Here is a 57671-nt window from a genome sequence, read left to right as displayed (position 1 = left end):
TGATCCACCCAATCATTATACAAGCTAACCATATTTTTTAAAACCCAGAGCGAAACAAACGCCCAATAAAAATATAAAAAAGATTCCTGAAATAATTCGTTCATGGATATTGAATTCATCTGAATGATCTGGCACTGCTAATGCTGTAGCAGTTAAAAAACCACCGATCAATCCGCCAACATGACCCATGATATCTACTTGACTACTAAACAAATTAAAAATCAAATTGATGCCGATAAACGTTGCATAACGTTGTACCATAAAGGAAATCGCAGGATTATTTCTAAAATGGCGGCCTAAAATAACAAATGCACCAAATAATCCGAACAATGACGTACTGGCACCTGCTGAAATGGCATTTTGCGACCCAAAAGCAAAGCTGGCAATATTTCCCGCCACTCCGCTAAGCAGATAAATTGCTAAATAACGCCAATGGCCATAAATGCTTTCAACCTGAGAACCGACATAATACAAGGTAACCATATTCACGACAAAATGCAGCCAGCCAATATGTAAAAACATAGGAGTAAAAAGACGCCAGTATTCATGTAAATAGATGATCTCCCCACGGGACATTGCTCCCCAATCGATCAATACCTGACTGCTCGTTGAACCGCCTGAAACTTCCATGCCTAAGAATACGATCGTTGTGATTCCCAGCAAAATATACGTCACCAAGGGCTGATTTAGTAGTCGTTTTACTTTCATTTGAGTTTGATAATTCATGTATTCCTCCTAGCTGATAAATAATCGTTTTACCGGCTGATCAAAAGACTCGATCGGCCAGTGCTCTTGAATTTGTTCACTGAATACCAAACTACATGTTTCTCCTTGGAACTGCAGCAAAAATCGATCATAAAATCCGCCGCCAAAACCAATCCGAAACCCCGAACGAGTAAACACGATTCCCGGTACAATCAATAAGTCGATCTTCTCATGCCCTACTTCAGGTTCATCGACGGGCTCTTCCACCCCAAAAGCTGTCTTTTCAAATTTTGTTTCTGGTCTAACCGAATGAAAGGACAAACGCCGCTCAGTCTTTGTAACAGGCATTAGCATCACCTTATCCTCTGCCCAGCCCTGCTTTAACAAAATATGCGTGTCAAATTCAAAATCCATCGGCTTCGTGATTGCGATCGTTTGCGCTTTTTGCCAGAGAGGATCGTTGAATAACTGCTGACTGATCAAGTATTCTTTTTGTTCTTTTAGTGCTGGATGATCATGGAGCCATTTCAAATTCGCCAAGCCTAATGTTCTTAAACGTGCCTTCTCCATCCAACCCCTCCTAGATAGAAAATTCCCTAAAGTACAGTACTCCTAAACTTCTTATCTCATTTTTTGCCTTACCTTATAAGTTTATAGAAAAACACCTGAAATAGCAAACAGATGCTTAGTGATTTTCAGAATCAAGCAACTTTTTTTGCAGCCAGCTGCTGATCGCTTTATAAACTTCCTTTTTCTCTGCTTCCAGCAAGATTTCATGGCGCAGCTCAGCAAATAGAACAAGTGATACATCAATAGACGCTTGATCTAATTCTTTAGCAACTTTTCTAGGCCCTTTACCAAAGTCTCCGACCGGATCCTGTTCTCCACTAATCACCAATATCGGGATACTTTTCTCAATATTTTCAGCCCAGTCTTTTCGATTTGCCTTTTCGACCAATCGAAATAGTGTATAAAAGCCGTTGTTGGTAAAAGTAAAACCTGTCAACGGGTCTTGCTCATATCGTCGAACATTTTCCTGATTTTTACTTAACCAGTTAAAAAATCCTGGTTCAGGAAAATGCTTATTGAATGAACCAAATGCTAGCTGATCCAATTTTTTATTGATTTTTTTAGGAAATGTCTTGTTTAATCCGCCTGTCAATGATAATGCAAGCGGCAGCATTGCAGCTTTTTGACCCGTTCCCATGAAAATAGCCCCGCTGATTTGAGGGTTGTATTCCTGTAAATACGTCCGCAAAGCAAACGAGCCCATGCTGTGACCAAGCATAAAATGCGGAAGTTCGGGATATTTCTCTGCGATCCAGCTGCTGACCTGATCGATATCCTCTAGCACGAATCCGACAGAATCGCCTTTGCCAAAATAACCATGCGTTGAATGCTCTGCAGAAATCGATTTCCCATGTCCTAAATGATCATGACCAACAACGATAAAGCCTAGATTATTTAAGTAAACGGCAAAATCATGATAACGCTCGATATATTCTGCCATCCCATGAATCAGTTGGATCGTTGCTATCGGTGTTTTCTCTGTTGTCCAACAAATCAAATGATTGTCCGTTTTCTGATCTGCTGACAAAAAAGTTTGATGTTCCATTGCCATCCCTCTTCTCGATTGATACTATATATTATATGTTAGCAATGAGCGAATTACTACCCATCTTTAGTTTTACCTATAAAAAATACAGGCAGTTCCTTTAAAGAAAGGAGTGATATGATGAAAATTCAAATCATTGGTGCTTCTGGCGCTGGAAAAAGTACTTTGGGTCAATATATTGCTGAAAAAGAACTGGTGAAATGGATCGATACCGATAACTATATTTGGCAAGACGAAACCTTCACAAAGGCTCGTGCTATCCCTGAACGTTTGAAACGCTATCAAAATGACCGTAAATTATTTAAAGACTTCATTGCTTCCGGCTCCGTCTTTGGCTGGAATCCTGAAGGTTTTATGGATCGTGATTTATTGGTTTTCCTTTTTCTCGATGAAGATCTGCGAATGGAGCGTCTGAAAAAAAGAGAAATTGAAAGAGGCGGCACTTCTGCACTGATCCTTGATGAAAATGGTGAACAAACAAATGAGTTTATTGAATGGTGCAAAACCTACTATACAGCTAAAAGTTCGTCTGATATCGGAACATATGCTGAGCATAAGTATCAAATGGAACATTCAGCAAGTCCCGTGCTAAAATTAAATAGTGATCACTCCTTAGAAAAATTGCATCACTTAATCATCACCGCATTTCACGAGCAACATAAAACAAGAAACTGATATCGAGCAACACGCTGTCGGTATTAGTTTCTTGTTTTATTTGATCTCATTCTGATTGTAGTGTGATCACAGGATTGACCGATTGATCGACCACGATTTCCTCGGTCCCGTATCGTTCGCCTAAAATGTATTTTGCAATATGGATCGTCCGATCACTCATCCGTTCCAAATTCGACGCAATATCGATAAATAGAACGCCATCAGCTGCGCGACCTTTCCCGCTGTTCATCGTTGAAATATATTTTTTCCGCAACTTTTTGACCATTTGATCGATTTGCTCCTCTCGATCCAGCATGTGAGCAGCCATCTCTTTGTCATCATTTTCAAAGACAATCAAAGAATCACGAATATTTTTCATGACTTTTTCAAATAGATCAACGACATCTTCATCATATAAAATCAGAGAATCCCGTTCAGACACTTTTCCAGCCTTCTTGTCTTTTGCTTTTTGTTTCTTTTCAAGCTGAATTGCTTCTGTCAGATTTTGGATAATGTTTCGGCAATGATCACCGATCCGTTCAAGATCTTTCGTCAGCTCCAGCATCATCGTTTGTTCGTGGCTTTCAGCTCTTGATAATTCTACAGCCGAAAGCTGAACGAGATATTCCGTCAAACGGTTGTCGACGTCATTGATGGCTGTTTCATATTGACCAGCATTTTCTTTATCGATCTCATGCTGATTTTCATAATAGGCTTTCGTTGCATCAAAAGCACCTAGAACATAATCACCCATTTGCAGCAACTCGATCTTCGCTTGATTAAGTGCTAAAGTTGTTGAACTTTGAATAATAGATTCATTCAGATTCGATGGTTTGAAATCAATACTCTTATCTTTTCCTGGAATGATTTTTCGCACAAGTAACTCGATTTTATCGATAAACCAAAACTGGATCAATAAATTCGATACATTGAATAGACCATGAGCAACAGCGATCTGCATTGCCGGCTGAAGGTTGAATACATCAGAAATACGAACAACAACAGCTGTGAAGGGTGTTAACAATGTCGTAAAAATAATCGCCCCGATCAAATTGAAAATCACATGCGCTGCAGCCGTTCTCTTTGCAGCCACGCTGACACCTAAAGCAGCAATGACCGCCGTGATCGTCGTACCAATATTGTCACCAAATAGAATCGGCAGCACTGAACCGATTGCTAAACTCCCCTGGCTATAAAGCTGTTGTAAAATTCCGATCGTCGCACTGGAGCTTTGCAGTACCATTGTCAATAACGTCCCGATTCCTACGCCTAAAACTGGATGATGAGACACATTGACCATCAGCTCCGAAAACTGCGGCAAATCACTTAACGGCGCCATTCCATCTCCCATCAGTTTCAATCCGTAAAATAAACAACCAAAACCAAAAAGGATCTGACCGATCGTATTGACCGTCTCTCGTTTTGAAAAGAAAAGTAATATCGAACCAACGCCAATGATCGGTAAGGCATACGAGCTTAAATTGAACCCAATGATAAATGCGGTGACCGTCGTACCGACATTTGCTCCCATGATCACACCGATCGCCTGACGTAAGGACATAAAGCCGACACTGACCAAACCAACGGTCAAAACTGTTGTTCCTGAACTACTTTGAATAATTGCTGTAACGATCAAACCTGCTAAAACAGACCGTAAAGGGGTCGACGTAAATGTATTTAAAATTTCACGCAAGGAATCCCCAGCAGACTTTTGCAAACCATCTCCCATATACTTCATACCGAACAAAAATATTCCCAAACCGCCTAGAAAAGGAAATAAAACCTCTTGATAGGACACACATGTTCCTCCTCTTACCTTGACTTTTTACTTTGTTATTCATTACACAAAAACGTTTTCACTTTTAAGAGTACAGAAAAATCAATAGCTTGTAAATAAAATATCGTTATTTTCATTAAAAATTCATGGTCCCTCATTTTATTCAAGCCACTGAAATACTTTGCATGAAAAAGAGTCTGAGATAAAAAAGCGTTTAGCTCATGCATTCAAAATCAAAGCCTGAAACAAAACTATTTTTTTAGTTTTGCGTCAGGCTTTTCATTTTATTTTATTCTTTCATTAAACCATCAACATGTATACACCAGCAGCGATCACTGCCCCGATAACAGGTCCGACGATCGGTACCCATGAATACGCCCAGTCAGAAGTTCCCTTTGTTGAAATCGGTAGTAATTGATGGGCTAAACGCGGACCAAAGTCACGCGCTGGATTGATCGCATAGCCTGTTGGTCCACCAAGAGATAGACCGATCGCTAAAATCAAGGCACCAACGATCAGAGGAGTCAAACCATCAGTGATAGTATTTTGTGAAAATGACAGCAGTCCTAAAACTAAAACAAATGTACCAATAATTTCTGTGATCATATTTGCCGGATAGTTACGAATCGCAGGTCCTGTCGCGAATGTCCCTAACACAGCTCCTTGATCTTCTGTTTGATTCCAGTGAGGCAAATAGGCCAACCAAACTAAGAATGCGCCAACAACAGCTCCTAGAACCTGCGCAATGATGAATGGAACAACTAATCCCCATTCAAAATTGCCAGCCATAGCCATTGCGATCGTTACAGCAGGATTCAAATGCGCCGGTCCCATAAATCCAGAGATATAAACCGCCATCGTTACCGCCATTGCCCAACCAAAAGCAATCACGATCCAGCCGGAAGCTTCTGCTTTACTTTTTTTCAGATTAACAGCTGCACAGACACCATCACCTAAAAGAATCAAAATCATTGTTCCTAAAAACTCACTAAAAATCTGTGTCATACTAGAAGTATCCATTTTACTTCGCTCCTTCTTTCAATGTCGTTAAATCAGATTCCGCTATTAGTTGATTCAATTCTTGTTCATAACCTGCTTTTTGTTGTTCGGACCAATCATAGTAATTGGCCATTTCAGAAATAACCCCTTGTTTGACTGTGTCCAGTGTATCTCGCATAAACAACAAATGATTCGTTCTGCGAATGAGATAATCAGAAGGAGTCAACGTCATTTCATTTTCAAGTGCATGATGCAATCCTAAGGTTTCTGCTAAAGTCAAACCATCCACTGGTGTTGTCTCAGAAATTTTTTCAAAAAGCTGTGTCACGTTTGAGCCATATAAATGAGCGAGATATTCTGCATCCTCCTCAGGTAATCCTTGCTCAACGCCATGTTTTGCTAACGCTTTCAATTCTGTTTCAGCATTAGCAGCATCGATATCTCCACCAGAGACTGCATATGTTTTCGAATCGATCAGCTCAATAGTTTTGTTAAATTCGTCTTTTAGGATACGTTGAATTTCTTTAAGCGCACCTTCAGCCATTTTACGGTAATCAGTGATTTTCCCGCCAGATAAGGTCAACAAACCATCCTCAGAACGCTCCAGCAAGCTTCCTCTAGAAACAGCCGATGGGTTTTCTTTGCTTTCAGACAAGGAATCTTCTAAGTGATTTAAGACATTTTCTACATCAAAACGAGTGGCCGTTTTTTGCTGATATTTTTCAACGATATCAATGACCTGATCAAAACTTTGGTCAGAGACCTTTCCATTGTTCCCGCCATTATAGTCTGAACCACCATTTTCAGAAATCAGCGGACGCAGTCCAGCCCAGCTTGATTCGATATCATCGATCGTCACATTTGCTTCAGGATAGCGATTATTGACGATTTCCAGCAAGTAATCTACATCTTCCTGAGTCACTGTTGGATGTTCATAATCACCCGTATAGTCCGTATCCGTCGTACCAAAATACGTTTTCTTTTCTCTTGGAACAACGAAGACCATTCGGCCGTCATGCTTCCCTGTATCAAAATATGTTGGTTGGGGCACAAACAGCTTACTGCTGTCGACAACTAAGTGAACACCTTTAGTCGGACGCATTTGCGGAGTTACTTTTTCCTTAGTATCTAGTCCGCGGACTTTATCAGACCATGGGCCAGTTGTATTGATCACGATATTGGCTTTGATCTCAAACTCTTCGCCTGTTAATAAGTCTTTTGCTTTGACTCCGCTGATTTTCCCGTGATCATAAATAAATCCGACTGCTTTGACTTTACTAACCATTGCTCCGCCATCTTGAGACGCGCGTTTGATATTTTCGATCACCAGTCTAGCATCATTGTTTCTAAAATCTAAATAGACACCGCCGCCTTGTAGTCCTTCATGTTTAAGCTGAGGCTCACGCTCTAAGACTTCTTCTTTTGTTAATGTATAGTTTTCATATTTGGTGCCGATCACGTTCGCTAAACGGTCATATAGATCCATTGCAACCTTGACTGAAAACATGTTGAAAGTCGCCTTCGGCTCATCATAAATCGGTAAAAGCATAGGATCAGGTTTGGGGATATGAGGAGCAATGGCTTGAACAACCGCCCGCTCCTGCACTGTATCCGCCACGACTTCGACATCAAAATTTTTCAAATAGCGAATTCCGCCATGAACTAATTTCGTAGAACGTGAAGAGGTTCCTTCAGCAAAATCCTGCATTTCGATCAAACCAGTCTTCATTCCAGTAGCACTTGCTTGCAGTGCAACACCTGCTCCTGTAATTCCTCCGCCAATAATCAACAAGTCTAATTGTTCGTTTTTCAAAGCTTCAATCGATTTTTCTCTTGTTTTTATTGAAAATGTCATCACTGTTCACCTCTTCCTTCTATTTTGATTTGTGCTTAAACATTTGCGTTGCTGCAACGGCCTGCTGCCAACCTTCATACAAATCATCGCGTTCAGCATCAGACATTTTTGTCTCAAAAATTTGTCCTTCTTCATAGAACGCTTTTAATTCATCTAGGTCTTTCCAGAAGCCAACTGCTAATCCTGCTAAGAAAGCTGCACCTAAGGCAGTTGTTTCAAGATTTTGAGCTTTTTGAACAGAGGTATTTAAAATATCTGCTTGAAATTGCATCAATAAATCGTTATTGGCTGCACCGCCATCTACCTTCAAGATCGGGATATCGATGCCTGTGTCATTTTTCATCGTATCAATGATATCTCGTACCTGATAAGCCACTGACTGTAATGTTGCTTTGACGAAATCTTCTCTCGTTGTTCCGCGAGTTAAGCCAAAAACTGCACCTCTAGCATCTGAATCCCAGTAAGGAGCGCCCAGTCCAGTAAATGCAGGCACTACATAAACTTCATTTTTATTATGAGATTCATTTGCAACTGCTTCTGATTCTGCAGCTGTTTGGATCATTTTTAAGCCATCTCTCAGCCATTGAACAGCTGAACCAGCGACAAAAATACTTCCTTCTAAAGCATAATAGACTTTTCCATTGATCCCATAACCGATCGTTGTTAATAAATTATTATCTGAAAGTTGTGGTTTTTCTCCTGTGTTCATTACAATAAATGAGCCTGTACCGTACGTATTTTTAACCATTCCAGGTTCAAAAGCCATTTGGCCGAATAATGCTGCTTGTTGGTCTCCAGCCATACCTGAAATCGGAATTTCGCTACCATAAAAATGGTAATTCTTCGTTAAGCCGTATACTTCAGAGTTAGAGGTTGCTTTTGGTAACATCACACGCGGAATATTCAAAATATCTAAGATATCTTGATCCCAATCTAAGTCATGGATATTAAATAGCATTGTTCTGCTGGCGTTCGAGTAATCTGTTACGTGTGTTTCTCCGCCTGTCAGCTTCCAAACTAGCCATGTATCGATCGTTCCAAAAAGCAACTCACCTTTTTCAGCACGCTCTTGAGCACCTTCGACATTATCTAGGATCCAACGAATTTTTGTGGCAGAAAAGTAAGCATCTACGATCAAACCAGTTTTTTCATGGATCATATCACCATGTCCATCCTCTTTTAACTGATCTGCGATCGGCGAAGATTGACGTGACTGCCAAACCACTGCATTATGAATAGGAAGACCTGTCTGCTTATCCCAAACGACAGTTGTTTCACGCTGATTAGTGATCCCAATACCAGCAATGTCTGTTGGGCGAACGCCAGATTCGATCAAAGCTCCAGCAATAACCGATTGTACTGAATTCCAAATCTCATTTGCATTATGTTCGACCCAGCCTGCTTTTGGAAAATACTGTGTAAATTCCTTCTGTGAACTTCCAACATTGTTCCCTTTTTTGTCAAAAATAATTGCTCGTGATGAAGTAGTCCCTTGATCGATCGCCATGATGTACTTTTGTTCTGACATTGTAATTCCTCCTAAATAATAAAAGTGTAATGGGCTCGTCATGACTCGACAGAAAAATAGGAAAAAATCTAAGCGGTGCTTTTTTGCCGCTTCCATTTTTTATCTTTTTTCCGAGAGACAAGCCCGTGGAACTAGATAACAATAAAAGTGTAATGGGCTCGTCCTGGCTCGACAGAAAAATAGGAAAAAATTGAACGGTGCTTTTCGCCACTTCTATTTTTTATCTTTTTTCTGAGAGACAAGCCCGTGAAACTAAACGATAATAAAAGTGTAACAGACTCGTTCAGAATTAAATTGAAAACGCTTTATATTTCATGAACTTATAATATACGCAAATTGATTCATAAAAATGTCATCTTTTTTTTTATTTTTAAAATAAATGAATGTTTTTACTAAAAATCCATTAAGGACGAGGATGAAGCTGAAAAATTCTCTTCAACTTCACTCAGCCTTCTTTTTTCTTATTTCCATGATACACTCGGATTTTCTTACGAATTTGATCGATATCATACGATGATCCAAGTTCGGATAATATATAAATCTCTCCAACAGATCAGTAAACCGGCGGATTCATTACATTGGTGATCAACAAATCGTAAGTGTACTTCGGATCATACGGTTCGATCGTTAAGCCGTTCAAATTTTTCAAGCTTAAAACCAATACTTGAGTCATTGCTTCTTTATATAGCAAGTCCATTTTTAAATCAATGCCTACACGGACTTCTCCAATGATTTCAAAATCAATGATCGAAAGCACACTTAAATATTTCACCAATGACCATTCATGTAAGCTATTTCCAGGCTCATAATGTTCACCCAAGTAACTAAGACTTTTATCCAAAAGAACATGGGCAAATTCACCTAAACGATGACTGGATAATTGTTGCTCTTTTTGCCAAATATTCTCCTTATCGAATAGCTCTAATTCTCCTTTAAAAAAATAAAGCCTACTATGAATCTGTGAGAAGTAATAAAAAATCTTTTTTTCTAATTCAGGATAAAATTTTTGTGGACGATAGTATAAAATCACATGTTCCAAAACAAATGTGTCCGCTAGTGAAGACGGTGTTCGCCGTCCACGTACCAAGCTGTACTGAATAAAATCAGTTTCCGTTAAAACAGACATACTTGTTAAGAAAATAAAATGCAGCATACTTTCTTCTTCATCGATCTCAAGCGGATAACGACTAAAAAAACGCAATACGAACGAACGAATCGTTTTAAAAAAAGGATCCTGCTCAAGGTTTTGGCTTTTATTTCGGACTTCTTTAAATGTTTTAGACTGAACTGCCAATCTTTTTTTACTGATCGTCAACCACAGACTGATCTTCAGTTTTCCATACTCCTCAAAGGAGAGCGAAAGGGCTTTTTCCAGTGCTTCGATGATCCGAACATTTTGCTGTGTCAAGGTTCGCTCCCTGTGCTGTTCGTATGGTGTCAAAAACCAATAAACTTGAAAATAAAAATATCGAATCTGCAGTTCCTCACCTTTTAACTGTCCATTTCGGATTTTCAGACCAAATTCAGTCAGCAGCTGGTTCAACTCTTTGATTTTTCGAAATAAGGAAGATTCACTGATCATAAATTTTGTCGTCAACTGAGCCATAGTAAACTCTCGATAATGAAACAGATGATCGATCAGCTGAAACTTGATCGATGCCCGTATATAGTCATCAACGACTTTACTGACTGAAAATCGATCGGACATTTCTACAGAAACCCATTGTCCATCATAAAATAAGCGGCAGTCTTGACTATATGGATTTAAATAATAACCTAATTCTTTTAAATCACTTTCAAAAGATGCCTTTGATACACCTAAATGATTCAACAGCTCAGTGTCTTCCAGACGACCGCCGGCTAAGATCACTTTTTTCAGTATTTGGATCTCTCTTGCTTCTTTTTTGTCTAGTAATTCTTCAGTTTTCATCGGCATCACTCCATAAGGCAGTAAACGCGAGTTGATTTGTGATATCCATAACTGTGGAGAAATAAGGATGGTATAAAAAATCTTTTTGATAAAATTGCTCTAATGTTTGTTCTGTCTGAATGCCTAACGCAAGCGTATTGATTTTATCCAGAATATCAGCTTTTGATACCAACTGAGCCCCCAAAATCCGATGACTTTCTTTTTCAAAAATAATTTTTCCGGAAATCTCTTTTTCTCCAGAGAATAAAGAACTCGCTTGCTTTAAATGAGCAACTTCGATCGGCTGATCATGAAAAAGGCCTTCTGCTTCAGTCAAACCTGTACTTGCTACATAATAATCAACAAGCTTCGTACCGATCGTACGAATCGAGCCAATAAATTTTGTCGTAGGTTCCAGTAGATTTTGAGCAACTACAACACCAGCTCTAACTGCATTATTTACTAAGGGGATATAGAAAGACTCATTCGTCAAGCTGTAAGGTACTTGAATACAATCACCTATTGCAAAAATATTTTGATGAGATGTTTGTAAATAATGATCCACATAAACCGTTTGATCGGTATGAATGTCTATCTGCTCATCCAAATAACACAAATCTGGACGGACATTCATCGCAAAAACAGCTCGATCGACCGTTCGACGAGAATGTTGCGTTTCTATCTGTAATCCATCATCCTTCTCTACGATTTTTTCAACCGTTTCATCAAAATGAAACACTACGCCTCTTTTTTCCATCTCCTGTTGCACAGGTAAAATCATTTCTTGATCAAAATATTTAAATAATAGATAGTCCATTCGTTCATATAAATGAACATTTATCTCTTTACTTAACAACGTATCCGCAGCTTCTGCACCAATTTGACCACCGCCGATCAATGCAACCTCTTTGCTATTTTCCAGCTGAGCGATCGCTTGCTTGACTCCATGTAAAAATTTATACTTGAGCACCTTCTCAGAATCGCTCCCCATGATTTTCGTTGACCATTGGCTAGAGCCTGTAGCTAAAATCAGCTTATCGAATGATAAGATATTGAGCTGCTCTGCTTGTTGATAGTGGATAACTTGCTGATTTGAGTCCATACTCACTACTTCCGCATCCAGTAACAGCTCAATCTTGTTGTCTTTCAGTTGCTGTTCTGAAATAAAACGAAGCTCTTCGACCGTATCGACAGTCTCATTATAATAAAGATTCAGTCCGCCTGGCAGATAACCGACTGTCTCTTGCTTTTCAACCAGACAAATCACAGCTTCGGGATATTTTTTTCGAATCGTAAGAGCCGCTGAAACACCTGCAAATGATGCACCAATAATCACAACTTTCACTGCATGACCTTCTTTCAAAAATTACTAAACCGTTTTCTTAAAGAATAGCATATGCGTAACCAAAACGCATGAAAATAAACTAAAACAAAAAAGGAGAGCGAAACAAAACTAAAAATCAGTTTTGTTTCGTTCTCTAAACTCAGATAATCGATGCGAAAAAGCAGACCCTTCAGAAATAAACCGAAATTGCTGTAAAACACAACGAGGAACGAGTTGATACAGTATCTCCTTGGTTCTCGGAGCTAAATACTTTTGTCTCAAGCTCCTATTAAATAGCCCTATTTAGTATCTTTCAAAAATTCCTGAATTGCATCGGCATTTTTAGATGCATCCAACTCGATCACACTGCCGGAAGGAGTATCATCATTAAAATTCCAACTGCTTTCGATCGGAACTGAAAGTGATTCTAATGGCTTGACTTTTCCTGTCAGAAAATCCTTCGCTAAATCAATAAACAAGCTTGTCGGAACATTGGTGTCGATTTTCCCAACGATTTTTCCTGCGACCTGAGGCAGTTCCCAAATTGGGATCAAATCTTTAGACTGATCGATCAACGCATCCATTACTTGCTGTTGTCGTCTGATTCGGCCAAAATCGCCTTCTTCATCCATTCTAAAACGGGCATATTGCAATAAAGTATTGCCGTCCATGACTTGTTCCCCTTTTAGAATATCGACACCATCTAAATTAATGTCCTTCTCAGCATCGATCTTTACGCCTTTAGGATAAAGCTCGTCAATGATATCGCTAAACTCTTTAAAATCCATCACAACATAATAGTTGATCGGTAAATCAAAATTAGTGTTTAATACTTCTTTAGTCATCTGCGCTCCACCATAGGCATATGCTGCATTGATTTTATCGAGACTGCCATCTGGAAATGTCATATAACTATCTCTCATAATAGAAATCAATTTAGGCTGCTTCGTTTTACCATCGTAATGACCAACCATCAACGTATCAGAACGCCCTTGATCCTCATCATCGTCGCGCGAATCATTTCCTACGACCATAACAGTCAATTCTTTATCACTTGTTTGTTCATCACCAGTAAAATTTTGATTGATCGGGGATAGTTTTGCTTCACTTTCTTCTCTTGCTGACTGAAATGAGATTGCCGCATAACAGCCCGCACTTACGATCACAAGAAGGATAGATAATAGCGTGATGATCAATATTCGTATCGGTTTCTTCATTGTACATTCCTTTCTACAGCTCACATGTATTCCTTTGGAAAAGAAAAATCCTTCACCAAGAACACTCAGCGAAGGGGATAAAGTACTTGGATAATTATCTGAGAACTGCACAAAGACAGACAGATCGACCTAGTTCTTCTCTTCGTTGAGTTTTAGCACTACATAACGTAAAAAGCATAGCTTTTAGCTGCTTAGAAAAACGCCTTAATTCGACGATTTTTGTCCTACCCGTACCTGTCTTTCGACATTTCTGAGCAGCAGCCTGTGTTTACATAGGAGCCTCACCTAACAAGTATTTATTTCATCTAAAACTATAAGCGTATCGCTTCACAAAGTCAAATTAAATTTTATAAAAAATATTTCATTTTGCTACCGTTTTTGTAACAAAACTTGATTATGCTCCTCACTATCCTTTCCACAACAAATAATAACAAAAGTTACTGTCTATTTTTTTTAAACGGAATACACAAAGAAAAACGACAGATTCTCGATAGTTCTGCTCTATTAAAAAAATATAAACTGTATTTAGGAATTCCACTCTAGCAGACGTGCTATCGATTCAAATGATCTTAAATCTAGTTTTGAGATACAACCAACTATATTAAATGGAGGAACAATATTATGGCAAATGAAGGAATGACTATTTCACAAAAAGGAGTTACTTTAGTAAAACAATTCGAAGGGCTGCGGTTAACTGCCTATCAAGATTCAGCTGGTGTCTGGACGATCGGTTACGGACATACTAAAGGGGGCTACGCAGGCATGTCGATTACACAAGCGCAAGCAGAAGCGTTCTTGAAAGAAGATCTGTTGACTCATGCTTCTGGAATCTCTAAATATGTAAAAGTTCAATTGAATCAAAATCAATTTGATGCACTTGCGAGCTTTCACTTTAATTTAGGACCTAATATTTTATATAATTCAGCGTTGCTTTCTTATCTAAATAGTCAACAATGGCAAGCAGCAGCAACTGAGATGAAGCGATATGTTTATAGTAATGGACAAATTTTACAAGGCTTAGTGAATCGTAGAGCTGCAGAAGCAGCACTTTTTTTAGAAGCTCCTTTTCCAAGCAGACCTTGCAAAGTAAAAGTTGGGAATATCGTGTTGTTGTCCGGCGGTGCAAAAATCACGTCTCCATGGTCTTCTAACGAACCGATCCCAGCTAACCGTGTCAATCAATATTATAAAGTTGAAGAAATACACACACTTAACTCAAAATGGGAAAGCTCTGAATATGAAGTCTTGATCAGCTCCAATGAAACAAGCTACCGCAAATGGATCTACGAACAAGACCTATCTCTAGCTCCAGCAGCTAAATTCAACGTTGGGCTAAAAGTTCGACTGAGCACTGCTGCAACAAATGCCAGTATCCATTGGAGCAGACGTGTATTAGAGAAAAAATACCTCGGACAAGAATACACGATCAGTCAAGTCGCACCGACCGCTGAATCCCGCAGTCCTTACCAATACCTAATCAGTAGTCCCACGTTAGGAAATCTTTGGGTCTTAGAACAGGATCTAATGGATCGGACGATTTGGTTCATCACTAATGAACCCTTTATGAATCAAGGGCACAATCAAAATCCGGAGGTCAAAAACGGGACCTTGTATAAAACGATCATCAATGATATTCCACTGGAATCCGGTGCAAAAAGCATGGCTGAATTCGTCCGCCAAAACACTTGGCCGATGTTGACCAACGGCAATGTCTTTTTGATCGAATATCCTACGCATTTGATGGTCAAAGTCGTCGGCATCAAACCTGAATGGACAGACTACATGACGTCTGAATGTCTACGCTTAACAAAAGGGCAAATTCCTACTTACAATGAGCGTGACATGAAAGTCGTCCCTCAAGCAGATAAAAAATACAACTGGGTCGAAATCGATAACTTACCAAAAGACTGGCAAGCCATCAGTAATCGTTTGCGCGGTAATTTACGTGAGAAATTCTGCCAATATTTTCTATCTACTCGTGTTTCTTATGGCAAACAAAGCGATGGCAAATTTTATCTACAAATCATCAATATCGAAAATAATGAACGCGCCGTTGAATTGGCAACTAAATTGAAACGCTGGTTCCCAGGAGATACCAACGCTTATACAAATGCGCAGGTATTTTTACAAAAATAATAGCAATAAAAATAATTAATCCAACAAATTAGCTAATCAAAAAATACAAAAAGAGAGCTCCTATATCTATCTTCAGCATTTTTCATGTGAGATACGTTATAAGAACTCTCTTTTTTTAAGTAAACAGCTATATTATCATTCAGGACTTTATTTAAAAACGAATGTCTAGTTCTTCCAAATCAAAAATAGTCACCAAAATCTCATTGACTTTTTCGACTAATTTCACCTTATCTACTAATTGATCCTTTGTGGAAATGGTTGTTTTATCATTAGAATAGGTCAGAAAATCATATTCTTCTTTCAGTCTGACTACCTGCTGCTCTTTTTTATACAATACAAAGTCATCGACCTCATCCGATTCATAACTTCTTTTGAATCCTTCTTGTAAAACGATTCCTGTGACCAAAGCATTCACTGTCAATTCCTCTAACGGGATTGCTTGTTCATCGATAACCAAGGTATAGTTTTCATTTTCGATTATTCCACAAACATTACAGCCGCCATCTAATAAATCGACCGTTTTGGTGATCGTTGCATTTTTCATCTTTAAAGATCCTTCCTTCTGCACATAAATTGACATTTTCATTGTTATTATAGCAAAAGTTTCAGCATTATTAAATATTAGTCTTTCTTTTTACTCACAAGCAGGGCCTGTTCTTTTGCTAAATAAAACGGACGTAAATAGGCAACAGTATTTGATAATGGTAATACTTCATCAGCAAGTTCAATATTTAATTCATTTTTTATATATGCTCTTCTAGCTACGATTCGATCCCATAGTTCTGGGTACTGCGTTTCTATTGTTTGTTGGAGCTGAACATCTGCAATCGCCACACATTCTTCTGCACTTACTCCTGTATAGCCCTTGATCGAAGGAATGATATCGATTTGGAAGATCATGCCGCTCTTGATCGTTTCTCTTGAATCAGCATAGATTGGCGAAGACATCCATTCTTCATCTGAAACTAAATGGCCCGGATTTAAATGCCAGTGATACTTTTCTTTAGGAAAAATTTCTTCGACTGCATCGTAAATCACTTGCCCTTCCATTCCAACCTTGATTGTCTCCAACCAATGCACAATAGCATTGTAGTATGGCTTCGCTACTCGTTCCAGATAATCTTTTTGATTCGTTGGAAGCTGATCTTCTGTTTCTACAACAAACCCTGTACGACTTGATAAGCCGCCCTTAAAGGCAGTCGTCATCGATAATGGATCACCTAACTGGACTTTTTTATGTGTAGGATACACATTGGCTTTTTCAAAACGCTGACCTGTCGCCGCAATCGTTACAACTGTATTCGTCTGCCCTTCTGCAGTCAGATGTGCACCAAGCTCAGCCTCTGTCACACCAACATCTACTGCGTTCATTGCATTCAACATACACGAAGAAGCTAAATTTGCTCCATATTCATAATGAGCGATTTCATTGGCATTATTGATCGTACGTACACCGGCATCTCCGCCGATAAATAGATGAGCTGCATTGACTACTTCACTATTTTCTGTTAAACAATTCAACAACGCTGACACAATAAAATATGGAATATCAAAGAATCCTTTAGGATCATGACGTGTTGTGGTAAACATTTTCCAACCCACTAGCCCGATCTTTTGTTGTTTATCCAGACCGATTTCTTTAAAGATATCTTCCAAAGCGACATCATTGTCCATCGGCTGATTTGGCAATGAAAAAAGTGGACTATGTTTTAGGGTCACTTCAATACGGGAAACTGCCGCCATCTTTAGATTTTCGTTTCCTAGAATGACTGTACATTTTCCAGAAGCCTCCACCACTAATAGCCCTTCCTCAAAGCGCGGAATGAAACCTGTCAGGTACTCAAAATTTCCGCCATGTTCTTTATCTGCATAAATGACGACCGCATCAAGATTTGAGTTTTTCATTTCTTTCAGCAATTTTTCTTTCCGTTCATTGATCGTGTCATCCGTTAAAAAAACAGGTGCAACATGTTCAAAGAGAGTCGGCTCTTTTACTTGCCCAAGTACAATTTTTTTATTTGTCATTTTTTTCTCCTTTTATTCTGCTGTTATGATTACATCGACATCATTTTGTTCTAATTGCTGCATAAAATCTGACTCCAAAGGCTCATCTGTCACCAATAAATCGATATCGGCTAAGGAACAAATCTTGAAAAAACCAGTTGTATTTATTTTTGTATGATCCGCAAGAGCAATGACTTTTTGACCTTGAGCGATCATTTGGCGTTTGACCAGCCCTTCTTCTTCTGTGTGGATAAAAAGACCTTCTTTAGAAATGGCAAAAACGCCTAAGATCGTATAGTCGACCTGATATTCTTCGATCTTCTTTATAGTTTCAGCACCATATAAAAAAAGTTGTTGTTTGTGAAGTTTGCCCGGCAGTATGCTGATTTGAGTTTTATCATATTTTGCTAAAAGCGTCGCATGGGTCAATGAATTAGTAATTGCGTACAGTGTCTGATCGCTTAATTTTCTGATAACTGCCTCAACTGTCGTTGAGGAATCGAACAATACACTTGTATTATCTTTAATGAGCATTGCTGCTTTTTGCGCGATCTTTTCCTTGATTGTGGTGAATTTACTTGAGCGCTCTTCATAATTCAAAATCAACGCCTCACGATTGGCAGCTATTGCGCCACCGTGTGTTCTGCGAATAACATTTTGTTGTTCTAATTTGATCAAATCTCTTCTGATCGTGTCTTTTGATACATGTAGTTTGTCCGCTAAGTGCTCAATCGTCGCACTTTTATGTTCATCAATATGTTCTTTGATCCTCACTAGCCGTTCTTCCATCAACATTATCATCACTTCCTTTACTCAAAAGTAACATCAAATGCATATTTTTTCAATATTTTTTTAAAAAATATTAAAAAAACTGCAAATAAATGCAAAACCCATTTTTCAAAAAGAACATTTGTATCAATACATCTATGACTTATCTAGTATTTTAAATAAAAATTAGTCATAGATTCAAAACACCAAGAAAATTAAATTTTACTTAAAATTATGAGAATTGATTAATAACCCTTTACTTTACGATCTATCTGTCCAATAATGTAGTCAAGCTATTATTCATAAAATAGTAGCTAAAAAAGGAGGAATTTTTTATGAAATTTTTTAAAGGTATCGTAGCAGCAAGTTTAGCAATGAGTTTTTGTGCAGCAAGTTTAGGAACAGAAGTACATTCTGTCGATGCAGCAACTGTTGTTGAGTCAAACTTTGCAAAAACAATCACTCTATTTAACAAAGCAGATCTACTAGACTACACTGGTCTGTCTTTAACAAGCAAAAATGTAACTGAGGTATACAACGAACTGAAAAAGGCTGATACATGGGAAGCTGCAGGTTATAGTGCTTCTGAAGCAAGTGTGATCGCTCGTGATTTTGGTTTATACTACTCAAAATCAATCAATCTTTTGAACAAAATGACTTATCAAAATGATTTGCATTTGAAAGTGATCTTAATTAAAAAGGGCTATGTAAAAGCTGAGTTTGGTTTACAATCATACTATGTTGTTGAAACACCAGAAGTACCTGAAACGCCAGAAGTTCCTGAAGCACCGGAATCACCAGAGCAACCAGAAACTCCTGAAACACCAGAAGTACCTGAACAGTCTGATTTGAAAAAACTTGAAGTAGAAGTCGATTATAAAACTGGTCAACAAGTTGAGCTTCAATACGAAGTGAAAGCTAACGGCACAGTGAAAGCACAATACCAAGATAAATCAAAGAAAATCCAATTACAAGGCAGTGCAGCACAAACGAAGATCGAAGGAATCATTGCTGGCTTGGATTTGAAAACAGCTAGTCAAAAAGAAGTAACTACTCATATCCTAAACAAACTTGGAAATGGTTCAAACTACAAACAATTCCAATTCCAAGGACAATTCAATGATAATACAAAAGTAAAATTTAAATTAAAATAATCAGCCGATGATAGTAGAGGTCAACAAAATGTTGTCCTCTATTTTATATGTTACACTAAAGGGGATAAATCGAGCTTGGAGGGATAATATATGAACGATCAAGATATTTTACGTTTTTGGTTCGAAGAAACGGAACCCAGTCAGTGGTTCAAAAAAGATTTAGCTTTTGATGCATTGATCAAAGAACGGTTTTCTGCTATTCATGAACAGGTAGCTCGAGGAGAAAAATCAGACTGGCGGAAAACCATTCACGGGCGTTTAGCTGAAATCATTGTTTTAGATCAGTTTTCCCGCAATTTGTTTAGAGAGCAGCCTCAATCTTTTGCTTATGATGGAATGGCTCTTGTTTTAGCTCAAGAAGCAATGACTTCAGGCAAACTAGATGAGTTGACTACTCAGGAACGCAGTTTTCTCTATATGCCTTTGATGCATTCTGAGTCTTTGGTGATTCATGAAGAAGCAGTCAAACGCTTTGCAGAAAAAGGAATGGAACAAAATCTTGATTTTGAACAGAAACACCGTGACATTTTAGTCCGATTTGGTCGCTATCCGCATCGAAACACCATTTTAGGCAGAACTTCTACAGCAGAAGAGATCGCCTTTTTAAAAGAACCAGGCTCTTCATTTTAACAAATAAAAAGACACTAAGCGTAGAATACGCCAGTGTCTTTTTGATTATTCTGCTGTTAAAGCCGCCATCGTAATGTAGTTATAAGGCTGATTAAAATGCGGCAGGAAGAAGATATCCAATAATTTTAATTCATCGATCGTTACATTTTGCTCGATCGCTAATGAAAATAAATGAATCCCCATTGAAATCTCTGCACGTGAACACATTTGTGCTCCGATGATCCTACGTGAGCTTTTTTCGTAAACGATCCGAATTTTTACTTGGGCATTATCAGCCATAAATCCAGGTTTTTGCAAATCTTCATAATCTGTATATAATACATCTAGTTTATTTTTACTTGCAGCCTCTACTGAAAGTCCTGTTGACACCATGTTCAGTCCGAATATCGAGATTCCATTTGACCCTTGAACACCTGATGAAGCAAGCTTGGCTCCTCCAATATTATGTCCTGCAACCAAGCCAGTTCTGACAGCATTTGTTGCCAATGCAATATAGCTGATCTTCTTAAGCGCATTTGAATAGATCGTGGCACAGTCCCCAACGGCATACACAGATGGATCACTGGTTTGCTGGTATTCGTCTACTACATAAGCGCCATTATGAAATAACTCTAAATGTTCTTTTCCAAGTTCATTATTAGGCAAAAAACCAATTGCATTGATCACTAGATCAACGTTGTAGGTTCCTTTATTCGTTACGAACGCTTCAACAGCCTTCGTTCCTCTGTATTCTTTTGCTAACTCACCAAAATGCAGCTCAATCCCATTCTCTGACAAATTTTTATCCATTTGATCGGTAAATTCTCTGTCATAGTAGCTAGGAAGTGAACGATCTGCTCCGTCAAATAGTAGAACGTGTTTCCCTCTACGTTTTGCCGCTTCAGCAATCTCTACACCAATATAACCGGCACCGATCACCGCAACTGTTTTGATATTTGGTTCTGACATTCGTTTATCTACTGTCTGGCCATCTTGGAATCGTTTTAAAAAATGAATATTTTCTAAATCGGCACCTGGAATATTTGGTGCGATCGGTTTAGAGCCTGTCGCTAAAATCAGCGTATCATAACTTTCAAAAAAACGTTCTCCCGTATTAGAATTGCACTGGATGTTTTTTTGTTGAAAATCGATCTGTTCTACCGTTGTTTCAGTATAGATTTTAGCTCCTTTCGCTTCAAAGTCTTCTTTATTTGTATAAAATAAGCCTTCATACGAATCGATTTGTCGTCCGACCCAAAGCGCTGTGCCGCAGCCTAAATAGCTAAGATTAGAATTTTTTTCGATCATCACTACTTCTTGGTTTGGGTACTGATCCAGCAATGTATTTGCCGCTGCGATCCCTGCATGGTTTGAACCAATGATTACTGTTTTATTCATTTTTTCCTCCTTTTTACTTTGTTGCTAAATAAAAAGGTGATGCACGATTGACTTCTATGCTTCACCTTTTTAACTTTATCGATTATGCTTCTGTCGGTAAAATGTTTTCTACTTCTGAATGCGGACGTGGAATCACGTGAACAGATAATAGCTCACCGACACGCTGAGCAGCGGCAGCGCCTGCATCCGTCGCTGCTTTAACCGCACCAACATCCCCACGTACCATCACTGTCACGATTCCGCCGCCAACTAATTCTTTTCCTACTAGTGAAACATTTGCAGCTTTGACCATTGCGTCAGCCGCCTCAATAGAACCAATTAATCCTTTTGTTTCGATCATTCCTAAAGCATCTGATTTCATTATTATTTCCTCCTAAAGATTTATATTAATTTTTTTGGATAACAATTGTTGTATCGGGTTTTACCCCAAGAGCGTTGGCTTCTTCTGTATCGATATGACATTCTAAGCCAGAATTTTCCGCTGCTCGAATAATAACGTTATTCAGTGTTCCGCCACGCTCACCAGTAAAGGCAATCGTTACAGCTTCGCCGTCACATACACCTAAGCGCTCAGCATCAGCTGGCAGCATATGGATGTGACGCTTTGCTACAACAACACCTTCGGTCAACTCAACTGAACCATGCGGTCCAATCAACGTGATGCCGGCCGTTCCAGCCAAATCACCAGACAAGCGCAAAGGAGCTTTGACACCCACTTTGAACGAGTCACTTTGTAAAATTTCGACTTGTGTTTGTTTTCTGACAGGTCCTAAGATTCGGACATTATCGATCATTCCTTTGGGACCGCAGATCATCAATGTTTCTTTGCACGCATATTGCCCTGGCTGTGATAAATCTTTTAGTTTCGTTAATTGATATCCTTGACCAAATAATTTATCTACATCTTTTTGTGCTAGATGAATGTGTCGGTTGGAAATCCCTACAGGAATCGTATTGCTGTTAGGTGTTGTTTCCTTTAAGTCGCCTTCTGCTAGTTTTTCTAGTATTAGGCCTAATAGCTCTTCATAATTATTCATTGATTCAGCTCATTTCTTTATTGATTCATCCCAGCTAAAACTTGGCGGACAACTTTTGCTAACGTTTCTAAATCATCATCGGCTATCTGACTTCCCTTAGCTGACGATCTTTCTGATGTTAAAGCTTGTGGAGTTTCAGCACTTTCAGTTGTTCCTTTAAAGACGAAGGTTGGGTCGTTTTCGATCAAAGTAGTGACATCTTTTAAGCCATACGCCACTTTTTTGATATTTAATAGATGCTTCGGCCCAACATTTTCTGAAACTGAACTGCCGCCGAATGTTCCACAGCCTAAAGTAAAGGATATCGGCAAGCCTGTGCTGATTCCTGTACCACCTTGACTGCCGCCAGTATTGACTAAGATTCTTGAAGCAGGTTTTGCTGCAAACTTCATCACAATATCACGGTCATTCGTATGGATACTCATGGTATGTCCAATACCATTTTGCAATAGTTCGATACTTAAATGACAGGCTTCTTCCCAGTCATTGACCACATAAAATGCCAAAACTGTTGTCAATTTCTCAAAAGATAACGGATAGCCGGCGCCTACACCGTCCTGAGCGCCAATCAAAACCTTTGTATCAGCTGGAATCGTAATTCCAGCTGCCTTAGCAATCACATCAGCAGATCGTCCGACAAATTTAGCATTCATCGCATAACCATTTTTGAATAACAGCTGACAAACCTTATCCGTTTCCTCTTTAGACATAAAATAGCCGCCTTGTGCTTTTAATTCACGAATAACTGCTTCTTTATTGACCTCCTCACAGATGATCGATTGCTCTGAGGCACAAATCGTTCCGTTATCAAAGGTTTTTGATGCCATGATTTTTGCGACAGCACTTTTTACATCAGCTGTTCGTTCAATATATGCTGGCGAATTTCCTGCGCCAACTCCTAAAGCTGGTTTACCAGAGCTGTATGCTGCTTTGACCATACCTGGACCGCCAGTGGCAATGATCAAACTTACCTCTGGGGCATGCAGTAATTCATTAGTTCCTGACATCGTTGGAATCGATGAACAGCTGATGATTCCCTCCGGTGCACCAGCCGCAACAGCCGCACGATTCAACATTTCTGCCGCTTTTTTTGTACACTCAAGCGCTGCTGGATGAGGTGAAAAAACGATTGCATTTCTTGATTTAATTGCGATCATTGCTTTAAAAATCACTGTAGATGTCGGATTGGTTGATGGAATAATTCCTAATACCAAACCCACTGGCTCAGCGACATCAAAAGTCCCTTTCGCTGGATCTTCGGCAACAATACCAATCGTCTTTTCATTTTTGATTTCTTCATAAAGTAAGGTCGATGCTGCATGATTTTTATAGGTTTTGTCTAATACTTTCCCAAAACCAGTTTCTTTAACTGCCCGCTCCGCTAAACAAGCAGCATGTTTACTTGCCGTTTCAGTCATGCTTCGTAAAATTTTATCGATTTGTTCTTCCGAGAAAGTCGCAATTTGTTCTGCAGCAATTTGACCTTTGCGGGCTAAATCACGCGCTTCTTGGATAGAACGTAAATCTTTATCAAAAGTTTCCATTCATGATCCTCTATTCATTTGTTATTAAAAAGTCAATCAACGCTGCAATCAGTTTTTCTTTACTGGTGCGGTAGATTTCTTTTTTGGCAATGCTAAAGTTAGTTTGCTCTTTCGCTAATTTTCTTAAATCAACGACTTTCATTTGCGTAAGTTCTTGTAACAGCACTTCTTTTTTATCGATTTCATCTGTTTCTATGTCATAGACTTCTTCGATGGGTTCTGTCTCAACGATTTCGATCACATCGACAGTTTCAGTGATCGGTTCTTCGATCATTTTTGTTTGGATAAACTGTTCAGGGCCAATTTCTGGACGGGCAATCACATGCGTACCAGCTAACAAACCTGAACCTAAACGCTCCACACTTGCAGCAGCTGCTTGAACAGCTGTCTCAACTGCCGCTACATCCCCTGTGATCAGCACAGTATTCAACCCACCACCAACTCTATTTTTACCTAGAAGCTGAACTTCTGATGATTTAAGCATGACATCTGCTGCTTCGATCATTGCTAGTAAGCCTCTTGTCTCGATCATTCCGATCGCTTGATTCATTCTTTACCAACACCTTTCAATTTTCCACATAATATCGTGACCTTGTTTGGTGTAGACCAGCTAATTGCTTGATTCTCTGGAATGAAAATCGTATCCCCTTTAGTTGCCGTATAGGTTGTTCCATCGATCGTTAATTGAAGTTCACCTTCAATGATGTAGTTGAATGACTCCAGCGTTTTATCATCATAAAAACAACTATCATCTATTTCCATGATTCCGCAACTGAATCGACTTTCCGCTGGTGTGATCAATTCTTGATAACGAACCCTCGAATTATCTAGATTCAAAGGTTTAAGCTTTACAGTAGAGCCCTTGACGACCTTCAACCCACTCCTATGTTTTTCATACGCAAAAGGAACATCTGAAAAACCATCGATTCCAGCATCATTTAATAATTGCCTTAATAAGGAGACCAATCCTTCTTTAGAAATCGTTTCATAAGCAGCTGGATTCGTAGTTCTTACAGAGTCTGTTTGCATTTGAAATACAATGTTGTACTCTTCTGCTAAATCTTTTGCAGAAGGTGTAATAATTGTTTGTTTTGTTACTGTCAGACACTGTTTTCCCTCTTTATACAGGGTTTCGATATCTTCTGCACAAATTAATTTTTTCATTCTGCCACACTCTCTTTTATACAGACTCACAACTTTCATCAATAATCCCGACAACAGCAGCATCGATCGGAATCAGGTCATCTTCCAGCATTCGTCTGGCAGCCGATCCTGTAGCGATAATCACGCGATCACCGATTCCAGCACCGATCACGTCACAGACTACCATCCGCTCGCCATCTCTAGAACCGCCAGTGACCTGCGCCAGCATCAACTTTAAGCCATTTAATTTTTCTGATTTGCGCGTAGCCCAAATATTGTCCATCAAAGTTGCAGTTACCATTGGCCATTCTTCTCTCTTCGTTTGATTTCTTCGATTGCAGCTGTGACCGAAGCGGTATCACCAAAAATCGCTAACAAGATCATATTCTGCGGACAACTGCCCCGAATATCTTCGATCGTTACACCGACTGCTTTTTCAGCAACATCTGTGGCACAGATCATCTCGATCAATTTTCCTTGCACTAATCCGACTGCATCTGGCGTACCTAATTCTTCCTTTGAGCCCTTTCGGCGATTTAAAATCGCTAAAGTATTTTCACCCGGTGATTTGATAATGCGGCAATCCATGACTTTCCCTCCTATTTTAATACTTGATCTGTACAACTTAAGGCAATGCCCAAAGGTGTTGCAAACATCGGATTGATTGGTTTGAACGTTGGAATGCCTGTTGTTTTTTCTATGATTGCTTCGATATTTTTAAGGCAAGCCGTACCGCCAACTAGATAAATGCCATTGACCGTAAACCCGAAAGTTTGCTGCATGATGATCGATGAAATTTTTTCGATCACTGGTTTTAGGACCGGCAATAACTCATCATGATGTTTAACCTCACGTTTATACAGCTCAGCTTCATCGAAGGAAATTTTATATGCACCAGCCAAAACTAAAGATAAATGAGTGCCGCCAGTCGCCTCGTCTGCAACTTTGACTACTTTTCCTGCTTCGATGATCGAAATACCTGTTGTTCCTCCGCCAATGTCAACAACCGCTCCGTCAGTTATTTTCAGCAATTGATTAGCTGCTGTTGGTTCATCCAGCAAGTTGGTCAGTTCAAACCCTGCACTTTGAACAACGTTTTTGATCGCCCCGCCATCTAATTCATCTGTTCCAGGAGGCAATGAAGCTGCTGCATAGACTAACTCTGTTTCCAGCTGTTGTTCTAGCTCTGCTTTTAGCTCACTGACGATTTCAACTGCGCCAATGTAATCAACCACCATGCCATCTCGAACAACATCGGCATAACGATACGCTCCTGCAACCGGCTGATACTGATCATCTAAAACTGCAAGCACAACACATGCTGTTCCTAAATCAACCCCTGTATAATAAACAGTCGATGGATGTTTTCTCGGTTTTTGGATCACTTTTTCAAAATCAGCAATAAATTGATTGGATTTCTTTAGCACTTGTTTATTCATCGGCATCCCCTACTAATTGTTTGACTAACATACTTAGTTCTTGAGCAACAGCTGTTAACGCTGATCTGTATTGCGGATTTTCAGCTAAAATTAGACAAATGAGTCCATAGATTTTCTTAAGCTTGATCAGCAACAAGCCTTGTTCACTAAAAATATGGATAGCTTCAAATTGAAAGAGTGATGATTTCACTGACATCATTGCTTCTTCCGATCCTGAAACTTCACTAGAAAAAATGGTCATAACTTTTTTTTGTAATAAGAGTAGCTTTTGCCCAAGTATCAACTGCTTTTCCTTAGCTAAAATGGCCGCTTCAAATAATTCTGCAGAAAGGATCTCTTGATAAGCGTTTAAACTAGACAGCTCCTCTTCTACTATCTTCTTTCTCGGTGAGCGTTTGTTTTTAAGGACTAATTCAATTCTGTTATCCTGCAAAAACTGCTTTGCTCCTGGTGTTAAACGCTCTGTTTCTGTCAATGTCATATGCGTAAAAGGTTCCTTGCGAAAACTGGTCCTAAGTTCACTTTCTGTAATAAAGTGCATCAATAACCACCTCTTAACAACCTCTGATAAATTGATTCTAATTCTGCTTTTTTTGGTGTTCTTGGGTTGGTCAGCGTACATTTATCTTCTAACGCTTTTTCAGCCATTTCTGGGATCGCGGCTACAAATTCTTCAGGATCGATTCCGCACTCATTGATGGTCTTGGGAATATCCATTTGCTTAAACTGACGCTGAATCCCTGTGATCATCCCATGTACTGTTGCTTTTGATGTGCCGGCTTTAAAACCTAAAAGTTCCGCTATATTTTTATACCTCAGTAACTGCGGAATTTCTTTTTCTATCTCTAGACCAGCATTGTAACTGATCACATGAGGCAATAACATCGCATTCGCTCGACCATGCGGAATATGGAAACGCCCGCCTAAAGCATGTGCTAAGCTATGACAAATGCCCAGTGACGCTTCACTGAACGCAATTCCAGCCAAGCATGAAGCATTATGGATTTTTTCGCGCAGCATACTATTTTCACCATCATTAAAAACTGAAACCAAATCATTCCAGATGATTTTCATTGCTTTTTCAGCACAAGCATCGGTAAAGTCAGTAGCATTTGTTGAAGCCAAAGCTTCCATACAATGGGTAAAAACATCGATCCCTGTATCTGCTGTGACATTTTTGGGAACACTCATCGTTAACAAGGGATCTAATATTGCATAATCAGGAAGCATCTGATCATCGACTAACGCATATTTACTTTGTACAATAGGATCAGATATCACTGCAAAAGCGGTCACTTCACTGCCAGTTCCGCTTGTCGTGGGAATGCAGATCAACTGAACTGAGGTCTCTTTTTCAGCTGTTGTGTAAATCTGTCGAATCACTTTCGCCGCATCCATTGCGGAACCGCCGCCTAAAGCGATGATTCCATCAGGTTTTGACTTGATCGCTGCAATCAGCCCTTTCGTTACGACATCAATCGTTGGATCTGGAATGATTTCCGAAAAAATACTATAGCCAATCTTTTTTTCTTTCAGCAGCTGTCCAATCGTTTCAACAGTTCCGTTTTGTTCCATAAATGGATCACAGATGATCAAGACCTGCTTTAAAGATAGTCCTTGTAGTTCTGCTAAGCTTCCTGCTCCTGTAATAATTTGGGTTGGCATTTTAAATTGATTAAACAAAAAATGGCCTCCTTTCTTACTTATTTCATATTCAAATGCTTTTCAAGTGTTAGTAAACCTTTTTCATCCGTCAAATCAACTTGAATGTGTTTTCGTTTGATCCCTATTTCTTTTAATGATCGCTCTGCTTTTAGTACTCTTTCTTCAGAATAGTCGTCAGTTTTATAAGTAATGACACCCACTAGCGGTATTCTAAAAACTTGAGCAAAATTAGGTGGATAACTTTTTTTCATACTTTGAATAGGTAACAAAAACAGTGCTTGATGAGCTTCTTGCTGCAATGCAATGATATGTTTATGCATCCAAGGACTCTCAAGATACTGACTTGGAACAATGATCGTTTTTTTGTTATACAGTAGATTAGCAACTTTCCGAATCGGCTTATCGGTTTGCTCGACCGCTTGGGCAATGATACGACTGCCGCTTCCCTTTGGACCTATGATCAACAAACGTTTATTCATGTCTTTGTGACCTGAACAACTTCATAATCCAGCCGTTCTTTTAAAATAGTCACGACAGCCCCTAAAGCTACTTCTACACTTTGAACATCGCCCGTCAACAACACTGAACCAGTAAAGCGATCAAGGAAACCGACCGTTACGTCTGCACTTTTGCCAGCGATATCGGCAGCGATGATCGCTGTCTCAAATGGAGAAATGGTTAAAATACCGATTGCTCCCGTATCTTCGACGCCTAGTGACTCATATACTTCTGTGATCGGTGAAGCAATGACATGAGCCAAGGTCACTTGCTTTCCTGGAACAGATTCTTCTATCACCCGCTGTGCATTACTTTCCAGCATCAGAACGCTTCCTTTCTCACTTTTTTAATGACGAACCACCTTCACTGGAAAATCATAGTCTTTGATCCAGCGTTCTATTTGATCCAGTTCAGGATCTGTCAATGAAGGATCGCCATCAACAGGATATTCCATACCCAGTTGTCCGTATTTATTCACCCCTAATTTGTGATAAGGCAATAAATCGATTCCATGAAAATTAGGGTACTCTTTATAAGGCAGTAAAAATTCGATGATCGCTTGAATTTCCTGTTGGCTGTCATTGATCATTTTGAGCATCGGCATCCTAATCTGTACAGCATGCCCCAGTTCTAAAACTTCTTTTAAATTTGCCAAAATTTTTTCATTACTGATTCCAGTCAATTCATTGTGTCGGACAGGATCCATATGTTTTAGATCGAACAAGAACAGATCTACATATTCAGCGATTTTGAGCAAGCGTTCCATTCTTGAATGCCCGCAAGTTTCAATTGCTGTATTGATCCCATCCGCTTTACAAGCTTGTAATAACGCAAGCGCTGCTTCTGGCTGAGCCGTACATTCACCGCCGCTAAGTGTCACACCGCCACCGGATTGTTCATAGAATTCATCATCTTCATGAATGATTTCCATAACTTCTGAAATCGATTTTATTTCACCTGTAATGTTCAAGGCAGCCATTGGACAAACATCTGAACAAGCACGACAGCCTGTACAGGCGATGTCACGATTTACTTGATGATCGCCATTTTCATCCATATAATGAATGCCCACAGGACACACATCGACGCATGCTCGACAGTCACTACAAACACTTTCTTTATACATTACTTCAAACTTGCGCTCCAAACCTTCCGGATTCGCACACCACTGACAACGTAGCGGACAGCCCTTGAAAAATACGATTGTTCTAATACCAGGACCATCATATAAGCTATATTTTTGTACATTAAAAATCATGACCTGTCTTTCAATTGTTTCCGTGCTTGGGCTATTCATTTTTTCATCCTCCAGAGTTAAAACTTGGTCAACATTGTCCGGCTGATGATCTCATCCTGCACATCCTGACATAGCTCAACGAAAAAGGCACTGTAGCCTGCTACTCGAACGATCAAATCACGGTATTCTTCCGGATGCTTTTGTGCTTCCAACAATGTTTCATTATCTAAATAGTTAAACTGCATTTCGCCATTTCCCAGAACACTGGCAGTCTTCAATAACGTGATCAGACTTTCTTCCCCTTCAGGTGTACTTAACAAGCCTGACATAATCTTGAAGTTGTGGACCATGCCCATATTCATCGTATCGTTCGCCATTTTTGAGATCGATTTGATGATCGCTGTCGGTCCTTTAAAATCGGCTCCTTGCGTCGGGCTGATTCCATCTGATAATGGAATCCACGCTTTACGTCCATTAGCAGAAGCACCAGTCATTTGCCCTAATGGAGTATTATTTGAGATCGATAATGTTCCATGACACAATTCTGAATACAAGGTTTTGTATTGTCTGTGTTCTTTTTCTGTAAAATGAATCAAATCTGCTGCGATCAAATCAGCATAATCATCATCATTGCCATATTTAGGTGTATTTAAGCAGTCTGTACGAATTTGTTCATAGCCGACAAAATCAGCTTTCAAGGCACGATTCAATTCTTCTAACGAATATTTTTTCTCATCGAAAACCAGTTTTTTGATGGCAGCCATTGAATCAGCATAGGTTGCTAAGCCTGACCAGACAACTCCCGGGCCAAAGTTATACATTGCTCCGCCGCTTGAAACATCTTTTCCACTTTCCATACAGCCTTCATACATCAATGACATCAACGGTTTCGGTGCTAAATCACGATGTACTCGTTGCGTGATGACGGTTGCTACCGATGACCATTTCGTGATGTATTTGATTTGCTCTTTAACTGCATCTTCAAACTGTTCAAATGTTTTGAAATTCGCTAAGTCGCCTGTATCAAGACAAACTTTTTTACCATACCATAGTGGCACACCTTTATTAAGCACTAGCTCAATACAAATCGGCCATTGTGTATAGGCAGTCGACGTCCATTGATATAAACGTCCAGATTTTTGCGGCTCAACACAGCCCATCAAACAATAATCGCGGGCATCTTCGATCGACACACCTTTAGCCAGCATCATCTTGATATGCGTATCATCAAAGTGACAAGCCGGGAAACCGATCCCTGCTCGAACAACATCAACGATTTTTTTCAAATATTCTCTCGGTGAACGATTATGGATTCGGCAAGCCAAGGATGGCTGATAAACTTTGACATGGCGGACAGCATCCATCAATAAATAGGTCAAATCATTCGTCGCATCATGTCCTTCACGTGTCACTCCGCCGACACACATATTGACAAATGGTTGATACCCAGCAAAGAATTTAGAACCGCCTTCGCTTGTGATCCACATCATTTCAGACATCTTGATCAGCATACAGCCAGCTAATTCAAAAGCCTCAAATTCATTCATTTTGCCCGTCGCTAAGTCATTTTGGAAAAATGGGTACATATACTGATCCACACGGCCGATCGACATCCCTGTTTGATTTTCTTCAACGACTAATAATGATTCGATCGTCCAAACAGCTTGGATCGCTTCCCAGAAGGTTTCTGGTTTATGCGCAGGAACCTTTGCATTGACCTCAGAAATCTTTTGAAGCTCTGCTTTACGTTTAGGATCCGTTTCTCTTTGCGCCAACTGTGCAGCGTACTCCGACATTCTGCGTGCATAGATCATGACACCTTCTGCTGTATCAATGATGGATTTATAAAAATAAATTTTTTCGATATCTTCCGGGTTTTCATAATCCATTTTTTCAAGCTGCTCTTGCGCTTCCTTTTGAATGTCCAGCATCCCTTTTTTCATCAAGATCACGTCATAACCTGGATTTGAATCACCACCGCCATTTAATTGATGGTAGGAACAATCAGAGACAAAAGACTCTCCTGATAGTTCCCAAACGCCTGCTTCACGAAACTGATCTTCGCAATATTCGTCGATGGATTTTCCTTTCCAAAATGGAAATAGTTCTTCTCTCATGATTTTCTTGTCTTCATCAGAAATGAAGAATGGATCTTGCGGACGGTTGGAAATCGTTTCGATTTCTTCTTCCATCCAACGCCATGCGATATCTGGTGAAAAAGAACCCGCACGAGGAGCACCATTAGGAGCACCAACGATCAGCTCATTATCTTGAATTACTAAAGGTGCTGTTTCACAGCAGCGTTTGAATGATTTTGCTCTTAAAATATTCTTAGGCATTCCCGGATTTTCTTTCGCAATTTCTGTGATCACTCTCGCTCTATGAGTGGTGATCGTCGGCACTTGTTTTAAGTAGTTTTCTTTTAGTGCCTCTAAACGAGGAGTGATTCCTGCTGGAATCGTCGTTTGACCAGCAGCTGCAAATCCACCGCTCGTTGAGCCTGGAGTATTTAAGTCGTCTGAAACAGTCGCAAACATTTTCATCAGTGCCGTTTGTTCTTCCGGACTTAATTCTTTGGTTGCTTCAGCTAGTTTTGCTGAAAACTCTTTGATATCCATTTTATTCCCTCACTTTACGCCATTTTATTTTTCCAATATTTTCTTTAACACTTTTTCTAATAGTTCTTTATCAATAGTTTCTGAGGCTACCATAGGCACATCGATCTGTGTCGGATAGCTGATTTGTCGTTTATAGGTTAGATCAGCTGCTGTGATATTTTTAGCACTGATTCCTCGCCCTGTCGTAAACCCACCTAAGATAACCGATAACGGTAAGTTAGAGTTCAGCCCAAGACTGGCAAATCCTGCTGGTGCATTGACAATCATTCTTCCCACTGGTTTTTTTAAAGCAAATTCATTTAGAATTGTCGTATTTTGGGAATGAATCGCTAAAGAGTGACCATGATTTTTCTCTTTCAATAGACGAATTGATTTTTCACAAGCATGGATCCAATCTGGTTCCAAATAAAAAGCTAACACCGGGCATTTCATTTCATTAGTAAACGGGTCTTCTTCATGAAGGTATTGTTGTTCCGAAACTAACACTTTGATTTGTGATCCAACGGAGAAGCCAGCCTGTTGTGCTAACCAAAATGCACTTTTACCAATGCACTTTGGATTGATCTGATTCTCTTTTGGCTGAAGTAGATGTAAAAGTTTAAGCTCTTCTTCCTTAGATAAAAAATGAGCCCCAGACTGTTTCATCATCGTTTTTACTTCTGAAGCGATCACACTTTCTGCAATCAAATATTGTTCTGCGCCAGGTAATAACCCACCATCAAAAGAGCGACTTTGAATGATTGCATCTACGGCCGATTTAATCGATGCCGAGCGTTCGATAAAAACAGGTGTCGCGCCTGAACTGCCATAAATAATTGGTTTTTGGTTGGTGGTCGCGTTTGTATATTTTGAATTTCCGATAACCAAAATCATCGCAGTATCTTGATGGTTCAACACTTCTTGTACACTATTTTCCGTCACTTGCTCTAAGCAAGCTAAACAGCCTTTTGGTAAACCGTTTGATTCGCAAAGTTGCTTCACTTTTTTGACGATTTGATACGTTGTCTTACATGCATTCGGATGAGGAATCACCACTAGTGCATTCCCTGATTTAATACCGATAATCAAGCTATATAATGTATTCAATACAATATTTTCGTTTGATAAAATGACAGGTATCACACCGACTGGTACACCCACTTGTAAAATATTCCCCGCAGAATCTTTCGCAAGCGCTCCAATACATTGTTGCCTTGGCAACTCTTCCGCCAACGCTTCTAGAAATTGATTGACCAAAGCTTCTGTATCTTTTGAATTACCTAACTTCGTTTCATTCATTTCAGATGTAACGAATCCACTAATTTCAGGTTTTATTTGCTCCAGTAGCTGTTTGAGGATTTGATCAAAATGCTTTTGTCCGTAATCTTTGATCAAATAATGTGCATCTCTGGCTGTTTCTACTAAAATCCGCGCTTCTTGTATCGATAACAGATCTTTATCTATTTGCTGCATCTAAACTGCATCTCCCTCCTCTTCAGATAAAAGGCTATTTAACTGATAACGGTTGATAATTTTATTCAAATCGATATGCGGACCAGCGATCACAACTGAGCTATAGACCTCCGCACCTAAATTTTCAACTGCTTTGATCCCTGCATCAACAGCAGATTGGCAAGCAGCTACATCTCCTTGCACAATGACTGAAATATACCCGGACGCGACATTTTCATATCCAACTAATTCAACATCTGCCGCTTTACACATCGCATCACACGCTTCTAAGACAAACACTAAGCCAAATGTCTCAATGGCTCCAATCGCTTCAAAGGTTTTCATTTGTTTCCCCCTCTATCTACACATCTATTGCATGGACAGAAACAATGTCCCCAACAGACGGAATCGGTCTTGGCATCACATTTTGCGCAGTCAAAGTGCCGATCGCTTCAGCTGCTCGAGCACCTGCTGAAACCGAAGCTTCAACAGCAGCAACATCCCCCTTGACCATGATCGTAACTAAAGTAGAACCAATATTTTCATATGAAACCAGCTCAACATCTGCTGCCTTCAACATCTCATCACACGCTTTCAACGCCGGAACCAGACCAACAGTCTCAATAAGCCCCAACGCCTCCTCACCACGATAAACCAATACAATCCCCCATTTCTGAAATAAAAGCTGAATGGGCTCGTTCAGCTCTGACTGAAAAATAGGAAAATTTGATTGTGACTCTCTCTGTCACAAACCAATTTTGTCTTTTTTCCGAAGAGCTAGCCCATGAAGCTAGATAAACTAAAGGTTAAGTAGGCTCGTTCAGCTCTGACTGAAAAATAGGAAAATTTGATTGTGACTCTCTTTGTCACAAACCAATTTTGTCTTTTTTCCGAAGAGCTAGCCCATGAAGCTGAACAATCAAAGAGCCAAGTTGACTCAATAAATTTGAAAGAAAAATAGTAAATCATGACTGAGACATCTTTGGCTCATTCACAATTCATATTCTCTCGGAGAAATTTCTCTACATAACAAATCAAATCACTACATCACTCGATATACTTTATCTACATATTTCTCAACTGTCGTTCGACCTTCCTCTGTGATCGTATACGACATAATCAATTCTTCTTGATCATCTAAACAATAATTCGTCAATTCAACTAAACCATTTGCTTCTAACGCCATCAAATGCTCTAAATACAATTTCTCATTAAACTGCTTCTCATGCCCATACTGAGGTTTCAATTCCTCCATGATCTTCTTCACATCTAACTCTCTTTGATCATACATTTGATTCAATACAGCTGTCCGACTAGGTAAAAGCATCTATGCTTCCCCCTTTCTGAAGAAGTCCAACGGATTCATCGTCACTAAAATCGCACCGATGACGATCACGATCGAACCAATCACCATGGTTGGTGTAACTGTTTGACCTAAGAAAATCACACTGAAGATGACACCCCAAAATGCATACGTTACATTCAGCGACATTCCGACAGCTGTCCCCACCATCGCGTTGGCTTTGTACCAAGTTAAGAAAGAAATTCCTGCGCTTAGTCCAGATAGTAGTAACCACATCACTGGTGTTCCAGCTGCTAACGTTTTAAATAATAAGCCCACACCACCAACAAATGGTAAAACCAAAATCATTACGAACAAGCCAGAAACTAATTCACGTAAATTGACTGCTACATCTGTATCGATCATCGCACCGCCGAAACTTGAAAAGACCCCTTCTAAGCCCCACGAAACAGCTGCAATCAACGCACAGATAATTCCTAAAGTGAAATTCGGTGCGCCTTCTGGTTTGACCAGATTGATCACGATCGCACCCATCACACAAACCACCATGCCCAAAATAATTCTGGCTGTCGGCTTCTGTTTTAAGAAAATCCATGAGAACAATGCACCGAACAAACTACAGGTAGCTGAAATTGGGATCGCATAAGCGCCAGCCATTGCTAGACCAACAAGATAAGCCCCATTTGCGATCGGACCGCCTAATAAGAACCCGATCACAAGCATTTTCCCTGGCTTGGTTTTTACCATGCGGATGATTTCCTTTAATCGTCCATGCTTTGCGTTATAAAATAAAAGAAAAATTCCAGCAAAAAAATCATTTAAACCTGAACAAACAAATGGTGCAGCTAAAAATCCCGCAGCACTGATCAGCGGATCATACCCACTGGCAACCACAACTAAAGTAGAATAAATTCCGTAAGTAATTCCAGAAACTAGTCCATTCGTAATTCCCTTAACTTGAAATCCTTTGCTGACCTCTTTCATTTTTAGGTCCGCATTTGTACTTGTACTCAGAATACTTTTTTCACTATTCATTGACGTTTCCCCTAACTATTTATTTGGCTTTATTTACTGGCAAAATATTTTCCACTTCACCATGTGGGCGTGGAATCACATGAACGGATAAAAGCTCTCCTACACGTTCAGCAGCACTTGCCCCCGCATCAGTCGCTGCTTTAACTGCACCCACATCTCCGCGCACCATTACTGTAACGATTCCGCCGCCAACAAATTCTTTCCCGATCAAAGAAACATTTGCTGCTTTAACCATCGCATCTGCTGCCTCGATCGACCCAATCAATCCTTTTGTTTCTACCATTCCTAATGCATCGTATTTCATAGTTGCTTCCTCCTAAAATAGTTACCGTAAAACGGTTTCATTTCTTGCTACCACTCACTTTACAGTCTTACCTTAAGGGAGCAGTCAAGAAGATTTTTTTTCTGAAACACATCTTTCACTCGGTAATACAGCTTCCCTTTCTCAATTATTCCTCATAATTGAGAATCAACACCTGTTATAGTACGGAAAATATAATAGAACTCGTGTTTTATAACAATTGGATAATTAGATTGATTTTACTTGTCGAAAAAGAAACATCCTTTTTCGCTGATACAGAACTTGTTGTTTTTTTCACAAGAAAGATTTGTGGGTAAACTATCCTTGCTCACATTTTCACTTTAGGCATGTAATCACAAAATAAAAATAACACTATTATAAATAAAATCATTTACGCAACGGACACTATCGTTTTTTTTATAACAAAACAAAAAGGTTCCCCTTAAGGGGAATCTTTAAATAAATCTCTCTTTTCTAATCAAAATCGACTTGTGCGAATCCAGCTGATCGTAGAATTCATACAAGTCGATTTAAAAAGTTTTATTTTTTATTTTTTTCTGCTGGAATCAACAGTTCGATCACAAAATTATCAACATTCATAGTAGACCAATAATCGATCACATAACGTTCATATACCTCATCTGAGCATTGATAATCATGTTCCTTTGCCCATAACAACATCTTTTTATATTGCTGACAAATATCAGCCGGGTCACCTAAATAATAGCTGGATAAAAACATCTGACCACCAAAAAAAGTCGTCGGCATCTCACTATTTGCAATACTAACAGGTTTTTGCATCACATTCATTTTACGGGACTTACAGGCCATCTTCTCCTCACAGTTCTCGAAATGAAGAATCACTGGACCCGTGATTTCACAATCCTGCTCCTCTAAATAATTGACCCAAGGAATATTGATCACCGCATCCATATAGTTATAACAAAAATCCTGCTCCATAAAGACATAGCTTTCACGATCCAAATATTTCACATTGACATTTTGCAGCTGATTTTCAATTGCAATCGATCCTTCTCTCAACAAACCGATCCAGTCTGAGACAGCTGTATAACTATTACGAATACGTTGTTCTTCTCGTTTTAACTCAGACAGCTTCGTTAGAAAATTCGTCTCTTGATAAAAATAGTCTCCAGTGTTCTGCACATTACCCATTTCCTGTAGCTTAAAGCCCATCTGCTTGTAATACTTGATGACAGGAATCAAATTCATGGTCTTCTCCGTATAATAACGATAACCATTTTCCAAACTAACATGATCTGGTGTCAATAAGCCTAATTGTTCATAGAAACGCAATGTTTTGCGGGAAACATTACAAATCTTTGCTACCTCACCAATCGAGTACATTTGATTTACATTCGTACAGTTTTCCATTTTATTCATTTGCTTATCTCCAATAAACGCAACCCCTTACATTATTCATAATACGTGAAAGTTTGTCAAGAGTGTTTCTAAGAAATGAACCTCATTTTCTATTATTGACGTATATTTTCAATGAATTAAAACAAGCTATTTTAAAAAGTGCGGAACAAAAAGAATGATCGATTTTGTTCCACACACTAAATCTGAATAAGCTGCTTCTTGCTACTCAGAGCAAAATGCTTTAGTCTCTGTCTATTAAATTCTCCTCAAACCATTCCGCCACAACATCCATCATTTCACCTTTCACTAGATGTCCTTCCCCTTCTCCAGTCAGAAAACGGCTGTTTTGAGCATACGTTTCATCTGAGATCTGTTGATAAAAATCTGCCATGTCCTCATAGGGAATTTTAGGATCTTTCGTTCCATGCCAGAATAAGACAGGACGTTCAGCTATCTTTTCAGGTGCTTTTGATAGATCATAATGCGTGACCCAACTTTGCAGCAATGGTAAATCCTTAGGTACAAAATAGTCCATTTCAGCTGCTCGCTCCATTACTCGTTCAATATAGCGCATTGGGGCTGGTGTTCCCATCATACAGGCTGCCGTATTGATTTCTGGATGTTGAGTCAGTAAAGCACATGTCGTGATCCCGCCCATCGAAACACCGCCCACACCTATTTTCTTATTTTTGATCAGCTCAAGCTTTTCAAAATGACGGATCAGCTGCGAAAATTCTATGATATTGTATTGGATACTTGACCAAAATGTCACAGAAGGAATCGGTGATACTGGACCAGTTTTACGTTCCCCATGATTCATAGCATCCGGTAAAATCACCCGAATCCCTTTTCTCGCTAATTTTCGTGCTTGAGTCAATGATAATTCCTTAGCAGACTGCCAGCCATGATAATAGATGACTAGAGGTAAAGCTTTGTTTTTTTCTTCTTCTGCAACAACTTCCAGTACAGGAATTTTTTTGATATAGCGATGTCGAATACTGATTTTCACTCTTATCTCTCCTTCATAGTTGATTCACCGAAACTGCTTTTTCCGCAGCCTGCGTCTTCTTCTTCTTTTTAGGATAACTCTTAAACGCAATAATATCAAAATTGCTGCCAATAGTCCTAATAGCCATTTTAACGTCAATAAAGCTAATGCCAATAGTTTATTGCCACGTGAAGGCTTTTGATAGCTATCTGCTATCTCCTGTAATTTTTTTTGCGAAATTGGATAGGTCGTCTGTCCTTCCTCTAAAATATCAAGAGCATTCGCATAATTCCCCAAACCATCGCTAGCTCTCAGATACATCGTACCTGGCTGACCGTTTCGGTTTAGGTCGATTGTAAATCTTCCATCATTTTCTACAGTGACTTCTTGATAATGATACTCTTCATGATCTGTATAAAACAGCTCTACTTGATAGGTGCTTTTAGAAGCAAACATTTTTAGCTCTCCAGATAGCTTTGCTTTTTCTTTATCAAAATCGATGCTGGAAAAAAAAGCCGTTGGCTGATCGCTACTCACCATATAGGGAACATTTTTATAATGATAGACGTCATCCGTCTCAGAAATAATATATAGATCTGTGGTAAAAATACCTAGTTTATCCGTTCTAACTGGATTTTTTTCATAGTAGATTTGTTTGATCTTGAGCTTATCTCTATAATAGATCGTCTCTACAAATCCAACATAAACATTGGCTGGACTGTTTAGTACAAAATTTGCAAAGTATTGATGTGGCCTTTTTTTAAATGGAAATGTTAAATATGTCTCTCCTTTTTCCTTTTTGATTTTTGTTGTCTTGCCATTAAGTACTTGTTTTCGCATATATTTCCTCGACAGCTCATTCGACGAATCAAAGCTACTCTCAACAGAAGAATCCATTATATCTTCTGCACAAGAGATGCTAGGAAAAAAAAGCACCCATAAACTAATCATAACAATCAATTTTTTCATCGAAACTCCTCCAACACCTTTATACCTACCCTTTGAGTTAAACATTCATTTAATGGCGTTTTTACATTGGTCATTAAATAACAATTGTCCTCCTAATTAGAGTATAAAGAATTTACAGCGTAAAGCAATGGATATTTAATATTTTTAGAGTAAATATAGGAAAATAAGAAACATTTTAAATACATATTAAATACTTAAACTTCAGCTAATTTAGTTGAAGGCAATAAAAAATGCACGAAACCTCTTCTTAGAGATTTCATGCATACTTTAGCTATTTTCACTTTGTAAGTAACTTTCACAAAATCAAAAACGGTAATCTACACCTCCTTTTGATTTAGTTTATCTTTAATGATCCTCAAAATCATCCACATCTTTCCAAAAGGTTTTCGTTTGAGAATGAACCTTCACAGTATAGACTTCAAAAGAAAGAACAACCGGATTCTCATGATTCAACTCTTTCTGATAGCTATTCAAACGATCTTTGAGCAGTTTGAATTCTTCAATGTCTTCAACGCTGAAAATTCCTTTTAACAAAACACTTTCATGCCTAGCTTCATCATAGCAGCAAACATTCCCTTTTTTATTATGCCGAATATTTTCCACTGTTTGACCATTACCATTTACGTAAAATTTAAGATTGTAAAAACTCGCTCTAATGATGGGTTTTGACACTACGATCGTATTTGGAAATCCGTTCCGATCATTTGTAGACAGCAAAAATGAGTCACACGTTGCCAATAATTCTTTTGCATGTTCGATTATTTGTTTATCCATATGCTTCACCTTTACATTCTTTTCTAAAAATATAACACGAAATAGCAAATAGAAATAATGATATGATGAAGAATGGAGGAAATTTATAGTTATTTAGATTTTTTTCTCAGAAATACGATTATTCCATTACGTTGTCTAATAAAGTAAATCACACAGAATTGTATAAATACTTTTAGCTAATTTTTACTGCAATCTACTAATAATTCCATCTTGTAACTCTTGCTTCGTTTTAATATCTTAATAACAAATTTTGTATCTAACCAGATCTCCTACTTTTTATATATTGTCGTTATGATATAATTTATTTATTACTATATACATGAGGTATTCCATTTTGGGTATTGTTATACTATTTTTTGCTATCGTTATCTATCCTGTTGCCTTTTTTGTTATCCATTGAGATATAAAGTTTTAGTGTTTATTATGGTATCAATTATTGGTTTGTTATTAGGTATCTTGGTTGGCAATCACTATATCATGAATTTTTTGGCGATTTCAATTTTTGATAATTTTATTTATCCTCTACCTCTTATTAGCTCTGTTCTAGTGATACAATTATCCACAAGGAGTGATTTATTTGAAGAAGTTTATCAGCCGTTTAATATCTCGACATTTATTTTCTTATCTAATTATTTTTAGTGTCTATTTCTATTCGATCAATACATTTGACAATATCCCATCCTTTGTAGTAAATGTATTTTTATTTTTTACTTTTGTCTTTGTACTAGAAAACAATTATCAACAATACATTGAAGATAAGAAGAAAGATAAGAAACAACAAACTTTTAGAGAGTTTATACATAATGTTGATTGGCCTATTGTCATTGGTGTATCAGTTTTATGCATTATGATATATGTAGTACTTGTGATTTTTGTTCTTTAAATGCTACCTAATCACTTCCTATAGTTCTTCGTATTTTACTAAGAAGTATTTATAAAGAAATACTTCAAAAATAGTTTCAAACAAATAAAAAACGCTCAATCCCTTGTCTGACAAAGGATTGAGCGCAAAATTTAAAACCTTATTTTGTTTCACGGTGTAAATTCCCAAATAGGTGCTACTTAGGGAAAACGAGGTATATCAAGGTTCTAAGACAATAAATAGTATAGCAATTTTTACAAAAATGGTTCTATGAAATCCCTCAACGGATTCAGAACTACATCAAAAACTACATCAAATCTTGGGTAAGCAATTGAGATAAACAAGTCTACTCTCCTCTAAGAATAAGTGAATCAGTAGTCTCTTCTATTCTTTCTGCAAAATTTAAATCGAATGAACGCTGTTTCATTTCTACTTCTTTGTTGGATCCAGTAATCAATTTAATCCTTGTACTAATCTTTCCAGAATCTGCTCGCTGTCCATCATCTTCCCTTATATAATAAACTCTGTACAATGAATCATTAATACCTCTTTCCTCAAGTCGTTCAATACATTTCTGGATACTAGATTTCATCTTATTACCATCAATGGTGTATTCTAATGTTTCTTTTGGCTCAAGCCATATTTCAGAAGAACGATCTATTTTTGAGTCTATAACTTTTTTTGAGTAGAATGTTTCTAATATTTCACTCTCATCAAAAACACTTATTGATATACTTTTAATTGAATCTCTTACATTTCCAGTATTACTTATAATTATTGGAATTCCTTCAAATACACTTTTACCAGTCTCAAAATTCATATGATAAGAATATATTTGATCCCTATTTCCTAGTCGGTCTTCAACAAACTGATCATTTTCTTTATTATCAGTATTTATTTGTGAAAAATTCTGAATTTCAAACTCTGTTTTTGAATTTAAAAAATTAGCTATTGAAACAATAACTGTAATGACAGAAATTAGGATTGTTAGAAAAGAAAATAGTGATTTCTGTATAATGCTAAAGAAGATATCAATTTTTTCAAGTTCATCTTTATTTTTCTCCATAATTTTATCATAAATGTAGTAAGACACATAAAAACCAGAAAAAAGTATAATTAATAAAAACGATATACTTAAATTATCATTCATGACATCCCCACCCTAAAAAATAATATATTATTTTATGTATAAACAATTTTACCACAAAATTTGAATTGGTAAATATGTATGATTTAATATCCAGTCATATTATCGAATAAATAAAAACGATTATGATAGTTTTTGTATGATTGCAAATTTATGTGACATGTGTATATAATGAGTTTGATAAGGAGGGAGGAATTTGAAAACTATCATTAATAATATTAATGACTATATCGATTTTTCTCTAAATATAATTACAATTGCTACATTTTTTATCGCCATTAATGTAAACAAGAAAATAAACAATGCTGTTGATAGAGAAAAATTGGCATCATCAAAAGACGAAATACTTGGAACACTCAACGCTTATATTCGTAAGATGGAATCAAAAGAAAATTGTAATACTACACTAATTAATGAGTTGAAATTTTTTTTGCAGGATATAACTGAAACATACCCCATGTTAAACTCTTACACAATTAAGTATTTCATTTCACGTCTTAATAGAACCACTAATTATAATTTTTTTAAAATAAGAAAGACTTTACTGAAATTTAGAAAAACAATAGAAAGGAATACATAAATATGGCACAAGATGAGGTATTAGAAATACTCCTACAGGCGACCAGTGATAGATCAGTTGAGTGGCAATCAATCAAAAATATAAACATTGATATCACAAAATCACAGTTTTACAATAGTCAACATCGAAATCTCGATGAAACTGTTTATTGTATTTTCAATGATCAAACATATGTCTTAGTTTGTTACCAATTGTTTGACTTTATTAGAAAGTCGATAGTATCACAATTTTCATTATTAGATTTACATTCTAATGGTGACGAAGAGCTTATTTCTGACAATCAAATGAAACTAAACGAATTGAAATCACTAATATTTTTGAATAGTATAACCTAATGCTTTTTACTTTTACGAATAGCTTTTTCTTTCTTTTCTTGCAAAATTATTTTATACAGCATCCTTACAATAATTATAAACGTAAATATCTTACAAATTTTCGCAAAAAAATCGATAATAAGAAATATCATCATGAAGACCCCTCCTTCTTTTTATATGATAATGAAAGAATCTATAGTGAACCTATCATATTACTCCCAAAAAATAACCCTAGATTATTCTAGGGTTATTTTAGTTTAATTAAAGAAGCCTCTTCCCCATGTCGTATTAATCTGACCATCATCTGGACCAACTGCAACATAACGACGTTTTCCTGAAGCTCCAATATAACTAATCCAAGCGTACCCATTAGACATAACATAGCTGTCATATCTGATTGCAGTTCCCTTAGTGTAATAATCCAATGCCGGGCTTTTTACATCATCCGGATTCGTATCTGCACTGACAGCAAGCTTTCTATCAGGATAAAATGTTCCGGACATCTGTATACGCTTGTTAGGGTCTTGTGGTACTGGATCAATAGGTTTTGGAGTACTCGGTTTAGGATTAGTACCACCATTACTTTTTCCAGTATAGCGGTAGATAGTGATTTCAGGTTGTCCATTATACATCCAAATATAGTCATGATCATTGATAGATATCCCATCAAAGCCAAAATTACAATGGATGATGTTGTCGTTGTCATCAATAAAAATACCTGTATGACCAGCTGCTCCTAATGTAAAACCTCGTTTACCCCAAATAAAGATATCACCTTTCTTAGCCGGATAATTACCATTAATTGGTTTTACTTGCTCCCATCCACTATTTTCTAGGTCGTTAAACAAGGTTTCTGTATTCCCCATACTTCCGGCTTTCAAAAATCCACCAGCAATCAAAGCGTTATAAACAGCACTAGAACAATCATAGCTACTAGGTCCTAAACGATTAGTCATGCTATATCGAACTACGCCTAAACGCTGTCTCATCCAATCAAGCATCGCATTAATGTTGGCCATCATCATCATCTCCATTTTTATTGTACTGCGCTGTGCTATAAAGCATCACAGAACCTAAGAAAGTTGTGACTGCCGCTATCGTTGTTACTGCTAAATCAGTACCATCCCAATTATAGGCTTTGCCTAGAGAACCAACTAATACACCACAAGCTGGCAAAACTACGGATACAAACCATTTAATAACGTTGTATGTTTCATTTGAGAATTTCATTAATTCATCTCTCCTTTACAAATAATGTTTTAATTTGTTGACCATGCTCCGCTAATTTCAATTCATGAGAATCAAGGCGCTCATCTTGCCGTTTTAGTTGTTCATGAATCTCTTTTCGATCTTCCTTACTTGCTTCTAAATCTTTAGATAATAGATTTAAAGTTAGATTTAATTCAGTGATAGTCTTGTTCAATTCTTTTGAACTATTAAGTACTGGCTTTGCGAAAAAGGCTATTAAACCAGCAATGGACATTATAGCACCAGCCAATAGCCCCAACTCTTCAATTGTCATTCGTTCACCTTCTCTCGAAAAAAAGAAGTCCATGAAAGGACTCCATTAAATTTTGTATGTTGTTGAACCTGATGCCCATGATGTTTTGTTTGCCCAGTTTAACCCTACTGCAATAGTACCAACTGTGGCAGAGCCAGGAACTAAGCGCCCGTTAACATCGAACGTACCAAAAGCGACTCCTGTAGATATACGAACGGCACATTGAGGGTACTGACGATACATAGGAATCGCCCAATCAGGTAGTTTTGCAATTGGACTATTTTGTGTAGTCACGCCACCGCTCACGTTAAATGAGAGGTGAATAACACCTTGTTCAATTTCCTCAACATAAGACTCTTTGATTCTGCCAGCATCAACGTTATTAGTAAAACCGTTTAGCAAAGTAAGTGCTGCATACCTTAAGTTTCCTGACAAACTATTTGTGGTAATGTAATCAACATTTAATGCCTTCATATCTTCAAATTTTGTATCAGGAACTGTCCAGACATTTATTTTTAATCCTAACGCATGTAATTGATTGACTAAATCAGCTGTAACACCTGCATTACTATAATTCACACCAAGAGTTGCTGGATATCCTAAAGCCACTGCCTGATCAATTACACTTTGAGTGACGGTGCTAGAAACCACATGAAGTTCCATATTAGGATACATTTGTCTAATATTAGTCAGTACAGTATAGTCAAACGAGATAATCACACAGTTCGTCTCATTATATCCATAGTTAGTCAGGATTGTTTTTAACTGCTCGTAATTTGAAATCGTATAGTCGCCTGTTTTAATTTCTATAACAGGTACTCTACATTTTTCTCTACAAATTGCTAAGTATTCCTCCAAGATCGGCGGAGTCTTTTCTACATCAGACAAACTGTCGATATTAGCACCAGTATCTATTCTTAGCGCTCTAAACTGGGCTAAAGTCATAGATTTAATTGAACCTGTTCCATTTGTCGTTCGATCAACAGTATCATCGTGCATGACTACCCAATGTCCGTCAGAAGTAACTTGAATATCTGTTTCAATTCCCCAGTGACGATTAGCATTTTTATAAGCAGGTATAGAATTTTCTGGGTATTCCATATTGTTACCTCTGTGGGCGATCCAATTTAATCCCTCTCTCCACTTTTGCCTAACCGTTTCAGTAGCTTTTTGATGGAAGTTTTTTGTCTGTAATGGGCTCATAAATTTACTATCACTAGTTGCATTTTCCGCTTCCGCTTTAGATGCAATAGAATAGTTTGGGACACTTCCTAAACCGACTTGTGCTTTAGTCACTTGATGTGGGTTGTTTGTATCATCCACATGAGCTTTCAATTGTTCATCCTTCAAAAAACCACTTTTATTCAGAACATCTAGTGCACTTAGTGAAATTGTGATTTGTACTCCAATATAGTCAACATCAATGGAAGCTGGTGTGACACCATTGGAACTATCAGAAAATACCAATACGTTGATTTTGCATTCCGAGTCAATAAAGTTACTATCATTGATCTCAGTAGCAAAATCAGTATAGTCTGGCGCTGAATTCTGCATCTGAACCGAATAGCCATCAGCTGACTCTAAGAAAGTCGCTACTTTCAAGTTTTTATTTCCTGGAGAAGAAGCTTTTCCACGAATTGGAATCTTGATCGATACAAAATTATCTTTGATATATTTAACAACCTGAACCATTGTCATTCCTTCGAAAATATCCTCAGCAATAGATTCAATGGCTGCTTTCACATCAAATAGAAAGAATTGTTGTGGAATTACACCACTCTGTGATGAACCCGTTGAAACTCCTGTGTCGTCACGTGACACCACTTTATTATAATTATCTTGTGTAAATTCATTCCAGTTTGCTGATGGTTTCTTGAGCGTAGTTGCCGTATAATCAGAAAAAGCTTGGTGTGGATTGCCGTTTTTATTTCCAGCTGTTTTACCTTTAAAATCCATCATTTTGGGAGTATTAACAGAGCCAGAGAACATTTTCATTGCATCAGTAGTAGTTAATCGACTGTTAAAGTCACTTGTTAAACGTGCTTGTAACGTGGATTGCTTAATCCCTTCCGTATCAGTTCTTGCTTGAACGATTTCTGGGTTACTATCACCTGATTCTGCAACTAAATCCCCGAACTCATTTCTTAACGCATCAAATTCTTGTTTATTTTGGTTAGCTGTACTAACAGCTCGATTCGCTGTATCAACAGCAGTCTTAGAATCAGCAATAGCCTGATCTGCCTTTTGATTGGCTAACTCCCCTGCTTCTTCAGCAATTTCTTTAGCTTCGTCACCTGCAGTTCTAGCGATTTCCTTTGCTTGCTTAATTCCTTCAGTAAGTTCCGATTTATAACCATTTACAGTCTCAACAGATGAATTTGACTGATCCATAATGGCATTAATTTTTACACGACCCTGATTGAGCGTGTCAGTTTCTAAAATTTTTTCAACTGCCATTTATTATCACCTCTATTCTTCTACGATTGATTCAATCGTTATTTTTTGTTCGATATGATCACCAAGTAAAATGAAGTTACTACATGATATATCAGCTAACTCTTCGAAAATTTCTTGTAGATTTTTAGTTACTTTTGCTGAAAATTCTTCACCATTTATTTTTTTTACTTTAATATTCATTAGAATTGTCCTCCTAATTGAGATTGAATGAAAACACGACAAATAACTTGCGCTTCAATACGTGCAAGTTTGTTAGGTTTTATTTGGATTGTATGGTTACCTCTAGCAATTTTTCCAGTACTAGTTTTTCGTAAATATTTAACAAGATCTAGTCTGTTCTGGCTTGTCTCGTGTAAAGGAATAGTTGTACCATCTACTATAATATCTACCTTACTTGCACTATCTGAAGCCTCGTAAATTCCCCACTCAAGAGGATGTGTATGATCAGGCAAATTAACTTGATGGGTGTGACTTGGAATATTGACATTGTGTGTATGATTTGGAATGTTTACACTAAAACTGTGAGAGTGGTTTGGAATATTTACACTATGAGAATGCGCTGGAGTTGAAACAGAATGGGAATGATTCCCACTAGTAGATGCCGTAGTTATATCTCTAGGCTGGATAGTCCATAGCATTACACCATTAGTTTCATTTTCTCCCCAGTATAATCTTCTTTTTAAACCCAATTGATCTGGATCATTTACATCAAATCCGTATCTAAAAGTTTTATGGTTATGATTACCACCAGCACTACTAGTCTGCGTACTTTGACCATTTACACTACTAGTTTGGCTACTTCCACCACCACCAGCTGTTGTGGATCCTGATGAATAACCACCACCAGAAGAACTTGTTTGCGTAGAAGCACCTCCAGAAGATGTTGACTGTACTCTTGCACCTCCACCTTTGACAGCTTTAGTGTATCCTCGATAACGTTTAGTTTTGAACGTCAATTCAACTGTATTCACATGAAATACATCATCATCAAGATAAAATTCAATATTCGCAGGATAGGCAGCTTCACAATTATCTTGGTAGCTATAATTTAGAATATTTGTCGCGCCTTGAGAATATGTTTCGTTGATTTCTTGTTTCCTGCCAAGATCAGACATGGTCGTTGAAATATCATCTTTCAGGTTACCCAAATCAAGGTCAAGATCCTGTGGTGCTCCAAATACATCTCTTTTCGCTTCTCGTTTTATTCTTAAATTTATGCTGCCATAATCATTCGTATTAATCATAGCAACTCCGCCCTTACGAAGTTTATCAATGATCAGAGGATCATCCGTAAGCTTAGTTAAATCTGCTGCAGTAATGGACCAACTTATTTTAGGAATTGACCATTTTTTAAGCATACTGACCGCATTGTCTTTCAATGACTGAGGAATAGTAAAACGTTGATCTACCCATACATACTCAACTAGTCCATATTTTTCTATAGCTTTTTTATCTTCAACATATGTCAAATTATTATTTACAGACTTGATGTTTACTTGATTAATTCCTTCACCAGCGCCTAACGGATAAATACGATTGACTAGATTATTAGGATCTCGTTCGATCTCAAACCCCTGCATGTTATACCCTTCTTGTATCCGAGCAACAACTTCTGTTTGAGGTCTCACTAAAGATAATTCAAAAGGATAAACTTGAGTATTCCATTCCCAAACATAGTCTTCATCAAAGGCTGCTGGAATAGAAAATAGTGCATCCGCAAGCCCGTTTTCATTCTCCCAAGCATAACTGAAATATCGAGTGAAATCGCATTTTTTTAACACCCAATTTTTAGTAGTTTGCTTATTAAGGATATAATTGATCACATCAACTGTTTTACGATTGACTAACTCATGATAACCAAAAAGCACACTATCTAAAAGTGTGCTTAAAGCATGAGCTGCAGTATAAGTAATTGTGTTGTTTCCAGCATCTTTCCGTATCGTAGAGAGCATCACCCGATACAAACCGATATATTCATTTTCATTATCAGTAAGTTCAATCCAAAGCATTTCCTGTAAAAATGTATTTTTAGGATCATCCAAAGGCATCGTAAATTCTATATTGCCGATTTGGTTCTCAATTTTTTCATAACTGACATTATGAGCATTTTCCAAAATCGCAGTATAATCACGTTTGAGGTTCATTGCCATTAACAAACTATCACCCCCTATAAGAATCTATTTGGATAACGAATTGTTAAAGCAAAATCACTATCCTTAGCTTGAATGTAAAGTGGCTCATTTGGATAAATATAAAAATCGTTCATTGGTCTGATCATTGGTTGACCATTTTTAGTAATATAGAACTTTTGAGTATCGATGAGAATTTCAGCATTGTCAAAATCTCCTAAATCGATTGTGTCATTCCTTGTTTTAATCCATACACCTCGACCAGTTCCTTTCAGAAATATCTCTGGTTTAACTTTCAAACCTTCAACGGTCGGATAAATCTCAATAGGTTTTGATTCTTTCCCATCATCCCCCATTAAGTATGATCGGTTCTGGAAAGTAATCATTGTTGAACCCCAATAAGCACCGCCCTCAATTAATATTGGCATGTTGGCAGCACCAGAACCTGTATTTCCCATCAAATAATTGGATTGAAAGGTGATTACTTTAGATCCCCAAGTAACACTGGTTGCATCAGATCGAGTATATTTATAAGGATCACTTAGAGATACTGTAAAAGTTCCCACAGCATGATTGACACCTTCCGGAACATTATCAACATCCGATTTACTCCCACTCCATAACATTTCAGGTTCATCATTAAACCAGATCTCTACATCTTTTTCACTGAAAAGTGCAACGTTCAAACGATTAAATCGATCACGAAAATCTTCATTTGTCGGAGCGTCTATTTTATATTTGACGATTAACTCTCGTTCAGGAATACGAGAATAAACTTGCCTCATACCGTCACGAATCCCCAGTTGATAACTTTGAATTTCAGTAGCAGCTAATTCTCGACCGACTACATTTAAGGTTCGATATCCTGGAATGATATTTTCTAAGAAAACGCCGTTAAAGCTCATAGCTTCGGAAGGAAGAATAGTTTTAGATGAACCATTGTTATTTGTATCAGTAAAATCGTACATCTAACCTCTCCTTCCTAATGCTGTATTTTGTTTATTTGTTAGTTGCTTAAGTTCTTTACTCATAGGTTTCGCTGTAACTTTAGCAATTTGTTTACCATCTAAATTCACAGGAACTTCAATTGTAATTCCTGTAGCAAGATTACCAGAAAAAGCCCATGAAGATGACGGATCATTGAAGCCAAGTTGTGGTTGATTCTTATCGAAGATTCCAGATGAAGAATACAATTTTTCACCAAGTTTTTCCATTGGCTTTTTGACAATACTTAAATTTTTCTGAATACCAACAGCGATACCAGCTGGAATCATCTTGCCGACTTCATCCCTCATAACTCTAGAAGGTGAATGGATATCAAGAGCATTTTTAGTTGTGTTTATAATCTGATTAGCGATATTCTGTGCAGCCAATAAAGCTGCAGATGCGCCAGCATTAATTCCATTAGCCAGTCCGGCCATGATATTAATACCAATTGAATTCATTTCATTGTCTAAATTGTCAAAAGAACGAGGAATAGATCGGGAAATGTTGGCAGCTTCTTGATTGATCTTGAGTCCGCTAGCTGTGAAAATAGTTGCTAACGAATCAATTGCTGCTTTTACTTTACTTGCACTTTCTTGAATACCAAGTACAACACCATCTGCAATAAATCCACCGTAGCTTTTAAATACTCTAGATGGGGAATTAATATCAAGTTCTCCGGCAAATTTTTCAGCGACATCACTTGCCATATCTTGACTGGCTTTCCCAGCTTCTGGAGCTCCTTCATTAATACCTTGTGCAGTCCCTTGCGCAACATTTTTACCCAATTCTCCGAAGTTTGCAGTTTGAATTTGACTAGATAAAGACTCTTTTGCACTAGTAACCATCGCAGTGACTTCTCCTGGAATATCGCCAGTTTTGAATGCAGTCTTAAATGCTGTTGTCGCTACTTCAGCACCATTACGGAATGTTTCGCTCATCTTGTTTAATTCTTCATCAGATGCCGAAACTAATGCAGCAACATAGCCAGCGGATTCTGGTCCTGCTTCACGAAGTTTGTTAAGTAATCCTTCATCAAGACCACGATCAGCTAAGTTGGAAATGTTGTCAGCCCAAGTGCCAATTACTCGTTGATTTTCCTCTAAATTAGCTTGCATTTGTTGGACAGACATTGTTTGCTTATCTGTCAATGTATCAAACATGTTTGTAGCAGCATCGGCGTATTCTTGCCATTTTGCTTTCATATTATCAACGGTTGTTTTTTGAGCATCATTTAGAGTTTGATAGGAAATTACTTGTTTAAACACCCCAGCTTCTGTCGCTTGCGCTACTGAATTCAAGGAGCTTTCTAGCACTTCCTGAGTAGAAGTATATTCTGTTTTAAGATCAGCTTGAGTTGATTTTAGTGTTTTTTCTTGATCATCCAATCCTTTAACAGCGTCTCTATACTCTTTCATTTTGACGGAGCCGTCTTTGAGTTTGTCATTCCACTCTTGTCTCATTGTTGAATTTTCTTTCAATTTCGATTCAACGCTGGCCTGCTCTTTCAAAATATCTGTCAAGGCTTGTTGAGAAACATTCGCTGATTCTTGTTGTTGTAACGCAGCAATACGAGCTTTTATTTGTTCAGTCGACATTGATAATTTATTCGATTCTTGATCATAGATAAGATTCAAACCAGAAACTGATTTATTTAACTCATCCACATTTGACTTCAATAATTTCTTTTCAACTGCAGATAATTTTTCTTTGCTGGCCAAGTCAGTTACGGAATCACCTAATTTTTGATAAGCAGTGGCATTACTTGCAATATCTCGTAAATTATCTTTTCTAGTATTTGAATTCTGTTCTACCGAGTCAGTTAACGTCTTGGTTGATTGAGAGAGCTTATCTTGCTCCGCATTAAGTTTTTTGGATGCCTCAGTTTCTTTATTTAGCCATTTCCACAAAGCTATACCAGCTGCTGTTAATCCACCAACTGCAGCCATAACCCAACCTACTGGACCCAATAAAACTTTTAAAGCCACATTAAAAGCGGTAGTTGCAGCTGTCATTAAAGTGGTAGCTACTGTACTTAAACTAACTGCACCTGTCATTAGTCCAATCAGAGCCGTTCCGATAGTGACCTGTCCGTTCTGTGCAGCTCTTGCCATAATATCCGCTTTTGTGGCAGCCGTTCCTGCTAACTGAGCAGCTGCCTGAGCTTTCGTTACAATTGTGAGTGCCTTACCAGACATTCCGGCCAAATAGAACAGCTCATATGATTTCTGAACAAGACTATTAATACCTTGAATTATCTTCAAGGCGGCGAAAGCTGCTGCAATACCAAATAGAACGGGTTCTAAAGGCTTAGCTACAGTTATTAGACCTGAGATCCCTTGGGCAAACAATTTTACTACTGGTGTAGTCCCCTGGATAATTAACTTGATTGAATTGAATGTACTATTTACTAGAACTTTTAATCCATCTAAGTTTTTAGCAATGGACTTTCCGGTGACCTCTTGGATCATATTATTAAATGCTTGAATGACAGTAGTTACACCTTTGACTGTAGCTGTTTTGATATTCTGCCACGAAGTTGCTACACCCTCAGAGTTTTTTCGAGCTAAGTCAGCAAAGCCGCCAACGCCTTCATTCAATTCAATTAAACGACCATTGAATTCTTTGAAAGTAATATCGCCTTCTTTCAATGCATCATATAGATCATTTACTGAAGTAACACCCTGTTCTTTAAATGACTTGGCAACTTTATCCATCGCAACTGGCATAGTTTCTTGAAGTGAACGCCATGACTGCATATCAACTTCGCCTTTTCCTAACATTTGAATATATTGTTGCATTCCTCGACTGGCATCAGCTGTAGAAGCTCCTGATGCAAGAAACGCATTATTAAGAGCGATTGCTGTGTCTGTACCAGTCCTCAAACTACCTGTTGCTATAGATAACTGTTGAGTGCTGGCCACAATTTCATCGAGTGAAGTTGGCAACCCGTCAATACCATCACCTAGCTTAGTCATTGATTTATCAACATCTTCTGCAGAATAGCCTAAAGACTTCATAACAACTGGATATTTGTTTAACGTATCAAAACGGCTTATAGCTCCAGCAACTGAATCCTTGACCATTCCCATTGCACTAGAAACTAATTTAATAGCACCAACGCCCATTGCTGTTCCGAGAATGGATTTAGTAAGCTCTCCGCCTTTTTTTGTACTTGCAGAAAGTTGATCTCCAAGTTCATTGGACTGCTTACCTAAACCACCCATTGATTTTTCTGCATCATTCATGGTTTTTGAAAAGCTTTTATCGGTAGCAGCTAAGATTGCTTCAACAGAATAAGTTTCCATTATTTTCCTCCTTCCCTCAATTATTGGCTTTTCTAAGAAGATCAACTGCAGTATCATCGATTTTTTCATCAATCAAAGACATACCAAGAATTTCTTTTTCTTTCTTTTCATAATCAAAAAACTTTTTGAAATCCTTGTAATAGGGTTCCTGTTTTTTCCCTTTAGTGGCTTTTATTTGACGAGACGTCCATGCCTGCATATGAGCATTAAACTCCTGGTCCAACCTTTTAAGTTGGCAAGCGAGCATCCGTACTTCATATTCATATAAAGTCATTCGCTCAATCTCCGTAATATTTACCATTCCTAAGAATCGAAACGCATTAATCAAAATTCGTTCATAAGTTTCGGCAGAACTTAGTTCCCTTCCGCTTCTGTTTCCAGACTTATCTGTTCCGCTAGATTCTGTTTGAGCGTTCTTACCGCTAACTTCCCCGCATTACTTTCTTCTAGTTCTTTCAACACTTCATCAAAAACAGCCTCAATGTTTTCCACGTTATCAATATAGTCATCGATTTCATCCTGACTTGGGCGTGGTGATTCTGTAATTGTTGCGGTATAAAGAAAATCGGATAATGTAGCTGCGTTTCCTCCAGCCAATTCAGGTAATTTTGTGCTTAGAGAAAATCCGAACTCTACGCCCTCTTTTTTGACACTAAATTTTTTGTCTAACTCGCGAACAAATTTTATGCCGAATTTGCAATTGTATTTTTTTTTGTTAATTTCGATTTGCATGTGGTTTCCTCCTAAAATTAAAAGAAGGCTAGTTTTCACTAACCTTCTTAAAAATTGTGTTTTATCCTTCTGGAACAGTTTCTTCTTTGGTTGTATCTTTAAAGATATATTGAACAACTTCTTCTTGATCAGCTGTCAATGTCGCATAACCCTTGGCACCTTTACCATTGATCCCAAATTCTAAAGAGAGCTCAACGGAATCCTCAGCATTCGGATTTTTACCAAAGCTAGTTACATATCCTTGGTAGTATTTAGCCTTGTATTTATCGGCGTTTTCACCTGTTCCTTTTTCGGCTTTGTTAATTTCCCAAATCTCAATAATTTCGTCATTATCGAGTGCATCTTCTAACTCATCTACATATGGATCACTTTTAGATAAGATGGAAGTAGCAGAGAAATCGAATTCAAGAGCCCCTGGAGTACGAATCGGGCCATCTTTTGTTGCGGTACTTTCACTATCTTTTGATTTTGTATTTTCATGTTCTGTTTGATATGCCAATTTCCATGCTGCTTCTTCTGTAGATTTTTTTAGTAATCTGAAAAGCAAAATAATATCTACACCTTTTAATGCTTCTGCCATAATTCAATTCCTTCTTTCTATAAAATTCTAAATTCAAGAGTTACTATCGCCCGTTTAAGCGGCGTATTAGTAGATAAATCATCTACGATTTTAATATCACTCGATTGTATATTTAGCGACCAAGAATAGCCGATAGTCTTGTCAATCTGTAAAGCTCCATCAAAAAGAGCAGCTGCCATATCAGACACCTGCTTTCTTTTCCTCTGTAAGCCCCAAACCGACAAAACCAGTATCACCGATCCTTTAATATCAGTTTTATTAGGTTGATGAATGGTCTGAGTGTCTTCAAACTCAACGAACGGATAAGGAACATCATCCATCGGTTTAAAGTCATAGGTTTTGAAACCCAATTTCTCGGAACACTTAAACATTGCATCAAAGATTGATTGCTCTCTTGTTTTTATCACTACTGCATCAACCTTTCTAAGTCAGATCTAAATTTCTGTTTTTGCTTTCGAAGTGGTGGCAAGAAGAAATCACGCTTAACCATATATCTAGTACCACGGATCAAGTAAGGTGCATACTCTGTTTTTGGTCCACTGTGGCCAGCAAAACCATTGTTTGACATATGCATAGTAATACTTCGTTTGGTTGCGCCTGTTGGTTTGACAAACTTCTTACCTTCCCAGTGTCCAGTCAAAACGATTTGAGATTCTCTTTGCATTTCTGCTGTTAGTTCTGCAGTATTTGTTTTTACGATTGTTTTAACATCATCCATACTGGCATTCTTTTTTAATTTTTTTGAAAGACCAGCAAGGCCGTTTATTTTAAATGATCCCTTACCCATCTTTGATCACTTCCTGAACAATTAAACTGTGGCGCTCCTGGGGAACTCGTTCAGTTACTAGCTGATAAGTTTTATCAAGGTATTCGATATAATCCCATTCTGGAACAGAAAAAAGAGGCTGTGTCCGGATGACCTTAGCCCCTTCTTTAATTGTTCCAAAGATGGCAACCGATCGATCAGTTCCCAAATCTGTGACATTTGCAGTGGTATCTGTTCGCTTCGGTTCAGATTCTACCCACTCACCAAGATCAGAATCATAGTGAGAATCAGATGATTCCGCTACGAACACAATTGATTTATCGTATCTCATTTGAATCGGAACACTCCTTTTTTCGGTTTGTAAAAGGCTTCCTCATCTTTCCGGCGATACTTGTCGATTGTGTCTTGGTATTCTGAAAAGTCAGAGTCAGGAAACGCCATAGACAAACCTTCTTGAGAATACGACTGCATCCCCTCATTACCGATTCTATTGAATCGTTTAAGAGTTACCTCATAAGAAATATATTCAAATTGCGAGGGGATGCTTTCCGGATCACCAAGCAAGGAACGCAGCCGTTCTTTCGTCCTGCGTTCGATTACCGAGAGTTTATCGTCAACATTACCTTCTAACAACGTCTTGACATCTGTAGCAATTGAATTAGTTTCATCTGCCATAAATAGTCACCTACTCAGCCGAAAGAGCTGCTTCTGCTTGAACAGCTTCCTGTTTATTTGCTTCAATTTGTTCTCCGTTAGATAATTCATAATGTCCACGCTTGATCATTTTTGGAAATCCTTCTTCAACAATCTGAATAAAACCATCACCTAAATTTTCAATGATCTCATCATAACGATCGTCAGTCATTTCAATAATTTGGCCAACTTCATACACTTCTTTTGTATGAATGTCACGAAATACTTGATTTACCGTTACTCTCATTTTGTTTACCTACCCTTCCGGAATTTCTTTAGATTTGATTTTAGCGAATGCGCCATCCTTAACAAGCATGAAACCAATATCCATTGTTACACGCATAGCCATCATTTCACGCTCGAACAGGTTGATCGGATCTTCATTTTCATCAACGATAGTTGAAAGTTGCGCTTCTTCTGAGATTTTATAAGACAAGTTATACGGAATACCATAAAACATATGATCAAAGTCACCAGTGTATAATGTTCCTTTTTCCTGTGCTTTTAGATCAACAACCGGTAATCCATCGAGTGTATTGTTATTTCGGTCATAAATTAATTCTGTTTGATTTCCAATCACCTTAGAAGCTTCACGTAACGTTTT

63 protein-coding genes and 1 riboswitch (1 of these 64 cut by a window edge) are annotated in these 57671 nt (G+C 38.0%); of the genes, 7 read left to right on the top strand and 56 right to left on the bottom strand.

The window, feature by feature from the left end:
- Window positions 1-24: 24 nt before the first annotated feature.
- The 3 genes from CC204_RS18205 to CC204_RS18195 form a co-directional block, all read right to left on the bottom strand.
- Window positions 25-726, bottom strand: coding sequence for a rhomboid family intramembrane serine protease (locus CC204_RS18205; RefSeq protein ID WP_088271464.1), 702 nt, complete (start codon window positions 724-726; stop codon window positions 25-27).
- A gap of 9 nt (window positions 727-735) precedes the next feature.
- Window positions 736-1275 carry a 5-formyltetrahydrofolate cyclo-ligase gene (locus CC204_RS18200; RefSeq protein WP_088271463.1) on the bottom strand — a complete coding sequence of 180 codons (540 nt, stop codon included), beginning with the start codon at window positions 1273-1275 and terminating at the stop codon, window positions 736-738.
- Between the two features lie 115 nt (window positions 1276-1390).
- A complete protein-coding gene (locus tag CC204_RS18195; protein ID WP_088271462.1) occupies window positions 1391-2320 on the bottom strand; it encodes an alpha/beta fold hydrolase in 930 nt (309 codons plus the stop codon).
- A gap of 120 nt (window positions 2321-2440) precedes the next feature.
- On the opposite strand from CC204_RS18195, the gene CC204_RS18190 reads away from it, so the two are divergent.
- Entirely contained in the window at window positions 2441-2995 is a 555-nt protein-coding gene (locus CC204_RS18190) for a shikimate kinase (protein ID WP_088271461.1), read from the top strand.
- Between the two features lie 46 nt (window positions 2996-3041).
- On the opposite strand, the gene CC204_RS18185 is transcribed toward CC204_RS18190, so the two are convergent.
- The 7 genes from CC204_RS18185 to CC204_RS18155 form a co-directional block, all read right to left on the bottom strand.
- On the bottom strand, window positions 3042-4772 hold the full coding sequence (locus CC204_RS18185; protein ID WP_088271460.1) for a Na/Pi cotransporter family protein: 1731 nt from the start codon (window positions 4770-4772) through the stop codon (window positions 3042-3044).
- Window positions 4773-5051: 279 nt separating this feature from the next.
- Entirely contained in the window at window positions 5052-5771 is a 720-nt protein-coding gene (locus CC204_RS18180; protein ID WP_088271459.1) for an MIP/aquaporin family protein, read from the bottom strand.
- 1 nt (window position 5772) lies between these two features.
- Complete coding sequence (gene glpO / locus CC204_RS18175; protein ID WP_088271458.1) at window positions 5773-7605, bottom strand: type 1 glycerol-3-phosphate oxidase; 1833 nt, start codon at window positions 7603-7605, stop codon at window positions 5773-5775.
- A gap of 19 nt (window positions 7606-7624) precedes the next feature.
- The gene (gene glpK / locus CC204_RS18170; RefSeq protein ID WP_087639343.1) at window positions 7625-9133 is read right to left on the bottom strand and encodes a glycerol kinase GlpK; all 1509 of its coding nucleotides are present in this window, start codon (window positions 9131-9133) and stop codon (window positions 7625-7627) included.
- A gap of 553 nt (window positions 9134-9686) precedes the next feature.
- On the bottom strand, window positions 9687-11063 hold the full coding sequence (locus tag CC204_RS18165; protein ID WP_308422449.1) for a helix-turn-helix domain-containing protein: 1377 nt from the start codon (window positions 11061-11063) through the stop codon (window positions 9687-9689).
- Window positions 11053-12387, bottom strand: a complete 1335-nt coding sequence (locus CC204_RS18160) for an FAD-dependent oxidoreductase (protein WP_088271457.1) — start codon at window positions 12385-12387, stop codon at window positions 11053-11055. Before CC204_RS18160 ends, CC204_RS18165 begins: the two co-directional genes overlap by 11 nt.
- Window positions 12388-12665: 278 nt before the next feature.
- A complete protein-coding gene (locus tag CC204_RS18155; protein ID WP_088271456.1) occupies window positions 12666-13583 on the bottom strand; it encodes an LCP family protein in 918 nt (305 codons plus the stop codon).
- A 131-nt stretch (window positions 13584-13714) separates the two neighbouring features.
- Window positions 13715-13883: riboswitch (M-box (ykoK) riboswitch) on the bottom strand.
- Window positions 13884-14204: 321 nt separating this feature from the next.
- Between CC204_RS18155 and CC204_RS18150 the strand changes: the two genes are divergently transcribed.
- Entirely contained in the window at window positions 14205-15719 is a 1515-nt protein-coding gene (locus tag CC204_RS18150) for a lysozyme (protein ID WP_088271455.1), read from the top strand.
- Between the two features lie 151 nt (window positions 15720-15870).
- Here CC204_RS18150 and CC204_RS18145 read toward each other — a convergent pair whose 3' ends face one another.
- The 3 genes from CC204_RS18145 to CC204_RS18135 form a co-directional block, all read right to left on the bottom strand.
- Entirely contained in the window at window positions 15871-16263 is a 393-nt protein-coding gene (locus CC204_RS18145; protein WP_088271454.1) for a DUF4809 family protein, read from the bottom strand.
- 77 nt (window positions 16264-16340) lie between these two features.
- Entirely contained in the window at window positions 16341-17744 is a 1404-nt protein-coding gene (locus CC204_RS18140; protein WP_088271453.1) for a M24 family metallopeptidase, read from the bottom strand.
- A 12-nt stretch (window positions 17745-17756) separates the two neighbouring features.
- Window positions 17757-18518: a DeoR/GlpR family DNA-binding transcription regulator gene (locus CC204_RS18135; protein WP_088271452.1), complete on the bottom strand. Its 762-nt coding sequence runs from the start codon at window positions 18516-18518 to the stop codon at window positions 17757-17759.
- A gap of 308 nt (window positions 18519-18826) precedes the next feature.
- On the opposite strand from CC204_RS18135, the gene CC204_RS18130 reads away from it, so the two are divergent.
- The gene (locus tag CC204_RS18130) at window positions 18827-19645 is read left to right on the top strand and encodes a YusW family protein (RefSeq protein WP_088271451.1); all 819 of its coding nucleotides are present in this window, start codon (window positions 18827-18829) and stop codon (window positions 19643-19645) included.
- Between the two features lie 90 nt (window positions 19646-19735).
- On the top strand, window positions 19736-20275 hold the full coding sequence (locus tag CC204_RS18125; protein ID WP_088271450.1) for a DUF924 family protein: 540 nt from the start codon (window positions 19736-19738) through the stop codon (window positions 20273-20275).
- A gap of 45 nt (window positions 20276-20320) precedes the next feature.
- On the opposite strand, the gene nox is transcribed toward CC204_RS18125, so the two are convergent.
- The 25 genes from nox to CC204_RS18000 all read right to left on the bottom strand — a co-directional run bounded on the left by nox (window position 20321) and on the right by CC204_RS18000 (window position 41014).
- On the bottom strand, window positions 20321-21652 hold the full coding sequence (gene nox / locus CC204_RS18120) for a H2O-forming NADH oxidase (protein ID WP_088271449.1): 1332 nt from the start codon (window positions 21650-21652) through the stop codon (window positions 20321-20323).
- 82 nt (window positions 21653-21734) lie between these two features.
- On the bottom strand, window positions 21735-22013 hold the full coding sequence (gene eutM / locus CC204_RS18115; protein WP_069662185.1) for an ethanolamine utilization microcompartment protein EutM: 279 nt from the start codon (window positions 22011-22013) through the stop codon (window positions 21735-21737).
- 25 nt (window positions 22014-22038) lie between these two features.
- Complete coding sequence (locus tag CC204_RS18110) at window positions 22039-22689, bottom strand: phosphate propanoyltransferase (RefSeq protein WP_088271448.1); 651 nt, start codon at window positions 22687-22689, stop codon at window positions 22039-22041.
- A 17-nt stretch (window positions 22690-22706) separates the two neighbouring features.
- Window positions 22707-24233 (bottom strand): acetaldehyde dehydrogenase (acetylating), encoded by a 1527-nt coding sequence (locus tag CC204_RS18105; protein WP_088271447.1) that lies wholly within the window; start codon window positions 24231-24233, stop codon window positions 22707-22709.
- Between the two features lie 10 nt (window positions 24234-24243).
- Window positions 24244-24783: a BMC domain-containing protein gene (locus tag CC204_RS18100; RefSeq protein WP_088271446.1), complete on the bottom strand. Its 540-nt coding sequence runs from the start codon at window positions 24781-24783 to the stop codon at window positions 24244-24246.
- Complete coding sequence (locus tag CC204_RS18095) at window positions 24780-25397, bottom strand: cupin domain-containing protein (RefSeq protein ID WP_088271445.1); 618 nt, start codon at window positions 25395-25397, stop codon at window positions 24780-24782. The genes CC204_RS18100 and CC204_RS18095 overlap by 4 nt, the downstream gene beginning before the upstream one ends.
- Window positions 25398-25413: 16 nt before the next feature.
- A complete protein-coding gene (locus CC204_RS18090; RefSeq protein ID WP_087639304.1) occupies window positions 25414-25677 on the bottom strand; it encodes a EutN/CcmL family microcompartment protein in 264 nt (87 codons plus the stop codon).
- Window positions 25671-25964: a BMC domain-containing protein gene (locus CC204_RS18085; RefSeq protein WP_087639303.1), complete on the bottom strand. Its 294-nt coding sequence runs from the start codon at window positions 25962-25964 to the stop codon at window positions 25671-25673. The genes CC204_RS18090 and CC204_RS18085 overlap by 7 nt, the downstream gene beginning before the upstream one ends.
- A gap of 11 nt (window positions 25965-25975) precedes the next feature.
- Window positions 25976-26815, bottom strand: coding sequence for an ethanolamine utilization protein EutJ (gene eutJ / locus CC204_RS18080; protein WP_088271444.1), 840 nt, complete (start codon window positions 26813-26815; stop codon window positions 25976-25978).
- On the bottom strand, window positions 26808-27356 hold the full coding sequence (locus CC204_RS18075; RefSeq protein ID WP_088271443.1) for a hypothetical protein: 549 nt from the start codon (window positions 27354-27356) through the stop codon (window positions 26808-26810). Before CC204_RS18075 ends, eutJ begins: the two co-directional genes overlap by 8 nt.
- On the bottom strand, window positions 27356-28498 hold the full coding sequence (locus tag CC204_RS18070) for a 1-propanol dehydrogenase PduQ (protein WP_227011200.1): 1143 nt from the start codon (window positions 28496-28498) through the stop codon (window positions 27356-27358). The genes CC204_RS18075 and CC204_RS18070 overlap by 1 nt, the downstream gene beginning before the upstream one ends.
- A gap of 20 nt (window positions 28499-28518) precedes the next feature.
- The gene (locus CC204_RS18065; RefSeq protein ID WP_088271442.1) at window positions 28519-28959 is read right to left on the bottom strand and encodes a EutP/PduV family microcompartment system protein; all 441 of its coding nucleotides are present in this window, start codon (window positions 28957-28959) and stop codon (window positions 28519-28521) included.
- A complete protein-coding gene (locus CC204_RS18060) occupies window positions 28956-29300 on the bottom strand; it encodes a BMC domain-containing protein (protein WP_088271441.1) in 345 nt (114 codons plus the stop codon). Before CC204_RS18060 ends, CC204_RS18065 begins: the two co-directional genes overlap by 4 nt.
- A 24-nt stretch (window positions 29301-29324) precedes the next feature.
- The gene (gene cutD / locus CC204_RS18055) at window positions 29325-30275 is read right to left on the bottom strand and encodes a choline TMA-lyase-activating enzyme (RefSeq protein WP_088271440.1); all 951 of its coding nucleotides are present in this window, start codon (window positions 30273-30275) and stop codon (window positions 29325-29327) included.
- Window positions 30276-30292: 17 nt separating this feature from the next.
- Window positions 30293-32833, bottom strand: a complete 2541-nt coding sequence (cutC, locus tag CC204_RS18050) for a choline trimethylamine-lyase (protein WP_088271439.1) — start codon at window positions 32831-32833, stop codon at window positions 30293-30295.
- Window positions 32834-32857: 24 nt separating this feature from the next.
- Entirely contained in the window at window positions 32858-34285 is a 1428-nt protein-coding gene (locus tag CC204_RS18045) for an aldehyde dehydrogenase family protein (RefSeq protein ID WP_088271438.1), read from the bottom strand.
- Window positions 34286-34609, bottom strand: coding sequence for a BMC domain-containing protein (locus tag CC204_RS18040; protein ID WP_088271437.1), 324 nt, complete (start codon window positions 34607-34609; stop codon window positions 34286-34288).
- Window positions 34610-34625: 16 nt separating this feature from the next.
- Window positions 34626-34922, bottom strand: a complete 297-nt coding sequence (locus CC204_RS18035) for a BMC domain-containing protein (protein ID WP_087639294.1) — start codon at window positions 34920-34922, stop codon at window positions 34626-34628.
- A 384-nt stretch (window positions 34923-35306) separates the two neighbouring features.
- A complete protein-coding gene (locus CC204_RS18030) occupies window positions 35307-35591 on the bottom strand; it encodes a hypothetical protein (protein ID WP_087639293.1) in 285 nt (94 codons plus the stop codon).
- On the bottom strand, window positions 35592-36602 hold the full coding sequence (locus CC204_RS18025) for a DMT family transporter (protein ID WP_088271436.1): 1011 nt from the start codon (window positions 36600-36602) through the stop codon (window positions 35592-35594).
- Between the two features lie 19 nt (window positions 36603-36621).
- Window positions 36622-36906 carry a BMC domain-containing protein gene (locus CC204_RS18020; protein WP_088271435.1) on the bottom strand — a complete coding sequence of 95 codons (285 nt, stop codon included), beginning with the start codon at window positions 36904-36906 and terminating at the stop codon, window positions 36622-36624.
- Window positions 36907-37443: 537 nt separating this feature from the next.
- Window positions 37444-38304, bottom strand: a complete 861-nt coding sequence (locus tag CC204_RS18015) for a MerR family transcriptional regulator (protein WP_227011199.1) — start codon at window positions 38302-38304, stop codon at window positions 37444-37446.
- A gap of 220 nt (window positions 38305-38524) precedes the next feature.
- Window positions 38525-39292 (bottom strand): alpha/beta fold hydrolase, encoded by a 768-nt coding sequence (locus tag CC204_RS18010; protein ID WP_088271434.1) that lies wholly within the window; start codon window positions 39290-39292, stop codon window positions 38525-38527.
- Between the two features lie 24 nt (window positions 39293-39316).
- Window positions 39317-40240, bottom strand: coding sequence for a hypothetical protein (locus CC204_RS18005; RefSeq protein WP_088271433.1), 924 nt, complete (start codon window positions 40238-40240; stop codon window positions 39317-39319).
- Window positions 40241-40585: 345 nt separating this feature from the next.
- The gene (locus CC204_RS18000; protein WP_088271432.1) at window positions 40586-41014 is read right to left on the bottom strand and encodes a pyridoxamine 5'-phosphate oxidase family protein; all 429 of its coding nucleotides are present in this window, start codon (window positions 41012-41014) and stop codon (window positions 40586-40588) included.
- Between the two features lie 577 nt (window positions 41015-41591).
- Between CC204_RS18000 and CC204_RS17995 the strand changes: the two genes are divergently transcribed.
- Window positions 41592-41897: a hypothetical protein gene (locus CC204_RS17995; RefSeq protein WP_088271431.1), complete on the top strand. Its 306-nt coding sequence runs from the start codon at window positions 41592-41594 to the stop codon at window positions 41895-41897.
- 325 nt (window positions 41898-42222) lie between these two features.
- On the opposite strand, the gene CC204_RS17990 is transcribed toward CC204_RS17995, so the two are convergent.
- Window positions 42223-43026, bottom strand: a complete 804-nt coding sequence (locus tag CC204_RS17990) for a hypothetical protein (protein ID WP_088271430.1) — start codon at window positions 43024-43026, stop codon at window positions 42223-42225.
- A 193-nt stretch (window positions 43027-43219) separates the two neighbouring features.
- Here CC204_RS17990 and CC204_RS17985 point away from each other — a divergent pair, with 193 nt between their 5' ends.
- A complete protein-coding gene (locus CC204_RS17985; protein ID WP_088271429.1) occupies window positions 43220-43603 on the top strand; it encodes a hypothetical protein in 384 nt (127 codons plus the stop codon).
- Between the two features lie 2 nt (window positions 43604-43605).
- Window positions 43606-43938 carry a hypothetical protein gene (locus CC204_RS17980; protein WP_088271428.1) on the top strand — a complete coding sequence of 111 codons (333 nt, stop codon included), beginning with the start codon at window positions 43606-43608 and terminating at the stop codon, window positions 43936-43938.
- A gap of 236 nt (window positions 43939-44174) precedes the next feature.
- On the opposite strand, the gene CC204_RS17975 is transcribed toward CC204_RS17980, so the two are convergent.
- The 17 genes from CC204_RS17975 to CC204_RS17895 all read right to left on the bottom strand — a co-directional run.
- Window positions 44175-44936: a peptidoglycan amidohydrolase family protein gene (locus CC204_RS17975; RefSeq protein ID WP_088271427.1), complete on the bottom strand. Its 762-nt coding sequence runs from the start codon at window positions 44934-44936 to the stop codon at window positions 44175-44177.
- Window positions 44923-45147 carry a phage holin gene (locus CC204_RS17970; RefSeq protein ID WP_010765148.1) on the bottom strand — a complete coding sequence of 75 codons (225 nt, stop codon included), beginning with the start codon at window positions 45145-45147 and terminating at the stop codon, window positions 44923-44925. The genes CC204_RS17975 and CC204_RS17970 overlap by 14 nt, the downstream gene beginning before the upstream one ends.
- Before the next feature lie 4 nt (window positions 45148-45151).
- Window positions 45152-45439 (bottom strand): hypothetical protein, encoded by a 288-nt coding sequence (locus CC204_RS17965; protein WP_088271756.1) that lies wholly within the window; start codon window positions 45437-45439, stop codon window positions 45152-45154.
- Between the two features lie 45 nt (window positions 45440-45484).
- Entirely contained in the window at window positions 45485-47875 is a 2391-nt protein-coding gene (locus tag CC204_RS17960) for a glycerophosphodiester phosphodiesterase family protein (RefSeq protein WP_088271426.1), read from the bottom strand.
- Window positions 47876-47887: 12 nt separating this feature from the next.
- A complete protein-coding gene (locus CC204_RS17955) occupies window positions 47888-48055 on the bottom strand; it encodes a phosphoribosyl-ATP diphosphatase (RefSeq protein ID WP_088271425.1) in 168 nt (55 codons plus the stop codon).
- Entirely contained in the window at window positions 48055-50031 is a 1977-nt protein-coding gene (locus CC204_RS17950; protein WP_088271424.1) for a phage tail protein, read from the bottom strand. The genes CC204_RS17955 and CC204_RS17950 overlap by 1 nt, the downstream gene beginning before the upstream one ends.
- An 11-nt stretch (window positions 50032-50042) precedes the next feature.
- On the bottom strand, window positions 50043-50972 hold the full coding sequence (locus tag CC204_RS17945; RefSeq protein ID WP_010765153.1) for a distal tail protein Dit: 930 nt from the start codon (window positions 50970-50972) through the stop codon (window positions 50043-50045).
- Window positions 50973-54296: a tape measure protein gene (locus tag CC204_RS17940; protein WP_088271423.1), complete on the bottom strand. Its 3324-nt coding sequence runs from the start codon at window positions 54294-54296 to the stop codon at window positions 50973-50975.
- Between the two features lie 16 nt (window positions 54297-54312).
- The gene (locus CC204_RS17935; RefSeq protein WP_088271422.1) at window positions 54313-54570 is read right to left on the bottom strand and encodes a hypothetical protein; all 258 of its coding nucleotides are present in this window, start codon (window positions 54568-54570) and stop codon (window positions 54313-54315) included.
- Window positions 54571-54650: 80 nt separating this feature from the next.
- Window positions 54651-55028 carry a tail assembly chaperone gene (locus CC204_RS17930; RefSeq protein ID WP_088271421.1) on the bottom strand — a complete coding sequence of 126 codons (378 nt, stop codon included), beginning with the start codon at window positions 55026-55028 and terminating at the stop codon, window positions 54651-54653.
- Between the two features lie 61 nt (window positions 55029-55089).
- Complete coding sequence (locus CC204_RS17925) at window positions 55090-55608, bottom strand: phage major tail protein, TP901-1 family (RefSeq protein ID WP_088271420.1); 519 nt, start codon at window positions 55606-55608, stop codon at window positions 55090-55092.
- 17 nt (window positions 55609-55625) lie between these two features.
- Window positions 55626-56015: a phage capsid protein gene (locus CC204_RS17920; RefSeq protein WP_088271419.1), complete on the bottom strand. Its 390-nt coding sequence runs from the start codon at window positions 56013-56015 to the stop codon at window positions 55626-55628.
- On the bottom strand, window positions 56015-56395 hold the full coding sequence (locus CC204_RS17915) for an HK97-gp10 family putative phage morphogenesis protein (protein ID WP_088271418.1): 381 nt from the start codon (window positions 56393-56395) through the stop codon (window positions 56015-56017). The genes CC204_RS17920 and CC204_RS17915 overlap by 1 nt, the downstream gene beginning before the upstream one ends.
- A complete protein-coding gene (locus CC204_RS17910) occupies window positions 56388-56705 on the bottom strand; it encodes a hypothetical protein (protein ID WP_088271417.1) in 318 nt (105 codons plus the stop codon). Before CC204_RS17910 ends, CC204_RS17915 begins: the two co-directional genes overlap by 8 nt.
- Window positions 56702-57049, bottom strand: coding sequence for a phage head-tail connector protein (locus CC204_RS17905; RefSeq protein ID WP_088271416.1), 348 nt, complete (start codon window positions 57047-57049; stop codon window positions 56702-56704). The genes CC204_RS17910 and CC204_RS17905 overlap by 4 nt, the downstream gene beginning before the upstream one ends.
- Window positions 57050-57059: 10 nt before the next feature.
- Entirely contained in the window at window positions 57060-57314 is a 255-nt protein-coding gene (locus CC204_RS17900) for a hypothetical protein (RefSeq protein ID WP_088271415.1), read from the bottom strand.
- A gap of 9 nt (window positions 57315-57323) precedes the next feature.
- Window positions 57324-57671, bottom strand: the 3' end of a protein-coding gene (locus CC204_RS17895) for a phage major capsid protein (RefSeq protein ID WP_088271414.1). 588 nt of this gene lie beyond the right edge of the window; 348 of the gene's 936 nt are visible here — the last part of the coding sequence; its start codon lies beyond the right edge, outside the window — the gene reads right to left on this strand; its stop codon occupies window positions 57324-57326.

It is taken from the genome of Enterococcus wangshanyuanii (assembly GCF_002197645.1).
Lineage (GTDB): Bacteria > Bacillota > Bacilli > Lactobacillales > Enterococcaceae > Enterococcus_L > Enterococcus_L wangshanyuanii.
This window is presented reverse-complemented; position numbering and strand designations above follow the sequence as displayed.

What these genes read in the sequence shown, in the direction of transcription:
- CC204_RS18205 (WP_088271464.1), bottom strand. Translation starts at nt 726, where the DNA reads ATGAATTATCAAACTCAAATGAAAGTAAAACGACTACTAAATCAGCCC.
- CC204_RS18200 (WP_088271463.1), bottom strand. Translation starts at nt 1,275, where the DNA reads ATGGAGAAGGCACGTTTAAGAACATTAGGCTTGGCGAATTTGAAATGG.
- CC204_RS18195 (WP_088271462.1), bottom strand. Translation starts at nt 2,320, where the DNA reads ATGGAACATCAAACTTTTTTGTCAGCAGATCAGAAAACGGACAATCAT.
- CC204_RS18190 (WP_088271461.1), top strand. Translation starts at nt 2,441, where the DNA reads ATGAAAATTCAAATCATTGGTGCTTCTGGCGCTGGAAAAAGTACTTTG.
- CC204_RS18180 (WP_088271459.1), bottom strand. Translation starts at nt 5,771, where the DNA reads ATGGATACTTCTAGTATGACACAGATTTTTAGTGAGTTTTTAGGAACA.
- glpO (WP_088271458.1), bottom strand. Translation starts at nt 7,605, where the DNA reads ATGACATTTTCAATAAAAACAAGAGAAAAATCGATTGAAGCTTTGAAA.
- glpK (WP_087639343.1), bottom strand. Translation starts at nt 9,133, where the DNA reads ATGTCAGAACAAAAGTACATCATGGCGATCGATCAAGGGACTACTTCA.
- CC204_RS18165 (WP_308422449.1), bottom strand. Translation starts at nt 11,063, where the DNA reads ATGAAAACTGAAGAATTACTAGACAAAAAAGAAGCAAGAGAGATCCAA.
- CC204_RS18155 (WP_088271456.1), bottom strand. Translation starts at nt 13,583, where the DNA reads ATGAAGAAACCGATACGAATATTGATCATCACGCTATTATCTATCCTT.
- CC204_RS18150 (WP_088271455.1), top strand. Translation starts at nt 14,205, where the DNA reads ATGGCAAATGAAGGAATGACTATTTCACAAAAAGGAGTTACTTTAGTA.
- CC204_RS18145 (WP_088271454.1), bottom strand. Translation starts at nt 16,263, where the DNA reads ATGAAAAATGCAACGATCACCAAAACGGTCGATTTATTAGATGGCGGC.
- CC204_RS18140 (WP_088271453.1), bottom strand. Translation starts at nt 17,744, where the DNA reads ATGACAAATAAAAAAATTGTACTTGGGCAAGTAAAAGAGCCGACTCTC.
- CC204_RS18135 (WP_088271452.1), bottom strand. Translation starts at nt 18,518, where the DNA reads ATGTTGATGGAAGAACGGCTAGTGAGGATCAAAGAACATATTGATGAA.
- CC204_RS18130 (WP_088271451.1), top strand. Translation starts at nt 18,827, where the DNA reads ATGAAATTTTTTAAAGGTATCGTAGCAGCAAGTTTAGCAATGAGTTTT.
- CC204_RS18125 (WP_088271450.1), top strand. Translation starts at nt 19,736, where the DNA reads ATGAACGATCAAGATATTTTACGTTTTTGGTTCGAAGAAACGGAACCC.
- nox (WP_088271449.1), bottom strand. Translation starts at nt 21,652, where the DNA reads ATGAATAAAACAGTAATCATTGGTTCAAACCATGCAGGGATCGCAGCG.
- eutM (WP_069662185.1), bottom strand. Translation starts at nt 22,013, where the DNA reads ATGAAATCAGATGCTTTAGGAATGATCGAAACAAAAGGATTAATTGGT.
- CC204_RS18110 (WP_088271448.1), bottom strand. Translation starts at nt 22,689, where the DNA reads ATGAATAATTATGAAGAGCTATTAGGCCTAATACTAGAAAAACTAGCA.
- CC204_RS18105 (WP_088271447.1), bottom strand. Translation starts at nt 24,233, where the DNA reads ATGGAAACTTTTGATAAAGATTTACGTTCTATCCAAGAAGCGCGTGAT.
- CC204_RS18100 (WP_088271446.1), bottom strand. Translation starts at nt 24,783, where the DNA reads ATGAATCAAGCGATCGGAATGATCGAGACAAGAGGCTTACTAGCAATG.
- CC204_RS18095 (WP_088271445.1), bottom strand. Translation starts at nt 25,397, where the DNA reads ATGAAAAAATTAATTTGTGCAGAAGATATCGAAACCCTGTATAAAGAG.
- CC204_RS18090 (WP_087639304.1), bottom strand. Translation starts at nt 25,677, where the DNA reads ATGGTAACTGCAACTTTGATGGACAATATTTGGGCTACGCGCAAATCA.
- CC204_RS18085 (WP_087639303.1), bottom strand. Translation starts at nt 25,964, where the DNA reads ATGGATTGCCGCATTATCAAATCACCGGGTGAAAATACTTTAGCGATT.
- eutJ (WP_088271444.1), bottom strand. Translation starts at nt 26,815, where the DNA reads ATGAATAAACAAGTGCTAAAGAAATCCAATCAATTTATTGCTGATTTT.
- CC204_RS18075 (WP_088271443.1), bottom strand. Translation starts at nt 27,356, where the DNA reads ATGCACTTTATTACAGAAAGTGAACTTAGGACCAGTTTTCGCAAGGAA.
- CC204_RS18065 (WP_088271442.1), bottom strand. Translation starts at nt 28,959, where the DNA reads ATGAATAAACGTTTGTTGATCATAGGTCCAAAGGGAAGCGGCAGTCGT.
- CC204_RS18060 (WP_088271441.1), bottom strand. Translation starts at nt 29,300, where the DNA reads ATGCTGGAAAGTAATGCACAGCGGGTGATAGAAGAATCTGTTCCAGGA.
- cutD (WP_088271440.1), bottom strand. Translation starts at nt 30,275, where the DNA reads ATGAATAGCCCAAGCACGGAAACAATTGAAAGACAGGTCATGATTTTT.
- cutC (WP_088271439.1), bottom strand. Translation starts at nt 32,833, where the DNA reads ATGGATATCAAAGAGTTTTCAGCAAAACTAGCTGAAGCAACCAAAGAA.
- CC204_RS18045 (WP_088271438.1), bottom strand. Translation starts at nt 34,285, where the DNA reads ATGCAGCAAATAGATAAAGATCTGTTATCGATACAAGAAGCGCGGATT.
- CC204_RS18040 (WP_088271437.1), bottom strand. Translation starts at nt 34,609, where the DNA reads ATGAAAACCTTTGAAGCGATTGGAGCCATTGAGACATTTGGCTTAGTG.
- CC204_RS18030 (WP_087639293.1), bottom strand. Translation starts at nt 35,591, where the DNA reads ATGCTTTTACCTAGTCGGACAGCTGTATTGAATCAAATGTATGATCAA.
- CC204_RS18025 (WP_088271436.1), bottom strand. Translation starts at nt 36,602, where the DNA reads ATGAATAGTGAAAAAAGTATTCTGAGTACAAGTACAAATGCGGACCTA.
- CC204_RS18020 (WP_088271435.1), bottom strand. Translation starts at nt 36,906, where the DNA reads ATGAAATACGATGCATTAGGAATGGTAGAAACAAAAGGATTGATTGGG.
- CC204_RS18015 (WP_227011199.1), bottom strand. Translation starts at nt 38,304, where the DNA reads ATGAATAAAATGGAAAACTGTACGAATGTAAATCAAATGTACTCGATT.
- CC204_RS18005 (WP_088271433.1), bottom strand. Translation starts at nt 40,240, where the DNA reads ATGAAAAAATTGATTGTTATGATTAGTTTATGGGTGCTTTTTTTTCCT.
- CC204_RS18000 (WP_088271432.1), bottom strand. Translation starts at nt 41,014, where the DNA reads ATGGATAAACAAATAATCGAACATGCAAAAGAATTATTGGCAACGTGT.
- CC204_RS17990 (WP_088271430.1), bottom strand. Translation starts at nt 43,026, where the DNA reads ATGAATGATAATTTAAGTATATCGTTTTTATTAATTATACTTTTTTCT.
- CC204_RS17980 (WP_088271428.1), top strand. Translation starts at nt 43,606, where the DNA reads ATGGCACAAGATGAGGTATTAGAAATACTCCTACAGGCGACCAGTGAT.
- CC204_RS17975 (WP_088271427.1), bottom strand. Translation starts at nt 44,936, where the DNA reads ATGGCCAACATTAATGCGATGCTTGATTGGATGAGACAGCGTTTAGGC.
- CC204_RS17970 (WP_010765148.1), bottom strand. Translation starts at nt 45,147, where the DNA reads ATGAAATTCTCAAATGAAACATACAACGTTATTAAATGGTTTGTATCC.
- CC204_RS17965 (WP_088271756.1), bottom strand. Translation starts at nt 45,439, where the DNA reads ATGACAATTGAAGAGTTGGGGCTATTGGCTGGTGCTATAATGTCCATT.
- CC204_RS17960 (WP_088271426.1), bottom strand. Translation starts at nt 47,875, where the DNA reads ATGGCAGTTGAAAAAATTTTAGAAACTGACACGCTCAATCAGGGTCGT.
- CC204_RS17955 (WP_088271425.1), bottom strand. Translation starts at nt 48,055, where the DNA reads ATGAATATTAAAGTAAAAAAAATAAATGGTGAAGAATTTTCAGCAAAA.
- CC204_RS17945 (WP_010765153.1), bottom strand. Translation starts at nt 50,972, where the DNA reads ATGTACGATTTTACTGATACAAATAACAATGGTTCATCTAAAACTATT.
- CC204_RS17940 (WP_088271423.1), bottom strand. Translation starts at nt 54,296, where the DNA reads ATGGAAACTTATTCTGTTGAAGCAATCTTAGCTGCTACCGATAAAAGC.
- CC204_RS17935 (WP_088271422.1), bottom strand. Translation starts at nt 54,570, where the DNA reads ATGACTTTATATGAATATGAAGTACGGATGCTCGCTTGCCAACTTAAA.
- CC204_RS17930 (WP_088271421.1), bottom strand. Translation starts at nt 55,028, where the DNA reads ATGCAAATCGAAATTAACAAAAAAAAATACAATTGCAAATTCGGCATA.
- CC204_RS17925 (WP_088271420.1), bottom strand. Translation starts at nt 55,608, where the DNA reads ATGGCAGAAGCATTAAAAGGTGTAGATATTATTTTGCTTTTCAGATTA.
- CC204_RS17915 (WP_088271418.1), bottom strand. Translation starts at nt 56,395, where the DNA reads ATGGGTAAGGGATCATTTAAAATAAACGGCCTTGCTGGTCTTTCAAAA.
- CC204_RS17910 (WP_088271417.1), bottom strand. Translation starts at nt 56,705, where the DNA reads ATGAGATACGATAAATCAATTGTGTTCGTAGCGGAATCATCTGATTCT.
- CC204_RS17905 (WP_088271416.1), bottom strand. Translation starts at nt 57,049, where the DNA reads ATGGCAGATGAAACTAATTCAATTGCTACAGATGTCAAGACGTTGTTA.
- CC204_RS17900 (WP_088271415.1), bottom strand. Translation starts at nt 57,314, where the DNA reads ATGAGAGTAACGGTAAATCAAGTATTTCGTGACATTCATACAAAAGAA.